The sequence below is a fragment of the Cyanobium gracile UHCC 0139 genome (assembly GCF_034931325.1).
In the GTDB taxonomy this organism is placed as follows: Bacteria; Cyanobacteriota; Cyanobacteriia; order PCC-6307; family Cyanobiaceae; genus Cyanobium; species Cyanobium gracile_B.
In genome coordinates, this window is record NZ_JAYGHX010000002.1 from 1 (window position 1) to 57,291 (window position 57,291).

Annotated in this window: 48 protein-coding genes and 1 tRNA gene (1 of these 49 only partly in view); 27 read left to right on the forward strand and 22 right to left on the reverse strand. The window is 69.7% G+C overall.

Features of this window, described 5'->3' with window-relative positions:
- Positions 1-265 (reverse strand): sigma-70 factor domain-containing protein (locus VB738_RS03355; RefSeq protein WP_323304406.1); only part of this gene is annotated, 265 nt, incomplete at its 3' end.
- Between the two features lie 89 nt (positions 266-354).
- Between VB738_RS03355 and VB738_RS03360 the strand changes: the two genes are divergently transcribed.
- Together VB738_RS03360 and VB738_RS03365 are read left to right on the forward strand one after the other, a co-directional pair.
- Positions 355-1,074 (forward strand): pseudouridine synthase, encoded by a 720-nt coding sequence (locus tag VB738_RS03360; RefSeq protein ID WP_323304407.1) that lies wholly within the window; start codon positions 355-357, stop codon positions 1,072-1,074.
- 11 nt (positions 1,075-1,085) lie between these two features.
- Complete coding sequence (locus VB738_RS03365; RefSeq protein WP_323304408.1) at positions 1,086-2,063, forward strand: helix-turn-helix transcriptional regulator; 978 nt, start codon at positions 1,086-1,088, stop codon at positions 2,061-2,063.
- On the opposite strand, the gene malQ is transcribed toward VB738_RS03365, so the two are convergent.
- Positions 2,006-3,571 carry a 4-alpha-glucanotransferase gene (malQ, locus tag VB738_RS03370; protein WP_323304409.1) on the reverse strand — a complete coding sequence of 522 codons (1,566 nt, stop codon included), beginning with the start codon at positions 3,569-3,571 and terminating at the stop codon, positions 2,006-2,008. The two genes, VB738_RS03365 and malQ, sit on opposite strands and share 58 nt — an antisense overlap.
- Entirely contained in the window at positions 3,568-4,788 is a 1,221-nt protein-coding gene (locus VB738_RS03375; protein ID WP_323304410.1) for a Coenzyme F420 hydrogenase/dehydrogenase, beta subunit C-terminal domain, read from the reverse strand. Before VB738_RS03375 ends, malQ begins: the two co-directional genes overlap by 4 nt.
- 116 nt (positions 4,789-4,904) lie before the next feature.
- Here VB738_RS03375 and VB738_RS03380 point away from each other — a divergent pair, with 116 nt between their 5' ends.
- Positions 4,905-5,906 carry an LCP family protein gene (locus tag VB738_RS03380; protein ID WP_323304411.1) on the forward strand — a complete coding sequence of 334 codons (1,002 nt, stop codon included), beginning with the start codon at positions 4,905-4,907 and terminating at the stop codon, positions 5,904-5,906.
- 14 nt (positions 5,907-5,920) lie between these two features.
- Positions 5,921-6,589 carry a MarC family protein gene (locus VB738_RS03385; RefSeq protein ID WP_323304412.1) on the forward strand — a complete coding sequence of 223 codons (669 nt, stop codon included), beginning with the start codon at positions 5,921-5,923 and terminating at the stop codon, positions 6,587-6,589.
- A 33-nt stretch (positions 6,590-6,622) separates the two neighbouring features.
- Here VB738_RS03385 and VB738_RS03390 read toward each other — a convergent pair whose 3' ends face one another.
- Positions 6,623-8,788, reverse strand: coding sequence for an AAA family ATPase (locus VB738_RS03390; RefSeq protein ID WP_323304413.1), 2,166 nt, complete (start codon positions 8,786-8,788; stop codon positions 6,623-6,625).
- 504 nt (positions 8,789-9,292) lie between these two features.
- On the opposite strand from VB738_RS03390, the gene VB738_RS03395 reads away from it, so the two are divergent.
- The 3 genes from VB738_RS03395 (at position 9,293) to VB738_RS03405 (ending at position 12,727) form a co-directional block, all read left to right on the forward strand.
- Positions 9,293-11,161, forward strand: coding sequence for a DUF2075 domain-containing protein (locus tag VB738_RS03395; protein ID WP_323304414.1), 1,869 nt, complete (start codon positions 9,293-9,295; stop codon positions 11,159-11,161).
- A gap of 395 nt (positions 11,162-11,556) precedes the next feature.
- Positions 11,557-12,384: a shikimate dehydrogenase gene (locus VB738_RS03400; RefSeq protein ID WP_323304415.1), complete on the forward strand. Its 828-nt coding sequence runs from the start codon at positions 11,557-11,559 to the stop codon at positions 12,382-12,384.
- Between the two features lie 43 nt (positions 12,385-12,427).
- Entirely contained in the window at positions 12,428-12,727 is a 300-nt protein-coding gene (locus VB738_RS03405; protein WP_323304416.1) for a hypothetical protein, read from the forward strand.
- Between the two features lie 4 nt (positions 12,728-12,731).
- Here VB738_RS03405 and VB738_RS03410 read toward each other — a convergent pair whose 3' ends face one another.
- Positions 12,732-13,289 (reverse strand): hypothetical protein, encoded by a 558-nt coding sequence (locus VB738_RS03410; RefSeq protein ID WP_323304417.1) that lies wholly within the window; start codon positions 13,287-13,289, stop codon positions 12,732-12,734.
- Between the two features lie 67 nt (positions 13,290-13,356).
- On the opposite strand from VB738_RS03410, the gene VB738_RS03415 reads away from it, so the two are divergent.
- Positions 13,357-14,364 carry a ribose-phosphate pyrophosphokinase gene (locus tag VB738_RS03415; RefSeq protein ID WP_416233147.1) on the forward strand — a complete coding sequence of 336 codons (1,008 nt, stop codon included), beginning with the start codon at positions 13,357-13,359 and terminating at the stop codon, positions 14,362-14,364.
- An 11-nt stretch (positions 14,365-14,375) separates the two neighbouring features.
- A complete protein-coding gene (locus tag VB738_RS03420) occupies positions 14,376-15,629 on the forward strand; it encodes a glycoside hydrolase family 10 protein (protein WP_323304418.1) in 1,254 nt (417 codons plus the stop codon).
- Here the strand turns inward: VB738_RS03420 and pepN are convergent.
- From pepN to VB738_RS03435, 3 genes are all read right to left on the reverse strand, one after another.
- A complete protein-coding gene (pepN, locus tag VB738_RS03425) occupies positions 15,626-18,355 on the reverse strand; it encodes an aminopeptidase N (RefSeq protein ID WP_323304419.1) in 2,730 nt (909 codons plus the stop codon). The two genes, VB738_RS03420 and pepN, sit on opposite strands and share 4 nt — an antisense overlap.
- Before the next feature lie 7 nt (positions 18,356-18,362).
- Positions 18,363-18,803: a cAMP phosphodiesterase gene (locus VB738_RS03430; protein WP_323304420.1), complete on the reverse strand. Its 441-nt coding sequence runs from the start codon at positions 18,801-18,803 to the stop codon at positions 18,363-18,365.
- 112 nt (positions 18,804-18,915) lie between these two features.
- Positions 18,916-19,473: a hypothetical protein gene (locus VB738_RS03435; RefSeq protein ID WP_323304421.1), complete on the reverse strand. Its 558-nt coding sequence runs from the start codon at positions 19,471-19,473 to the stop codon at positions 18,916-18,918.
- Between the two features lie 168 nt (positions 19,474-19,641).
- Between VB738_RS03435 and VB738_RS03440 the strand changes: the two genes are divergently transcribed.
- The gene (locus tag VB738_RS03440; protein ID WP_323304892.1) at positions 19,642-20,811 is read left to right on the forward strand and encodes a histidine kinase; all 1,170 of its coding nucleotides are present in this window, start codon (positions 19,642-19,644) and stop codon (positions 20,809-20,811) included.
- A 64-nt stretch (positions 20,812-20,875) separates the two neighbouring features.
- Positions 20,876-20,948 (forward strand) — tRNA-Glu (locus VB738_RS03445).
- Positions 20,949-21,101: 153 nt separating this feature from the next.
- Here the strand turns inward: VB738_RS03445 and VB738_RS03450 are convergent.
- Positions 21,102-21,620 (reverse strand): SRPBCC family protein, encoded by a 519-nt coding sequence (locus VB738_RS03450; protein ID WP_323304422.1) that lies wholly within the window; start codon positions 21,618-21,620, stop codon positions 21,102-21,104.
- Positions 21,621-21,850: 230 nt separating this feature from the next.
- Here VB738_RS03450 and petH point away from each other — a divergent pair, with 230 nt between their 5' ends.
- From petH to VB738_RS03480, 6 genes are all read left to right on the forward strand, one after another.
- Positions 21,851-23,023 carry a ferredoxin--NADP reductase gene (petH, locus tag VB738_RS03455; protein ID WP_323304423.1) on the forward strand — a complete coding sequence of 391 codons (1,173 nt, stop codon included), beginning with the start codon at positions 21,851-21,853 and terminating at the stop codon, positions 23,021-23,023.
- A gap of 165 nt (positions 23,024-23,188) precedes the next feature.
- Positions 23,189-24,712 carry a glucose-6-phosphate dehydrogenase gene (gene zwf / locus VB738_RS03460; protein ID WP_323304424.1) on the forward strand — a complete coding sequence of 508 codons (1,524 nt, stop codon included), beginning with the start codon at positions 23,189-23,191 and terminating at the stop codon, positions 24,710-24,712.
- Between the two features lie 70 nt (positions 24,713-24,782).
- Entirely contained in the window at positions 24,783-26,081 is a 1,299-nt protein-coding gene (locus tag VB738_RS03465) for a glucose-6-phosphate dehydrogenase assembly protein OpcA (RefSeq protein WP_323304425.1), read from the forward strand.
- 37 nt (positions 26,082-26,118) lie between these two features.
- Entirely contained in the window at positions 26,119-27,606 is a 1,488-nt protein-coding gene (locus VB738_RS03470) for a cobyrinate a,c-diamide synthase (protein WP_323304426.1), read from the forward strand.
- Positions 27,607-27,632: 26 nt separating this feature from the next.
- Entirely contained in the window at positions 27,633-27,887 is a 255-nt protein-coding gene (locus VB738_RS03475) for an acylphosphatase (RefSeq protein WP_323304427.1), read from the forward strand.
- A gap of 42 nt (positions 27,888-27,929) precedes the next feature.
- Positions 27,930-28,616 (forward strand): GAP family protein, encoded by a 687-nt coding sequence (locus tag VB738_RS03480; protein ID WP_323304428.1) that lies wholly within the window; start codon positions 27,930-27,932, stop codon positions 28,614-28,616.
- A gap of 3 nt (positions 28,617-28,619) precedes the next feature.
- Here the strand turns inward: VB738_RS03480 and VB738_RS03485 are convergent, their stop codons facing one another.
- The 4 genes from VB738_RS03485 to crtE all read right to left on the reverse strand — a co-directional run bounded on the left by VB738_RS03485 (position 28,620) and on the right by crtE (position 31,950).
- Positions 28,620-28,934, reverse strand: a complete 315-nt coding sequence (locus VB738_RS03485; RefSeq protein WP_323304429.1) for a hypothetical protein — start codon at positions 28,932-28,934, stop codon at positions 28,620-28,622.
- 117 nt (positions 28,935-29,051) lie between these two features.
- Positions 29,052-30,512 carry an AAA family ATPase gene (locus VB738_RS03490; RefSeq protein ID WP_323304430.1) on the reverse strand — a complete coding sequence of 487 codons (1,461 nt, stop codon included), beginning with the start codon at positions 30,510-30,512 and terminating at the stop codon, positions 29,052-29,054.
- Entirely contained in the window at positions 30,509-31,051 is a 543-nt protein-coding gene (locus VB738_RS03495) for a divergent PAP2 family protein (protein WP_323304431.1), read from the reverse strand. Before VB738_RS03495 ends, VB738_RS03490 begins: the two co-directional genes overlap by 4 nt.
- The gene (gene crtE / locus VB738_RS03500; protein WP_323304432.1) at positions 31,048-31,950 is read right to left on the reverse strand and encodes a geranylgeranyl diphosphate synthase CrtE; all 903 of its coding nucleotides are present in this window, start codon (positions 31,948-31,950) and stop codon (positions 31,048-31,050) included. The genes VB738_RS03495 and crtE overlap by 4 nt, the downstream gene beginning before the upstream one ends.
- A 349-nt stretch (positions 31,951-32,299) precedes the next feature.
- Between crtE and VB738_RS03505 the strand changes: the two genes are divergently transcribed.
- The gene (locus VB738_RS03505) at positions 32,300-34,975 is read left to right on the forward strand and encodes an EAL domain-containing protein (protein ID WP_323304433.1); all 2,676 of its coding nucleotides are present in this window, start codon (positions 32,300-32,302) and stop codon (positions 34,973-34,975) included.
- Here VB738_RS03505 and folD read toward each other — a convergent pair.
- Positions 34,955-35,833 carry a bifunctional methylenetetrahydrofolate dehydrogenase/methenyltetrahydrofolate cyclohydrolase FolD gene (gene folD / locus VB738_RS03510; protein ID WP_323304893.1) on the reverse strand — a complete coding sequence of 293 codons (879 nt, stop codon included), beginning with the start codon at positions 35,831-35,833 and terminating at the stop codon, positions 34,955-34,957. The genes VB738_RS03505 and folD overlap by 21 nt on opposite strands.
- Before the next feature lie 81 nt (positions 35,834-35,914).
- Here folD and VB738_RS03515 point away from each other — a divergent pair, with 81 nt between their 5' ends.
- The gene (locus VB738_RS03515; RefSeq protein WP_323304434.1) at positions 35,915-38,005 is read left to right on the forward strand and encodes an HDIG domain-containing metalloprotein; all 2,091 of its coding nucleotides are present in this window, start codon (positions 35,915-35,917) and stop codon (positions 38,003-38,005) included.
- On the opposite strand, the gene VB738_RS03520 is transcribed toward VB738_RS03515, so the two are convergent.
- Genes VB738_RS03520 through VB738_RS03530 form a run of 3 tightly spaced genes read right to left on the reverse strand, consistent with a single transcriptional unit; the run spans position 37,995 to position 39,099 of the window.
- Entirely contained in the window at positions 37,995-38,429 is a 435-nt protein-coding gene (locus tag VB738_RS03520; RefSeq protein WP_323304435.1) for a CrcB family protein, read from the reverse strand. The genes VB738_RS03515 and VB738_RS03520 overlap by 11 nt on opposite strands.
- Positions 38,430-38,438: 9 nt before the next feature.
- On the reverse strand, positions 38,439-38,810 hold the full coding sequence (locus tag VB738_RS03525; protein WP_323304436.1) for a CrcB family protein: 372 nt from the start codon (positions 38,808-38,810) through the stop codon (positions 38,439-38,441).
- A 13-nt stretch (positions 38,811-38,823) separates the two neighbouring features.
- A complete protein-coding gene (locus VB738_RS03530; protein WP_015107975.1) occupies positions 38,824-39,099 on the reverse strand; it encodes a SemiSWEET family sugar transporter in 276 nt (91 codons plus the stop codon).
- 51 nt (positions 39,100-39,150) lie between these two features.
- Between VB738_RS03530 and VB738_RS03535 the strand changes: the two genes are divergently transcribed.
- Together VB738_RS03535 and VB738_RS03540 are read left to right on the forward strand one after the other, a co-directional pair.
- The gene (locus tag VB738_RS03535; RefSeq protein WP_323304437.1) at positions 39,151-40,680 is read left to right on the forward strand and encodes a peptide ligase PGM1-related protein; all 1,530 of its coding nucleotides are present in this window, start codon (positions 39,151-39,153) and stop codon (positions 40,678-40,680) included.
- A 44-nt stretch (positions 40,681-40,724) separates the two neighbouring features.
- Complete coding sequence (locus VB738_RS03540) at positions 40,725-41,189, forward strand: hypothetical protein (protein ID WP_323304438.1); 465 nt, start codon at positions 40,725-40,727, stop codon at positions 41,187-41,189.
- Between the two features lie 10 nt (positions 41,190-41,199).
- Here VB738_RS03540 and VB738_RS03545 read toward each other — a convergent pair whose 3' ends face one another.
- Positions 41,200-44,043, reverse strand: a complete 2,844-nt coding sequence (locus tag VB738_RS03545) for a CHAT domain-containing tetratricopeptide repeat protein (RefSeq protein WP_323304439.1) — start codon at positions 44,041-44,043, stop codon at positions 41,200-41,202.
- Entirely contained in the window at positions 44,044-46,275 is a 2,232-nt protein-coding gene (locus VB738_RS03550; RefSeq protein WP_323304440.1) for a caspase family protein, read from the reverse strand.
- A 452-nt stretch (positions 46,276-46,727) separates the two neighbouring features.
- On the opposite strand from VB738_RS03550, the gene VB738_RS03555 reads away from it, so the two are divergent.
- From VB738_RS03555 to VB738_RS03575, 5 genes are all read left to right on the forward strand, one after another.
- On the forward strand, positions 46,728-47,759 hold the full coding sequence (locus VB738_RS03555) for a Spy/CpxP family protein refolding chaperone (RefSeq protein WP_323304441.1): 1,032 nt from the start codon (positions 46,728-46,730) through the stop codon (positions 47,757-47,759).
- Positions 47,756-48,790: a biotin synthase BioB gene (locus VB738_RS03560; RefSeq protein ID WP_323304442.1), complete on the forward strand. Its 1,035-nt coding sequence runs from the start codon at positions 47,756-47,758 to the stop codon at positions 48,788-48,790. The genes VB738_RS03555 and VB738_RS03560 overlap by 4 nt, the downstream gene beginning before the upstream one ends.
- 32 nt (positions 48,791-48,822) lie before the next feature.
- Positions 48,823-49,887 (forward strand): class I SAM-dependent methyltransferase, encoded by a 1,065-nt coding sequence (locus VB738_RS03565; RefSeq protein WP_323304443.1) that lies wholly within the window; start codon positions 48,823-48,825, stop codon positions 49,885-49,887.
- 7 nt (positions 49,888-49,894) lie between these two features.
- Positions 49,895-50,791 carry a DMT family transporter gene (locus VB738_RS03570; RefSeq protein ID WP_323304444.1) on the forward strand — a complete coding sequence of 299 codons (897 nt, stop codon included), beginning with the start codon at positions 49,895-49,897 and terminating at the stop codon, positions 50,789-50,791.
- A gap of 98 nt (positions 50,792-50,889) precedes the next feature.
- Positions 50,890-52,374, forward strand: coding sequence for a coproporphyrinogen-III oxidase family protein (locus tag VB738_RS03575; RefSeq protein WP_323304445.1), 1,485 nt, complete (start codon positions 50,890-50,892; stop codon positions 52,372-52,374).
- A gap of 11 nt (positions 52,375-52,385) precedes the next feature.
- Here the strand turns inward: VB738_RS03575 and VB738_RS03580 are convergent, their stop codons facing one another.
- Positions 52,386-53,222: a carbohydrate ABC transporter permease gene (locus VB738_RS03580; protein ID WP_106219807.1), complete on the reverse strand. Its 837-nt coding sequence runs from the start codon at positions 53,220-53,222 to the stop codon at positions 52,386-52,388.
- On the reverse strand, positions 53,219-54,844 hold the full coding sequence (locus tag VB738_RS03585) for a 2-isopropylmalate synthase (protein ID WP_323304446.1): 1,626 nt from the start codon (positions 54,842-54,844) through the stop codon (positions 53,219-53,221). Before VB738_RS03585 ends, VB738_RS03580 begins: the two co-directional genes overlap by 4 nt.
- A 127-nt stretch (positions 54,845-54,971) precedes the next feature.
- Here VB738_RS03585 and VB738_RS03590 point away from each other — a divergent pair, with 127 nt between their 5' ends.
- Entirely contained in the window at positions 54,972-56,537 is a 1,566-nt protein-coding gene (locus VB738_RS03590) for a glycoside hydrolase family 57 protein (RefSeq protein ID WP_323304447.1), read from the forward strand.
- Between the two features lie 18 nt (positions 56,538-56,555).
- On the opposite strand, the gene VB738_RS03595 is transcribed toward VB738_RS03590, so the two are convergent.
- Positions 56,556-57,291 carry the 3' portion of an amino acid ABC transporter ATP-binding protein gene (locus VB738_RS03595; RefSeq protein WP_323304448.1) on the reverse strand. Its footprint extends 14 nt past the window's final position, so the window shows 736 of its 750 coding nt (coding positions 15-750); its start codon lies off the right edge, out of view; its stop codon occupies positions 56,556-56,558.

The window sequence follows — 57,291 nt, forward strand, 5'->3', positions numbered from 1 at the left end:
TCGCCGGGGTGAGGTCCGCCTCGGCCGCCAGCAGCTCGGGGCTGGGCTCCTCACCACCGGAGCGCAGGGTGAGTTCCTCGCGCATCTCCTCAAGGGCCATCAGCTCCTGCACCTGGCGGCCCAGGGTGATCTCCTGCTCATGGCTGAGCAGCGGCACGCGGCCGATGTCCCGCAGGTAGGAACGCAGCGAATCGCCGGTGGGGACCAGCAGGGACCCGGAGGCAGCCGTAACCGTGGAAGCAGCCGTGACGGTGATCGAAGGCATCGTCCCTTGTTACGAAACCATTTGGTTTCGTAAATCTACCATCACTTCACGGACTCGCTCCGACCTGGAGCGGTGCCCACAATGGAGCCATGGGTGCCGACCGGCTTCAGAAACTCGTGGCGGCCGCTGGGCTCTGCTCCCGCCGTCAGGCCGAGGCCTGGCTGCGCGACGGTCGGGTGCGGGTCAACGGCGCGCTGGCCCAGCTCGGCGACCGGGCCGACCCCGCCTGCGACCGGATCAGCGTCGATGGCCGGCCCCTGGAGCTGCCCACCAGCACCCTGACGCTGCTGCTGCACAAACCGGCCGGAGTGCTCAGCACCTGCCATGACCCCCACGGTCGCCCCACCGTGCTGGAGCTGCTGCCGCCGGAGTTGCGCCCCGGCCTGCATCCGGTGGGCCGCCTCGACGCCGACAGCCGCGGCGCCCTGCTGCTCAGCAACGACGGCGCCCTCACCCTCCGCCTCACCCATCCTCGCTACGGCCACCGCAAGACCTATCGGGTCTGGGTGGAGGGGCTGCCCCGCACGGCCACCCTGGAGCGCTGGCGGGCCGGCGTGCCCCTCGATGGCCAGCCCAGCCTGCCGGTGGAGCTGCGGCGGCTGCGCCACCACCGCGGTGCCACCCTGCTGGAGCTGGTGCTGCGGGAGGGCCGCAACCGCCAGATCCGGCGCACCGCCGAGATCCTTGGCCACCCGGTGCTCGACCTCAGCCGCATCGCCATCGGCCCTGTGCCGCTGGGGGATCTGGGGGAAGGGGCGTGGCGCAGGGTCGAACCGGGAGAATGGGGCCCCCTGGCCGTCGCTCCCTGAGCCCCCCTTCCTTGCCCACCCCGGCCAAGCCCCTGCTCCAGCGCCTGCGCGAGCGCCTGCCGGGCCAGCGCCCGTCGCGTCCGGTCGTCGAGGAGCGGCCCCAGGATCCCATGCTGCTCGCCGGCCAGCAGCTGCGGGAGGCGCGCGAGAGCCGCGGCCTCGGCCTGCGCCAGCTCGCCCTCGACACCCGCATCAGCACCGCCGTGCTGGAGGCCCTGGAGCGGGGCTGGCGGGACCGGCTGCCGGAGGCGGCCTACCTGCGCACGATGCTGCCCCTGCTGGAGCAGCACCTGGAGCTGCCCGGCGGCAGCCTCGATGGTGTGCTGCCGCCGGAGCAGGACCGCCAGCACGGCCGGCGGCGGGACACGGTGCTGCTGCGCTTCACCCCGGGCTCGATCGATGTCTTCACCACCTGGCAGGGCACCGTGCTCTATGCGGTGCTGTGCGGCGGTCTGATCTACGGGCTCAACCTGCAGCAGCGCCGGCTGGCCGCCCAGGGGCTGCATGTGCTGCGGCCGATCCCGCCCCTGAGCGCCGAGCAGAGCGAGCGGGCGGATCTGGAGGATGCGGATCGGGCGATTCTGGGCGCCTACCCCGACCTGCGCCCCCTGGGCAAGGCCGCCGCTGGCCAGGGGCTGCAGCGGTTGCGCCGCGAGACCGGCCAGAACCGGCCCGATCTCTCCCTTGGCCTGCTGCGCCTGGAGCTGGTCAGGCCCACCCGGGTGACGCTGCGCAGCGACCGGGGCGTCGATACCCTGCTGCCGGCGGTGCAGGGCAGCCTCAGCCTGCCGGTGCTGCCCCCCTTCAGCCTGCGGCTCGAGCCGGCCCCGCCGGCCGGCTCCGTACGCTGGAACGGCCAGCCGCTGGCGCCCGCGGCGGCCGCCGATCCCCGGGGTGTGGCGGCCCCGCCCCAGGGCCAGGCCCAGTTCGTCTACCCGCCCCCGGCTCCGGCTCCGGCTCCGGCCGCGGCCCCGCGGCCCCGGCCGTAGCGGGCCGCCATGGCCCCGAAGCCCTGCAGGGGGCCGGCCAGCGCCGACACCGGCCGCGACAGCCGCCAGCTCCAGTTGCCATTGATGGTGCCAGGGGTGTTGAAGCGTGCCTCGTCGCCCAGCTCCAGCAGGTCCTGCAGGGGCACCACGGCGAGATCGGCCGATGAGGCCAGCGCCACCTCCAGCAGCTGCCAGCTCGGCGCCCGCACCTCACCGCCCACCACCGCCGCCACCCGTCCCCGGGCCCCGTCGTCGAGGTCCCGCCACCAGCCGAGGCTGGTGGCGTTGTCATGGGTGCCGGTGTACACCACCCAGCGGCTGCCGCTGTAGTTCGCCGGCAGGTAGGGGTTGTCGTCGTTGCCGTCGAAGGCGAACTGCAGGATCTTCATGCCCGGCAGGGCGAAGCGGTCCCGCAGGGCCTCCACCGCCGGGGTGATGACGCCGAGATCCTCGGCGATCAGCGGCAGCCGGTCGCCGGGGAGCAGCCGTCCCTGGCGGCGGCAGCGGGAGCGCAGGCGGCCCAGCAGGGCGCCGCCGGGTGATGGACGCCAGGAGCCGTGCTCGGCGGTGGCATCGGCGCCGGGGACGCTCCAGTAGGCCTCCAGGGCCCGGAAGTGGTCGAGCCGCAGCAGATCCATCAGCTCCAGCTGCCGCTGCAGCCGCTGCAGCCACCAGCGGAAGCCCGTGAGGCGATGCACCCACCAGCGGTAGACCGGGGTGCCCCAGAGCTGGCCGGTGGCCGAGAAGTAGTCCGGCGGCACCCCGCTCTGCTCCACCAGCCCACCGCCTGCCTTGAGGGAGAACAGGCGCCGGTGGCTCCAGACGTCGGCGCTGTCGTGGGCCACATAGAAGGGCAGGTCCCCCACCAGGCGTACACCCTGGCGATGGGCCCGCTCCTGCAGCCGGCCCCACTGGACCTGGAGCTGCCACTGCAGCAGGGCCTCCTCCTGCAGGGCCTGGCTCTGGGCGTCGACCAGGGCCCGCAGGGCGGGGGCCTGACGCCGGGCCAGGGGCTCCGGCCACTCCCACCAGGGCCGCCCCCCCTGGAGACGGCGGATCACCATGAAGCGGCAGTGGTCGACCAGCCAGAAGCGCTGGCGCTGCTCCCAGCGATCGAAGGCCGCTCGGCGCTCCGGTGGCTGCCCGGCCCAGCCCCGGGCCAGGGCGGCCGCGATGGCCGCCGAGCGCTCACCGGCGACGGCCGGATCGAGGTGATCCTCAGGTCCGCTGGGCAGGGCGTCCCGGTCGGCGGGGGTGAGCAGGCCGTCGGCCACCAGGTCGTCGGCATCGATCAGCCAGGGGTTGAGGGCCGAGCCGCTGGGGGAGCTGTAGGGGGAGCCGGTGCCGTCGGTGGGGGCCAGGGGCAGCAGCTGCCACACCCCCACCCCCTCGGCGGCCAGCAGGTCGATCCAGTCGCGGGCGGCGGCCCCGAAGCTGCCGCAGGCCCGGGTGCCCGGCAGGGCCGTGGGGTGGAGCAGAACGCCGCAGGCCCGGGGGTCGCCGCTCACGGTTTCGGAAGCCGGTAGCGGTCCACGATCCGGCGGGCGAAGGCCGGGATGTGGGCGTCGACCTTCTCCGGGTGGTGGCGCTGCAGCCAGAGGGCATTGCGCGTGAAGTGGGAATCGATCGAGAAGCGGCCGTATTCGAGCCCCTTCGGCCCGAAGCGCTGCACGAACACCCCCACCAGCTCCGCCAGCCACATCGGCAGTTTCAGGGCCTTTTCGTAGGCGTCGATGCCCTGCTGCACCGCCTGGCGGCGTTCGCCGGAGCTGGTCACCGGCGCCAGATCCAGTTCCGGTTCCACCAGATCCAGCAGCTCCTGGCCAAGGGGGTTGCGCACGGTGACCCACTGGCGGCCGAACGTGGCGCCCATGTAGCCCACCACCAGATCGGCGCCAGCGTTGGTGTAGTCGAAGCAGCTGAGGCAGCTGGGGGCGAACACGTCCTTGAGGGCGGGCGTGTCGAGGCCGAAGAAGGGCACCGTCTCCTGGTGGCCGTCGCTGTGGCGGAAGTGGATGCGGAAGTCCTGCATGAACTCGTAGTGCACCACCGTGTCGGGGGAGCGGCTGGCGCTCTCCAGGAAGGTCTGCAACCCCTGGCGGCTGACGTTGTCGACGCAGGGGAGCCCGAGCACGTAGAGCTTCTGCAGGGGCAGGGTGGCCTGCACCGCCCGCAGGGCCTGGATCTGGCAGCCCACGCCGATGGCCAGCAGCCGTTCGATGCCGCTGCCCGGCAGCTGCTCGAGCACCTCCAGGTTGGGGGAGAGGGTGGGCTTGTTGACGCGGGCCGCCAGCACCTCCTCCGGGGTGCGGGCCAGCACCGGCACCGGCGTGAAGCGGTCGTCCTCGCTCTGCTGCACGCACAGCACCGCATCCACCAGGCCGCTCTCCAGGGCCCGCACGCCGATGCGGCTGACGATCCCCGTCCACTGGGCCCCTTCGATCGGCTGGCGCAGCCGGGCGGTGACCATGCGCTGGTGGACACCGAAGTAGAGCTCATCCTCGTCGTCGAGGCGGCGGCTGCGGCCGTGGGCCTGCTCCTCCATCGCCTCGAAGCGCTGCTCCAGGAAAGCGCAGGCCCGGCGCACGTAGGCCACCCAGCGGCTGTCGCAGAGGCCGCAGTCGCTGCAGAGATCCTTGGCCGGTTTGGGGCTGCCCTTGGCCAGGGGTCGGGCTCGATCGTGCGGCGCCAGGGACGACGGCGCCGGTGAAGGAACGGAGGACAAGCGGTGGTGGGCGCAGGAGCTCGACGCTCAACCTATCGGCCATGGCGGCCCCATGCCGCAGGAGGCCGGCGACGCCTGCGCGAGAGTGCCCGCAGCTCCCCACCGTTTCGGCCCCGATGCCCGCCCGCCGGAAGCCCCGCCCAACCGAAGCCCCCGGCACCGGGACCCCGAAGGCCCCGGCCCCGAAGCGGCGCCTGGCCACCGGACGGCTGCTCAAGAGTCTCGGCGTCACCGCCGCCGGCGCCGTGGTGGGGATGGGCGTCCTGGGCCTGCTCTGGCCGATGCCCGACCGGGCCCTGGCCCCCACGCCCGAGGTGGGTCCGGCCAGCCTGGCCGCCCCGCCGGCCCGGGCCATCACCCTGCTGGTGATCGGCAGTGATGCCGAGGCGATCGGCGCGCCGATCAACAAGGCCGCCCCCGCCGGGCCGGCCAACGCCGATGCCCTGCTGCTGGTGCGCGTCAATCCGCAGGGGCCCCTGCAGGTGCTTAACCTGCCCACCGAGCTGGCGGTGAACCTGCCCGGGCAGAAGGGCCCCAAGCGCCTGGGTGAGGCCTTCCGCCTCGGGGGCGTGGCCCTCACCGCCGATGCGGTGCGGGAGCTGGTGGGGCTGCAGCCCCCCGCCCCCGACCGCTACCTGGTGCTCCCGCGGGGGGCGCTGAGGGATCTGGTCAACGGGCTGGGGGGGCTGGAACTGAGCCCGCCGCGGCGGATGAGCTACACCGACAGGACCCAGAAGCTGACCATTGACCTGGAGGCCGGGCTCCAGCAGCTGGGGGGCGCCAAGGTGGAGCAGCTGGTGCGCTTCCGCGACACCTGGCTGGGCGACACCGGCCGCCGCAGCAACCAGCAGCTGGTGGCCACCAGCCTGCGCGAGCGGATGCTGCAGCCGGAGCGGCTGGCGAAGCTGCCGTTCCTGGTGAGCCAGCTGCAGCCGAAGGTGCAGACCAACCTGACGCCGGGCGAAACCCTCAGCCTGCTGGCGGCCGGACTGGACGGCAGCCAGCCGGTGCAGTTCGCCAGCCTGCCGCTCAAGCCCGCCGAGGAGAAGCACAAGGGCCTGCGCCAGCTGGAGGCCGGCGCGACGCCGCCGCTGTGGAAGGAGCCGGCGGCCCCGTAGCGATACTGGGCCGCATGGCCATGCCTCCGGAACTGCTGGTGCCGAGCACCTTCCAGCACTACCTGCTGGGGTTGTTCGCCGTGGCCAACAACTTCCCCGCCATCGGGCCGTTCCTCACCCTGAGCCAGGGGGTGCCCGCCAGCCAGGTGCGCCGGGTGATCCGGATCACCACCCTCTCCAGCCTGCTGATCATGCTGGGGGCCTACTTCCTGGGCACGGCGGTGCTCCAGTTCTTCGGCATCAGCGTGAGTGCCTTCCAGATCGCCGGTGGCCTGCTGCTGGGCTTCAGCGGCCTGAGCATGCTCAATGCCACCGATCCGGGCGATTCCCACGAGAAGAACTTCGATGTGTCGCGCATGGATGTGGGGCAGATGACCTCCTCGGCGATCGTGCCGATCTCCCTGCCCCTCACCACCGGTGCCGGCACGATGTCGACGATCACGGTGTATGCCGAAGGCGCCCGTACCCTCAACCACCGGATCGAGCTGTTCGCGGCGATCTGGGCGATGGCCATCCTGATCGGCCTGATGTTCACCTTCGCCACCCGCCTCACCCGGCTGCTGGGCCATGTGGGCATGACGGTGCTGATCAAGGTGATGGGCCTGTTCACCCTGGCGATCGGGGTGCAGTTCATCGCCACCGGCGCCACCACCCTGCTCAGCCGGGTGACGCTGAAGATCTGAGGCCGGCCGGGGGCCTCCATCGGTCCCTGACGGTCAATCGGGTCGCGCCCTCCGGCGGAAGCTGAAACCAGCCGGCTGGGATTCCTCGCTGCCGTTGGCCTCGATCGTCTCGCGGCAGCGCTGCAGCAGCTCCAGGCGCAGGGCCTCGGGGCTCTCGATGCGGAGGCCGCCGCCGAAGGCGAACAGCCAGTTGCGCAGGTCGATGTCGGCGGCCACGGTCCAGGGGGGCAGGTCAAGTTCCACCGGGTAGGGGTGGCGGCTGCCGGCCGGGCCGGGATCGAGCACATGGGGGGCCCTGGGGTGGTGCCACCAGGTGTCGTCAGGGAGCGGCCGGGAGAAGCGGGTGTGCTCGATCGGGTAGCGCTGCAGGCCCTCGCGGATGAAGGCGAAGACCCAGGGGGCGCAGCGGAAGCGCAGGGTCACCAGTGCCTGACCGCGGCGCTGGGGGGAGGCGCCGGTGATCTGCCGCTGCTGCTCCAGGTCGGTGCCGAAGTAGATGCCGCCGCTGTGGTGCAGCAGCCGCTCCAGCCGCTTCAGGGCCGCCGCGTGGCTGTCGGCGCTGCGGCGCAGGTCGCCGTGGGCCTGGGCCATGGCGAGGCGATCGAGCCGTTCGCTGCGGATCAGCCCCTGGTCGTGGCCGAGGTGGTCCTCCTCGAACAGGAGATACCAGCCGACGTGGTGGAAGATCAGCTGCAGCGGCCAGACCCGCCGCTCACCGCTGGGGCCGTCGGCGAAGCTGCCCATGCCCGGGAAGCGCTTCAGGAGCACGCGGCGGTGCTCCACGATCGCCGTCTCGATCGCCTCGGCGCGGCGCGGCGCGGCCAGCGAATCGCGCCGCACCAGGGCCATGTCCACCACGGTGTGGCGGGCGTAGCTGCGCACTGGCGCCTGTTCGGTGGCGCTGATGCCCGACCAGCCCAGCCGCTCGTCGAGTTCGCTGAGCAGGTCCTGGGCGGAGGGGTCGGCCAGGCGCCCGGCGGTCTGGCGCACCACGTTGTGGAGCTCCCGCAGCCGCGGCGGCGACAGCACGGCGGTGCCGAGGCAGTAGCCGTGGCGCACGTTGTCGTTGCGGTGGCGGAAGCCGTAGGGGGTGAGGATCTTCTCGAGATCCTTGCGCAGGGTGGCCGTTTCCCCCGGCAGATAGGCCCCCGGGATCGCTTCGGTGGCGGCGATCAGGTGCTGGTGCAGGTTGCCGCCGCGCTCGGCCGGCCGGTCGAAGGGCACCTGGAGCAGGTGGCGCAGCAGGGTCATCACCCGCAGGAACACCGGCCCGTCGCCCATCGGCGGCAGCCCGCCATGGACGGCGCCGGGCCGGCTGCGGGCCAGGGGCGCCAGCTGGATCGGTGTGGCGGCCGGCAGGGCGCTGCAGAAGCCGTTGGCCTCCAGCCAGGCCAGGTTCTGCCGGATCGAAGCCGCATCGGAATAGCAGCTGCCGTGCAGACGGCCCAGGAAGGCGGCGGCCCGATCGGCCAGATCGCCCTCCGGCAGGGGGGAGAGGATCGCCGCCAGCTCCTCGGCGCCGACGGGATCGCTGGCCGCCAGGTCGGGCCAGGTGCTCAGCAGGCGGATCAGGTGCAGCAGCCGCTCCAGATCGAGCAGGCGCGAGTAGCCATGGCGCTGCACCTGGCGCTCCCGGTTGGTGGCCGAGCGGATGCGGCGGTCGAGCCCGGCCAGTTCGGCCGCCAGCACCGGCGCCAGATCGTCGTGGTGGCTGGGCACCACGGTGCAGAGGGCGGCGAAGCCCTCGGCACGGGAGGGCCCGAAGTGGGGATCGGCCAGGGCGGCGGCCATCTCCTGGATCACCGACACCGGCACCGGCCGGCTGCGCCGGGCGTTCCAGGCCAGCGAGGTGGGCAGATCGGTGTACAGCCACCAGCCGATCCACTCCACCGGTGCCGGCAGGGGCAGGCCCTGGGTGATCGCCAGCCGCCAGGCCCGGCGGGCGTGGGTGGCATCCACGATCACCGGGATGCCGGCCGCGACGGCCTCCACCAGGCGCTGGTGCAGCCGCTGCTGGATGTCCACCCAGGGGCCCTGCACCGCCGCATCGCCGAAGACCTCCTCCCGGATCGCATCGGTGGAGAGCACCAGGGCGGGGGGCTCGCCGGGGCCGGCCAGCAGGGGCGCCAGGGCCCGGGCCAGGGTGGTCTTGCCGCTGGCGGGCTGGCCGATCAGCAGGTGGCAGCGCAGGGGCGCCATGGCGACAGCAACCGGGGAGACCCCACCACTCTTTCGCACGAGGGGTGCGCTGGTCAGCCGGCGTGAGCGACAGGCCAGACAGATCGCCACTGCCGATGTCGTGATCGCCGCCACCACCCTTGCCCAAGGCGCCCAACTTGCCACCCCCAACCCCGCCAACTTCGAGGCGATCGGCTTGGAGCTGATAAACCCCTGGACTTATGGCCTTTCCCACCGCCCCTGACCATGGCCCTCCCCGTCACCAGCAACGCCAACGAGTTCGATTCGCCCATATCCTGGCGAGCGTGCTCACGGGTGAGAGGAAAAGGTGCTCGTGCTCAGGATCGACAAGCCCATGTCGGAGGTGCAGTTCAAGGGTCTGCGCCGATCGATCGAAGTGGACAATGAGGTGGTGGCATACTCGTATCCTCCTTGGCTCAAGCTTGCCTTGAGACCGAACTGCAACACCATCAGCAACCTAGAGCCTGCATCCCCTCAGGCACCTTCTTTGCGCGTATTACTGACGTGATTATCTACCTCGAAACGCGGGAAGAGTTCCTCAAGCACGTTCGCGAGCAGCGTATCGAAGAGGAGGTGCGTGAGCGCTATATCGCCATGACCGGTCACAAGGTGGCTACCAATGAATTTCGCGCCTGGCAGAATTCGCTACAGTGCGTGGGCAACGTGCTGCAGTTTGAGGCGATCCCAAAAGAGTTGGGGGTGGCGATCGAATACCGCATCCACAACACCGCCAAGCGTATTGACCTGCTGCTTTCAGGGCGCAACGAGGCCGGAGATCCGGCGGCGGTGATCGTGGAACTGAAGCAGTGGGAAACGGTGGAACCCACCGATCTGGATGGGGTAGTGCGCACCTTTCTGGGTAAGGGTCCGCGCGAGACCACACATCCCTCCTATCAGGCGATGAGCTACGGGGCGCTGCTCCGTGGATTCAACACGGCGGTGGTGGAGCACAAGATTGCCCTAAGCCCCTGTGCTTACCTGCACAACTGCAAAGACGGTAGCGGCATCACCGATGCCCGTTACCAATCCTATCTGGAGCAGGCGCCATTGTTCCTACGCCATGACAATGCTGCCATGGCTGCCTTCCTGCGCCGCTGCCTGGAGGAGGGTGACCGAGGTCGCACGATCGAGCAGATCCGCGATGGGAAGGCCAAGCCCAGCAGGCAGCTCGCCGACGCAGTGGAGCGGATGCTGAAGGGCAACGCTGAGTTCGTGCTGATCGACGAGCAGAAGGTGGTGTTCGAAAAGGTGCTGGCCTTGGCCCGTCAGCTCCGGGAAGGGCGGCATTGCGTGCTGCTGGTGCAGGGCGGGCCCGGTACCGGCAAATCGGTCGTGGCTGTCAACCTCCTGGCCCGGCTGCTTGGGATGGGGCTGAATGCTCGCTACGTCAGTAAGAACATGGCACCCCGACATGTTTACCGGGCCAAACTCACCGGCTCCCTTACGAAAGGGGAGTACGACAATCTTTTCTGTGGCTCAGCTTGCTTCGTGGGGTGCCCGGAGGGGTTCTATGACGCCCTAATCGTGGATGAAAGCCACCGGCTGATGACCAAGACCATCTACGACAAGGAGGGGGAGAACCAGATCAAAGAGATCATCCACGCCAGCAAGCTGACAGTGTTCTTCCTCGATGAGGATCAGCGCGTCACCTTCGATGATATCGGCAGTACGGGTGAGATCGAGAAATGGTGTCAGTTCCATGAAGCAGAATTGCATCGTGATGTGCTGCCATCGCAGTTCCGATGCAGTGGCTCCGATGGCTATCTGGCTTGGCTGGATCAGACCCTCGGCATCTGCGACACAGCGAACGGGCGGCTGGAACAAGGCAGTTACGACTTCCGTGTGTTCGACGATCCGATGGCCCTGCACGAGTCGATCCGACAGGCCAACAGTGGGAACCAGGCGCGGATGGTGGCGGGTTATTGCTGGAACTGGACATCGAAGTATCACCCCAAGGCCTGGGACATCACGATTGAGCCCTACGGCTATAGGGCACGCTGGAACTTGAGTAAGGATGGCAGCGTGTGGATCATGAAACAGGGAACGGTCGAGGAGGTGGGTTGCATCCACACCTGCCAGGGGCTGGAGCTGGAGACGATCGGGGTGATCATCGGGCCGGATCTGGCATTCCGTGATGGCCAGGTTGTGTCGGTGCCGACGGCACGGGCACGATCGGATCAGTCACTGAAGGGCTACAAGGTGGGTCTGAAACGCGAACCCCAGGCGATCCGACTGAAGGCTGACGCGATCATTCGCAACACCTACCGCACCCTGATGAGCCGGGGCACGAAGGCTTGCTGGGTCTTCGCCTGTGATCCGGAGCTCCAGGCCTACCTGCAGGGACGGCTGGAGGGTCAGTGCGATGTCGGTTGAGCCCCAGTGACGGACAGCCGCGACGAGCTGTTCATCCCCGACCAGCCGTTGGGTCCCTCGGCGCCAAGGTGGCCTTGGCACGCCGGCTCGGGTTGATCGATCCAGCCTTCGTGCAGGCCCTGCACCCTCTGCCCAGGCTGAGCGATCCCCTGCCCATTCGGCGGATTCCGCCTCCCTGAGCGATCCCGCCCACAGCTCGCTTCTGGCCGCCGTTTATGCCGAAGCTCGTGCCAATCCCCTCTGGGCTCCCCTGGCCACCGTGCTGGCGGACCAGCCGGCCTCGACCCAGAACCCACCCTCTGGATCAGGGCCTCCTTCTGATCCCCCTCGCCTCTCCCCATCCCTGCCACCCTGAAGCCTCCCGCCGGCTCGCTTTGATCCCTCCCCAGAAGCAGATGACCGGCATGCTCGGCCATCCGGTGGCCGAGAACCCGATCGATCGGATGTTCGATGCGGTGTATGCCCACCACGGGCTGTGCTGGCAGTTCTTGAAGAACGACATCGCCAACGCCCAGGGCCTGGCCCTGGCGGTGCGGGCCCTGGTGCCCCTGGGCTACAGCGGCATGGCCATCACCGTGCCGTACAAGGTGGCGGTGCTGCCCCTGCTCGATGCCGTCGATGACGACGTGCGGGCCATCGGTGCCGCCAACTACCTCACCATCGAGGCGGGCCGCCTGATCGGCCACAACAACGACGGCAAGGGGGTGGTGAAGGCGATCGAGAAGCTGGCGCCCCTGGCGGGCCGGCGGGTGGTGATGCTCGGGGCCGGCGGTGCCGGCCGGGCGATGGCGGTGGAGATGGCCTGGGCCGGCGCGGCCCACCTCACCCTGATCACCCGGCGGCAGGAGCAGGGCCAGGAGGTGGCCGACACGGTCACCCGCGCCTCCGGGGTGCCGGCGGTGTGGCAGGCCTGGGAGGGGGAGGTGGTGGTGCCGGCGGGCACCACCCTGCTCATGAACGCCACCCACCTGGGCTGCGCGCCGGAGCTGGAGCCGTTGCCCGTCCGCTGGGACACGGTGGATCCGGCCTGCGTGGTGGTGGACGTGATCACCAACCCCCGCATCACCCCTTTCCTGGCCACGGCTCGCCGCCACGGCTGCACGGTGGTGGATGGCGTCGAGATGCTGGTGCAGCTGGCCATGCAGATCTTCGAGCAGTGGACCGGCCTCACCCCCGAGGAGGCGGTGTTCCAGCGCGCCGTGGCCGAGGCCCTTGGGGAGTGAGCCTGGCGCCCTTACGTTGGCGGGCGTTCTCTCCGGCATCCCCATGACTCGGGTTGTCCCTCTCGCCACCCTTGCGGCCCTCGGCCTCCTGGCCGGCTGCGGACGCCCCGATGGCCGGGCCCTGCAGACGATCGCCTGCCAGCAGGTGGCCAGCACCATCGACCTCCAGTCGGTGGGCCAGATCGATGCCTTGCGCAAGGCCCTCGGCCTGGCACCGGGCGTCGATCCGATCGGCACCTGCCGCGAGCTCGGCGTGAAGATGGAGCCCAGCGTCCCCGGAGCGGCCGGGGCCGGCGGTGAAGCCGAAGAGGGCGAGAACGGCGAGGAGGAACGCAGCGAGTGAGGCCTTAAGCCGCCTGCAGCACCCGCCAGCGGCCCCGCAGCACCTGCTGCAGCGCCGCCATCGCGGCCCCGGCCTCCTCGCTTTCCGCGCCGCACTCGCCACCGCTCTCCGGCAGCCAGCCCAGCCAGGGCAGGCCGTCGCAGCGACGCATCATCGGCTCCCAGTCGCCGCCCACCTGCACCAGCCCGGCCAGGGGCACCCGCCAGTGCTCCAGCAGGGCGGCGCCGGCCGCCGGCAGCCCCGTGTCCATCTGCTCGCCCCGCAGCACCAGCAGGCAGGGCTGGCGCCAGGCCCCGAGGGCCTCGGCCCAGCTGCCGCCCCGCTCCAGCGGCAGGCCCACATCGACGGGCAGGGCGGCCAGCCAGGGGCCCGTCGCTGCCGCCCTCAGGGCCGCCAGGCCGGCATCGGGGCCGCCGGCGCCGGCCAGCTGCCGCAGGGCCACGCCTTCGGCGGCGGCCAGCCGCGCCGCCACGGCCGCCAGGCCCTCCAGCTCCCGCTGCCGCCCCAGGCCCACCAGCAGCAGGCCGCCCTTCGGCCCCGCATCGAACCCTGAAACCGACATGGTTGTTTGCACTGTCTGGGCCGGCTCGCTTCTACCATCGTGATGCGAAGCCACGCCGCCTGCGCCCTTGGCCACTTTCTCGACCGCTGAACGGGTGGAGCAGAGCGGGCACCCGCCCCTCACCAGCCACGATCCCCGGCGGCTGCGGCTGTTCTGTGGCAACGCCAACCCCGACCTGGCCCGCGAGATCGGCGCTTATCTCGGCGTACCCGACGGCCCGCGGGTGATCAAGCGCTTCGCCGATGGCGAGGTCTACATTCAGATCCAGGAGTCGATCCGCGGCTGCGACGTCTTCCTGATCCAGCCCACCTGCGCTCCGGTGAACGATCACCTGATGGAGCTGATGATCATGGTGGATGCCTGCCGGCGGGCCTCGGCGCGCCAGATCACGGCGGTCATTCCCTACTACGGCTACGCCCGCGCCGACCGCAAGACCGCCGGCCGCGAATCGATCACCGCCAAGCTGGTGGCCAACCTGCTGGTCAAGTCCGGCGTCGAGCGGGTGCTGGCCATGGACCTGCACTCCTCCCAGATCCAGGGTTACTTCGACATCCCCTGCGACCACATCTACGGCTCCCCCGTGCTGGTCGATTACCTCGCCACCCGCGACCTGGGCGAGGTGGTGGTGGTCTCCCCCGACGTGGGCGGTGTGGCCCGGGCCCGGGCCTTCGCCAAGCAGATGAAGGATGCGCCCCTGGCCATCATCGACAAGCGCCGCTCCGGCCACAACGTGGCCGAGAGCCTCACCGTGATCGGTGACGTCGCTGGCAAGACGGCGATCCTGATCGACGACATGATCGACACCGGCGGCACCATCTGTCAGGGGGCGCGGCTGCTGCGCTCCCGCGGCGCGGCCCGGGTGCTCGCCTGCGCCACCCATGCCGTCTTCTCCCCCCCGGCCATCGAGCGCCTCTCCGAGCCGGGCCTGTTCGAGGAGGTTGTCGTCACCAACAGCATCCCCCTGAGCCCCGATCTCCATTTCCCCCAGCTGCGGGTGCTGTCGGTGGCCAACATGCTCGGCGAGGCGATCTGGCGCATCCACCAGGAGAGCTCGGTCAGCTCGATGTTCCGCTGAGCGGCTCCGCCATGGCCGCTCCCGAACCACCCGTGCGCCGGGTGCCCCTGCGGCGCTTCGCCCGCCTCAAGCGCCACCTGCCGGTGCCGCTCACTGTGCTGGTCACGGCCCTGCTGGCCCTCACCGTGGGCGCCCCTCGGCCGGCCGACGCCCAAAGCCGCCTGCCGAAGGGGTTCGAACGCCGCGTGGGGGTCTGGCTCACCAACAGCCCCAGCCCCCTCTACTACGACGCCGCCCGCATCGAGTCCGCCGTGGCCCAGCTCGACGCCGCCGGCTTCAACACCCTCTACCCCAACGTCTGGAGCCGGGGCGCCACCTTCCACCGCAGCCGCTGGGCGCCGCTGGAGCCGGCCCTGGCCCGCGCCAACCCCGGCCTCGACCCCATCTGCCGCTTCACCAAGGCCGCCCATCGCCGCGGCATGCAGGTGATCCCCTGGTTCGAGTACGGCCTGATGGAGCCCGCCGATGCCGAGGTGGTCCAACGGAACCCGGAGTGGGTGCTGCGCCGCGTCGACGGCAGTGCCCTCTACGCCATGCACGGCGCCAACCTGAAAACCTCCCCGCTCAAGGATCTGCGGGTGTGGCTGAATCCGGCCCACCCCGGGGTGCGGGCCCGCTTCATCGGCCTCATCAAGGAGATCGTCCAGCGCTGCGGCGTCGACGGCATCCAGCTCGACGACCACTTCGCCTGGCCGGTGGAGCTGGGCTACGACCCCTACACCCGCGCCCTTTACCTGGCGGACACCGGCCGGGAGCCGCCCGCCAACTTCAACGACCGCTACTGGATGAAGTGGCGCCGCCAGCAGCTCACCGCCCTGCTGCGGGAACTGCGGGGCACCCTGCAGGAGGTGGGCGGTCCGCGGCGCACGGTGATCAGCCTATCGCCGGGTCCCTTCCGCTTCGCCTACAACCACTGGCTGCAGGACTGGGAGCTCTGGGCCTTGGGCGAGCTGGTCGACGACCTGATCGTCCAGAACTACGCCTATTCGGTGAAGGGCTTCGCCCGCGACCTCGACCAGCCGGCGCTGGTGAAGGCCCGCCGCTGGGGCATGCCGGTGGAGATCGGCATCCTCTCCGGCTTCGGCGGCCGCACCCCCGACATGGCCACCCTTGAGCAGAAGGTGCGCCTCTCCGCCGCCCGCGGCCACGGCGTCATCTTCTTCTACTGGGAGGGGCTCTGGGGCCAGCACGCCGGCCCGGAGGGGGCCGCCTTCCGCCAGGCCGCCTTCCGCCGCCTCAACCGCGAGGTGTTCGGCGGCCGCTAGGCGTCCGGGCCGGCCGCCCCGAGGCACTGGCCCACCACCTCGCGGGTGTTGGTGGAGAGTTCGGACGCCGCCAGCCCCTCGAGGGCCTCCCGCATCCGCTCGCGCCGTTCGGGGCCGTAGCTCTGCCAGCGGCTGAACACCTTGGCCATGCGCGAGGCGGTGATCGGATTGCGCTGGTCGAGGGCGGCGATCTGGCCGGCCATGAAGTGGTAGCCGCTGCCGTCGGGGGCATGGAACACCGGCGGATTGCCCGCCAGCCCCCCCAGCACCGCCCGCACCGCATTGGGCGCCGCCGGATCGAAGCGGGGATGGTCGAGCAGCCGCTGCACTCGCTCCAGGCCGTCGGCGAAGGGGGCGGAGGCCTCCAGGGCGAACCAGGAATCGAGGATCACCGGTTTGTCCTCCCAGCGGGCGTAGAAGGCGTCCACCGCCTCCTGGCGTGCGGCGATCGGGTGGTCCTGCAGCGCCCGCAGGCCCGCCCGGGCCAGGGTCATCGAGGGGCCGTCCACCGCCGCGCGGGCCGCTGCGATCGCCGCCCCGTCGCCCGCGGCCACCCGCCAGCTCCAGATCGAGCCCGTCAGCATCCTGTCGCCCACCCCCTCCGGCCAGGCCAGCGACCACTGGGCGCTGACCCGCTCCAGGGCCCGCGACAGGGGCTCGGCCAGGGCCTCCCCGAAGCGGCGGCGCAGGGCCTGCAGGGCGGCGAACAGGGCCGGTGGATCGGGCTCCGGCGCCCCATCCTCCAGTTCGGCCAGCCCCGGCAGGGCCAGCAGCACGCTGCGGCTGGCCTCCGAGAGGGAGGGATCCGCCAGGATCCGCTCGAAGGCGGCGATCAGGGCGTCCTCCAGACCCCCATCCACCCGGCCGGCGGCGCGGCGCAGCAGGGCACGGCGCAGCAGCACCTGGCCCGCGTCCCAGCGGGCGAAGGGGTCGCTGTCGGCGGCCAGCAGGTGCACCAGCTCGCTGGAGGGGCGCCCCAGCACCACCTTCACCGGTGCCGAGAACTGGCGCAGCAGGGAGAGGGCCGGCGGCGGCGACTGGGCCGGCAGCCCCTCAAAGCGGAACACCTGCTCCTCCTGATCGATCAGCAGCAGCCGGGTGCCCGCCCCCCACCGGCGGCCCAGCAGGGGCGCCGCGCCATGGTCGGGGTCCTCGGCCACCAGCCGCATCGGCAGGGGCTGGCCCGCCTGGCCCACCAGGCCCACGGCCAGGGGGATGACCAGGGGCTGCTTGCGGGGCTGGCCGGGGGTGGCGGGGGTGGACTGGCGCACGAACAGCTCCAGGGTCCCCGCCGCCTTGTTCCAGCGGCGCCGCAGGTGCAGCACCGGCGTGCCCGCCTGGTGGTACCAGCGGCGGAACTGCACGAAATCGAAGGGCGGCAGACGGCAGTTGTCATCCACCTCACCGGCCGCGTCCTGCATCGCCTGGACGAAGTCCTCGCAGGTGGCGGCGGTGCCGTCATGGCGCTCCACGTACAGCGCCATGCCCCGCTGGAAGGTTTCCTCCCCCAGCAGGGTGTGCAGCACCCGGATCACCTCCGATCCCTTTTCGTAGATCGTGGTGGTGTAGAAGTTGTCGATCGCCTGATACTGATCCGGCTGCACCGGATGGGCCGTCGGACCCGCATCCTCCCGGAACTGGGTGTTGCGCAGCATCGCCACGTTCTCGATCCGGTTGAGCGCGTGGCCATGCAGATCGGCCGAGAAGCTCTGATCCCGGAACACGGTGAGCCCTTCCTTCAGCGACAGCTGGAACCAGTCGCGGCAGGTGATGCGGTTGCCTGTCCAGTTGTGGAAGTATTCGTGGGCGATCACACTCTCGATCCGCTCCAGCTCACCATCGGTGGCCGTGGCGGCATCGGCGAGCACCAGCTTGGAGTTGAAGATGTTGAGGCTCTTGTTCTCCATGGCGCCCATGTTGAAGTGGCGCACCGCGACGATGTTGTACTCGTCGAGGTCGTAGGCCAGCCCATAGACGCGCTCGTCCCACTCCATCGCCCGCTTCAGGGAGGCCATGGCGTGGCCGGTGAAGGGGGCATCGCCCGGTTCCACGTGCAGGCGCAGCTGCACGGTGCGCCCATCGGCGGTCACGAACGTGTCGCGCACCTCCTCCAGCCGGCCCGCCACCAGGGCGAACAGATAGGAGGGCTTGGGGAACGGGTCGTCCCAGACGGCGTAATGGCGCGGGGCCCCGTCGGGCCCGCTCGGCAGGTCGCCGGCCTCGAGGCCGTTGCCGTTGGAGAGCAGCACCGGGCAGCTGTCCCGGTCGGCCTCGATCCGCACCCGGAAGCGGCTGAGCAGGTCGGGGCGATCCGGGTGATACGTGATGCGGCGGAAGCCTTCCGCCTCGCACTGGGTGGTGACCATCCCGCCGCTGACGTAGAGCCCCTCGAGGCTGGTGTTGGCCCGCGGATCGAGCCACACCGTGCTGGTGAGCACGAATGGCCGCCGGGGCGGCTGCAGCAGCATCAGGCGGTCGTCCTCCAGCCGATAGGCCTCGGGGGGCAGGGGCACGTCATCGAGCGCCAGGGACCGCAGCTCCAGATCCACCCCCCGCAGCTCCAGGGGCTGCACCGCCGCCTCCGGCCCCTCCGGCGCGCCGGGCCTGGGGTGGAACGCCAGCCGCGCCTCCACCAGGGCCTGGTCGGCGAACAGGCGCACCGTCAGGTCGGTGCGCTCCAGCAGGTAGGGCGCCGGACGGTAGTCGGCGAGGCGGACGACGGCCATCAGGGGCTTACCTGGGGGCCGCCGGAGTCGCAGGGGCCGGGGCCCCTGGCCGGGCGGCGCCCTGCTGCTTGATGGCGTCCTGAACCTTCTTCATCACGTCGGCTGGCACCTCCTTGGGGCAGATCTCGGCGGCGCCGAGCACGGCTGAGTTGATGGCGCCGCGGCGCAGCTCCTCAATGGTGAGGGCTTTGGTACCCACCTGCTGGATCTCGCCCTTGTGCTGGCCGAGGATCAACTGGGCGATGGTTTCGCCGGCGATGCCCACCGATTTCTCGAAGTCGATGCCGGCGGCGCGGGAGATGCAGACGTTCACGGCACCGATGCGGGTGTAGAGCCCCATCTCGGCGGGGGTGGCCGGTGCCGCCTGGGCGGCCAGAGGTGCCAGCAGCAGCGGCATGGCGACCAGGGGCGCCAGCAGCGGCCGGGAGCGGCGGAGCAGGAGAGACAAGGGGTAGGGATCCGTGAACCACCATCGTGCTGCATCGGAGCAGCCGCCACACCCGCCGCAGAGACCGCTCCGCGAGGCGGCCCAGCCGCCGGGGCCCCGGCCCTGACAGCGATTAACCGATCGGCTCGCCCGCCGCCTCCAGCCGGATCTCGTGGTGGTGCTCCACCAGCTCGAGGCTGCCGTGGCGCCAGGTGTGGATCGAGCGGGAGCGGTAGCGGTCCTGGTCGACCAGGCGGATCTGCTCGAGCACTTCCCAGTCGTCGTAGTGGGACTGGAACGCCATGGTGTGCTCATCGATCTGGCGGATCTGGCTGACCGTGGGGGCCCCCGCCAGGTAACCGCAGCTGCGCCGCAGCTGGTGGCCGCACAGCCAGGCCTCCATCGTGCCCTCGGGCCGGTAGTCGGGTTTGGTGTCGAAGAACGGCTGATGGCCCTCCGCCCACCAGGTGAACCGGTAGCCCTCATCGCCGTCCACCAGTTCGCTGTGGACCTCGATGCGCAGGTTCATGTCCACCCGCAGCACCGCGTCGTCCTCGGTGAAGAAGTAGGTGCGGCGGGAGCGCCACAGCCCCAGGTTGCGGGCGAACCAGCGCCGCAGGCTGCTGTCGAGGCGGATGCGGCTCTGCACGGGAGGCACCCGGGAGAGGCCAGGCTGGGTCGGTGTGGTCATGGCGGGCCCACCCAGGCACACGGACGCGATCCCTGAAGTCCTAGCGACGATTCCGGGTTCTGCCCAAAACCCCATAAGGTTGGGGGCATTGCCGCATGCCCGCCTTTGCCGGTCCTGGGGGAGCCCGATATCCCGCCCGCCTCACCGCCCACCTCGCCGGCCTCGGCGGTGGCCGAGGCGGGCACCGCCACCGGTGAGGCCCAGAAACCGCTCAAGCTGCTGCTGGTGGCGGCCCGCCACCACATGGCCTCCGCCGACCTGCGTGCCCTGCTGGCCTTCCTGAACTCGGAGGAGTGCACCTGCAAGGTGTCCCTCCAGGTGGCCGATCCGGCCGACCATCCCGAGCTGCTCGAACTGCACCGGCTGGTGGCCACCCCGGCCCTGATCAAGCTCGATCCCCTGCCCAAGCAGGTCTTCGCCGGCAACACCCTGGCCCAGCAGCTGCGCATCTGGCTGCCCCGCTGGCAGCAGATGGAGGTGGTCACCACCCTCGGGCTCAGCCTGCGGCCGGCGGAGATCGACGGCAGCCGCAGCCAGCGGGAGGTGCAGCTCGAGGACCAGCTGCTGGTGCTGCGCCAGGAGAACGAAACCCTGATCGAGCGGCTGGGCGTCCAGGAACGGCTGCTGCGCATGGTGGCCCACGAGCTGCGCACCCCCCTCACCGCCGCCAAGCTGGCCCTGCAGAGCCATGCCCTGGGCCAGATCGACGAGAGCCGCTTCCGCGACGTGCTCAACCGCCGGCTCGACGACATCGAGGCCCTCTCCAGGGACCTGCTGGAGGTGGGCACCACCCGCTGGGAGGCCCTGTTCAACCCCCAGCGCCTCGACCTCAGCCAGGTGGCGGCCGAGGCCATCCTGGAGCTGGAGAAGCTCTGGGTGGGTCGGGGCCTGCAGCTGGTCACCGACATCCCCGCCGACCTGCCCGACGTCCACGCCGACCAGCGGCGCATGCGCCAGGTGTTCCTCAACCTGCTGGAGAATGCCCTCAAGTTCACCCCCGACGGCGGCAAGGTGAGCCTCAGCCTCATGCACCGCACCAGCCAGTGGGTGCAGGTGAGCATCTGCGACAGCGGGCCGGGGATTCCCCGCGAAGAGCAGCACCGCATCTTCCAGGACCGGGTGCGGCTGCCCCAGACCTCCGGCACCACCTCCGGCTTCGGCGTAGGGCTGTCGGTCTGCCGCCGCATCGCCGAGGTGCACGGGGGGCGCATCTGGGTGGTGTCCGAGTCGGGCGAGGGCGCCTGCTTCAACTTCACCGTGCCGGTCTGGACCGGCCAGAGCTCCCCGGAGCCTGACCGCACGGCCGCCGCGGGCCCCGCCGCCGGCGACCTTCCTTGACGAAGGGTCCCTCCGGCCCGTAGCGTCCAGCACATCAGATCGGCGCCAAGCCGACTGTGGCCTCGCCCCCATCGTCTAGAGGCCTAGGACACCTCCCTTTCACGGAGGCGACAGGGGTTCGAATCCCCTTGGGGGTATGTATCGGTTCCGGGCTCGGGACGGCTTCGTCCTGACCCGTTGTTTACTCAACGGGGTGATCAAGAGCTCCGACGCTTCCGCGCTGGCCTGAGCGGCCATTGTTCAGCGGGCTACTGCACTGCTGCCGCGGAACGGGCGGATCGCGAAGGGCCTCAGGGCTGCTGGGAGCGGCGCTGGGCTTCCCGCTGCACGCCCCGCAGGTTGCTGGCCAGATCCTCCTTCAGGCGCTGCTCGATCAGCCCGATCGGCATGCCCGGCTTGCCCTGCACGGTGAGGTCGTAGAGGAGCCAGGTGCTGGTGTCGTCGGCCCCCACCTGCCAGACGCCCTGGAAGCAGCGGAAATCCCCCTCGAGCATGCGGAAGGCCAGGCGGCCCTGCTCCGGCTCCTCGTTCAGCTCCAGCTGAACGCGGGCACTGAAGCGCAGCCCGCAGAACTGCTGGGTGCCCACCTGCTCCAGGGCCACCAGGTTGCCGCGGCGCCAGAGCTGGCGGGAGCTGGCGAGATTGGGAATGAAGCGGTCGAGATGGTCGTAGTCGGTGAGGACCGACCAGATCCACTCGGGGGCGAGGTCGAGGCGCAGCTGCACCGCCAGGCGCCGTGTGCCCTGCGGGAGACGCTCCATCTCCTGCTGGATCGTGTCGAGGGCGCAACTGGCCTCGCTGGCGACCATGGCCTCGGTTGACGGGAGGTGCACGGGGCGGGGAAACGACGCCAGAAGCTGTGCCAAGACGGATCGGAGCTCGCTCGGGGCTTGGGTGAGGGTGGCAGCGGTCGGCACCGGAATTGGTGCGACGGAACACAAACTAACCGGTGTCTCCGGAATCCGGTCAACGAATCCGCACCGAGGGGCCGAGAGCCGAGTTCTCTATGATCGGGCCGATTTTCGGCTCCGACGCCCGCATGCGTGTTTCCACCGGCAAGGCCACCCAGTCCGACGGCCGCATGTTCACGGTTGTGGTCGAAGGCTTCGGCGTCGGTCTGCAGCGGCGTGCCGAGCGTCGGATCACCGTGCCCTTCCCCCAGCTGCAGCGGCTGATGCAGACCATCGCCCAGCAGGGCGGACGCATCAAGGCCGTGACCGCCGAGGAGGTCCCCGCGGGCTCCGCCACCCCGGCCCCCAGTGACGCTGCGGTCTCCGACGCCCCGGCCGCCACCCCCACCCCCGCCAAGAAAGCCCCCGTGAGCCACGCCGACGTCCCGGTCAACCTCTACAAGCCCAAGGATCCCTTCATCGGCACGGTCCTCGATAACTACAGCCTCCTGGCGGAGGGGGCCATCGGCCGGGTGAACCACATCACCTTCGACCTCTCGGAAGGCAACCTCCACTACATCGAGGGCCAGAGCATCGGCATCATTCCCGATGGCGAGGACGCCAACGGCAAGCCCCACAAGCTGCGTCTTTACTCGATCGCCAGCACCCGCCACGGCGACAACTGCGAGGGCGGCACCGTCTCCCTCTGCGTCCGCCAGCTCCAGTACGAGAAGGACGGCTCCACCATCAACGGCGTCTGCTCCACCTTCCTGTGCGACATCGAGCCGGGCGCCAAGGTGAAGATCACCGGCCCGGTCGGCAAGGAGATGCTCCTGCCCCCCGATGAGGACGCCAATGTGATCATGCTGGCCACCGGCACCGGCATCGCGCCGATGCGCGCCTACCTGCGCCGCATGTTCGAGCCCTCCGAGCGGGCCAGGAACCCCGAGTACCAGTTCCGCGGCAAGGCCTGGCTGATCATGGGGGTCCCCAAGACGCCCAACCTCCTCTACGAGGACGACTTCCAGCGTTACCTGGCCGAGTACCCGGAGAACTTCCGCTACACCAAGGCGATCAGCCGCGAGCAGCAGAACCCCAGCGGCGGCCGCATGTACATCCAGGACCGGGTCACCGAGCACGCCGATGAGATCTTCTCCCTGATCGAAGATCCCAAGACCCACGTCTACATGTGTGGTCTGCGTGGCATGGAACCCGGCATCGACGAGGCCATGACCGCCGCCGCCGCCGCCAAGAACCTCAACTGGAGCGAGCTGCGGCCCCAGCTCAAGAAGGCCGACCGCTGGCACGTCGAGACCTACTGAGCCGAACGCCCCACGGGGCAACCGCCCCTTTCCAGGGCCCGCCTCCGGCGGGCCTTTTTGCTGGCTGACGATCCGAGAATGCTCACACCGGCAGGCTCCCTGTGGCGGCGATGCAGCGGGATGCCTGCGCCGCCGTTAAACCAGGGATGACCGGACGCCCTCCCCATGACCGCCATCCTCACCAACCCCCTGCGGGTTGGTCTGCGCCAGGAGCGGGTGATCTCGCCCCAGTGCATCGTCATCTTCGGGGCCAGCGGTGATCTCACCCACCGCAAGCTGATCCCGGCGCTGTTCGAACTGTTCCGCCAACGAAGGCTGCCCAGCGAATTCGCTGTCCTCGGCTGCGCCCGGCGTCCCTGGAGCGACGAGGAGTTCCGCGAGAAGATGGGGGCCGCCCTGGCCGATGAGATCGCCTCCCATCGCACCGCCTGGGAGCAGTTCGCCCAGGGCCTCTTCTACGAGCCGGTCGACCTGCAGCAGAGCGAGCACCTGGTGCGCCTCGGCCAGCGGCTGGAGAGCATCGACCGGCTGCGGGCCACCCGGGGCAACCGCACCTTCTACCTCTCGGTCTCGCCGGAGTTCTACGGCAGTGGCTGCCGCGCCCTGGCCGGTGCCGGCCTGCTGGCCGATGCCGAGCGCAGCCGGGTGGTGATCGAGAAGCCCTTCGGCCGTGACTACGCCAGCGCCCAGGCCCTCAACAAGGTGGTGCAGGCCTGCGCCAAGGAAAGCCAGGTGTTCCGCATCGACCATTACCTGGGCAAGGAAACGGTCCAGAACATCCTGGTGCTGCGCTTCGCCAACACGATCTTCGAGCCGATCTGGAACCGGAACTACATCTCCAGCGTCCAGATCACCGCGGCCGAGACCGTGGGGGTGGAGGAGCGGGCTGGGTACTACGAGTCGTCCGGCGCCCTGCGGGACATGGTGCAGAACCACCTCACCCAGATCCTGGCCCTGACGGCCATGGAGGCCCCCGGCCGCTTTGATCCGGAGGCCATCCGCAACGAGAAGGCCAAGGTGCTGCAGTCCGCCAGCCTGGCCAACGAGGAGGAGCCCTGGAAGTGCTGCGTGCGGGGCCAGTACGCCTCCGGCGGCAGCATGGCCAGGCCCCTGCCCGGCTACCGCCAGGAGCCGGGGGTGAACGCCAACAGCACCACCGAAACCTATGTGGCCATGAAGGTGGCCATCAACAACTGGCGCTGGCAGGGCGTGCCCTTCTACCTGCGCACCGGCAAGCGGCTGCCGAAGCGCCTCAGCGAGGTGGTGCTCACCTTCCGGGAGGCTCCGGTGCATCTGTTCGATGCCGCCGGTGGCGCCCCCACCCCCAACCAGCTGATCCTGCGCATCCAGCCCGACGAGGGCGCCGAGTTCAAGTTCGAGGTCAAGGCCCCCGGCTCCGGGATGCGCAGCCGCCCGGTCGACATGGCCTTCAGCTACGACGAATCCTTCGGCGAACCCTCCGACGAGGGCTACGTGCGGCTGCTCGCCGACGCCATGCTGGGCGATCCCACCCTGTTCACCCGCAGTGACGAGGTGGAGGCGGCCTGGCGGCTGTACACCCCGCTGCTGGCCCTGATCGAGGAATCCCCCTGGCAGCTGCCGGTCCAGCCCTACGAGGCCAGCACCTGGGGGCCGGCCGCCGCCGATGGCCTCTTGGCCAAGGACGGTCTGATCTGGCGGCGTCCCTGAGACACGGCTCCAGGGCCCCCGCGCCCCTTCCCTTCCGCAGCCCCGCGACCCCTGCCCCCCTTCCGCGCCCATGGCTCCCCAGCTCACCCTCCAGGCCCCCCTCGATCTGCCGCCGGAGGAGGTCAATCCCTACCTGCACCGCCTCTGGACCCACGATCTGGAAGGGTCCACCGGGGCCGCCACCTTCACCCTGGTGGTCTGGGAGCCGTCCTGGCTGGAGCAGCAGATGGTCCGCATCGGCCGGGTTGACGGGCCGATCACCGGCCTGCTGCGCACGGAGCTGCTGGAGGCGGCCCGCCAGGCCGTGCCGGAAACCGGCCTGCCCTACAGCACCGCACCCATGGATCCCCGCCTGGCCTGGGCCATCGGCCAGAAGGAGGGGAACCACCGCACCGAGGACCTGCGCGGTCAGTTCGTCGAGAGCGCCATCAGCGCCCACATGCCCCGGCGGCTGATCACCCTGGCCCCCACCCTCGACCCGGGCCATCCCCTGGAGACCCTGGTGGCGGCCTACTGCCCGCTGCCTGAGGAGGGGGGCGCTGGCGCCGCCTGCGGCGACGTGGTGGTGCTGCGCGGCGGCATGGGCGCCCTGAAGCAGAGCCTCGATCTGATCGTCTCCCTGGTGGACGACTCCCTGCCCTGCTGGGTGTGGTGGAACAGCAGCCTGGATGAGCCCTCCGAGATGCTCGAGGCCCTGGCGCCGCTGCCCCGGCGGTTGGTGATCGACAGCTCCCTGGGCGAGCCGCGCCGCTGCCTCGACCTGATGCTGGCCCGGATCAGCGCTGGCCAGGCCGTCAACGATCTCAACTGGCTGCGGCTGCGCACCTGGCGCGAATCCCTGGCCATGGTGTTCGATCCCCCGTCCCGCCGCGATGCCCTCGGCCACGTGGTGCAGCTCGACATTGACGTCGAGGGGGACCACCCGGTGAAGGGGCTGCTGCTGGCCGCCTGGATCGCCGACCGGCTCGGCTGGCACCTGATCACCAGCTACGCGGTGGAGGTGGACGGGCCCGGCCCGGGGATCACGGCGGAGTTCGAGCGCACCGACGGGGTGGCGGTCCAGTTCACCCTGATGCCCGTGCCCATGGGGGCGCCCAAGACCCACCCCGGCGCCATCGTCGGCATGCGGCTGATCTGCGAACCCCAGCAGCGCCCGCCCCTGTGCGTGATTCTCTGCTCGGAGTCCGGCGGCTGCATGCGGCTGGAGTCCGGTGGCATGGCCAGCATGGAGCTGGCGGAGGGGGTGGTGCCCCTGCCGGAGGAGAGCGAGGAGATGGAGATGGCCCGCCTGCTCTCGGGGGGCCACGACTCCACTTCACCGCTGCTGGCGGCGGCCGCCCCGCTGGCGGCGAGCCTGCTGCCAGGCTGAGGCACCTTCCGCCGGAGCGGCCGATGCCGCCGACCGCATGAGCTGCCTGATCGCGGCCCCCTGCAGCGGCAGCGGCAAGACCCTGCTGAGCCTCAGCCTGGCGGCCGTGGCCAGGGCGCGGAGGGAGACCATTCAGCCCTTCAAGGTGGGGCCCGACTACCTCGACCCCCAGCTGCTGGGGGCGGTGGCGGGCCGCCCCTGCCGCAACCTCGACCCGCTGCTCTGCGGCGAGGACTGGGTGCGGCGCAGCTACCGCTGGCACGGCGGCCGGGCCGACCGGGTGCTGGTGGAGGGGGTGATGGGCCTGTTCGACGGCCGCGGCTCCGGCAGCGAGGGCAGCTCCGCCGCCGTGGCCGCCCTGTTGGCGCTGCCGGTGGTTCTGGTGGTGGAGGCGTCGCGCCAGGCCGGCAGCCTGGCGGCCCTGGTGCGCGGATTCCGTGACCACGGCCCACCCCGGGTGACCCTGGCCGGGGTGGTGCTGAACCGGGTCGGCAGCGAACGGCACCGGCGGCTCCTGGCCGAGGCCTTGGCCGCCATCGAGGTGCCCCTGCTGGGGGTGCTGCCCAGCCATCCCAGCCTGGAGCTGCCCTCCCGCCACCTGGGCCTGCTGACCCCGGGGGAACTGGGCGACCTGGGCGAACGCCAGAAGATCTGGGCCGCCCTGGCCGAGCAGCACCTCGACCTGGCGCAGCTGTGGCCGCTGCTGGCGCCCCCGCCGCCGGCGCCGGAACGGCGCGATCCGATTCGCTGGTGCCTCGACCAGGTCCCGCCGGAGCCGGTTCCCGCCGGGGCCGCAGCGGGGGCCGCCCTGGGTCAAGGAGCCACCGGGGCCGGAACCCCCCTGCCGGTGGCGATCGCCAGCGACGCGGCCTTCCACTTCCGCTACCCGGAAGCTCAGGAGCTGCTCCAGGCCTGCGGCCTCAGCCCGGTGCCCTGGAGCCCCCTGGCCGACGATCCCCTGCCCCCGGACTGCCGGGCCGTGCTGCTGCCCGGCGGCTACCCCGAGCTCCATGCCGCCCGGCTGGCGGCCAGCCACCGCAGCCTCGGATCCCTCCGGTCCGCCGCCCGGGGCGGTCTGCCGATCGTGGCCGAGTGCGGCGGCCTGCTGCTGCTGGGCCGGGAGCTGGAGGATCCGGACGGCCTGCCCCACCCCATGGCCGGCCTGCTCCCCTTCCGCGCCCGCCGGGGGCCCCTCAGCCTGGGCTACCGGCAGGCCGTGCCGGTGGCCGACGGGCTGCTGGTGCGCCGCGGTGAATCCCTTTGCGGCCATGAGTTCCACCGCTGGCAACTGCTGCCCCAGCCTTCCGGCGGCGAGCTGTTGGCAGAGGCCCAGAGCCTGTGGCAACTTGAAGGATGGGGATCACCCGGGAGGATCGAAGGATGGAGCGCGCCGACCGTTCACGCCACCTGGCTGCACCTCCACTGGGCTGGATGCCCGGCGATTCCCTCGAGACTGGCCAGATCCGCCGCCAGCGCCGTGCCGCTGCCGAGGAACGCCGCTTCCTGCAACCCAGTCTCCGGGTGACGGCCACGCCCCAGGAGCGCTGGCGCATGAGCGTCCGCGGTCTGGTGCAGGGGGTGGGCTACCGGATGGGCTGCCGCCAGAAGGCCATCGACCTCGGCCTCAGCGGCTGGGTGCGCAACCGTCCCGATGGTTCGGTGGAGGTGGAGGCCGAGGGCCTGCCGGACCGCCTGGTGGAACTGCGTCTCTGGTGCGAGAAGGGTCCCCAGGGCGCCCACGTGAGCGGCGTCACCAGCGGTCAGGTGGCCGTGGCGGGCACCGACTGGTTCGAGATCCGCACCTGAGCACCCGCAGCCCGGACAATGGGCTGTCACGACTCCCAATGAATGCCGACCCCCAGCCTCTGGAGCGAACTGTTTGGGTTCGGCCTGGCGATCAGTTTCAGTCCGCTGCACATCGGTCTGCTGCTGCTGATTTTGCTGGGCCCCAGCCCGCTCCGCCGGGGCAGCTGGTTCGTGCTCGGCTGGCTGCTCACCTCCGCGGCGGCCATCGCCCTGCTGCTGAGCGTGGGCCACGGCCTGCTGCTCACCATGGAACGGGGCACCGACCAGCGCACCGGCCTCGACCTGCTGGGGGCGGGCGGACTGCTGGCCCTGGGTCTCAACGGTCTGCTGAGCAGCCGCCAGGGGGGCGGTCCCCCCGGCTGGACCCGCCGGCTGGACGGCTTCTGCGCCCTGCCCCTGCCGCTCCTGCTCGGCCTCAGCGCTGCCGTCCAGGTGTCGAGCCCGGACGACCTGTTACTCTACGCCAGGACCGCCGCCAGCCTGCTGGAGGCCGGGCTGAGCCGGCCGCGGGAGGTGCTGATCACGGCGGTCTTCAGCCTGTTTTCCGGCACCCTGCTGCTCCTGCCCCTCGGGGGGCTGGTGCTGGTGGGGCAGGAGCGACTGCTGCCGGTGCTCCAGGCAGGCAAGCTCTGGCTGTTCGACAACGCTGAGCTGATTGTCGCGGCCATCTGCTTCGCTCTGGCCGTCTACCTGGGCTGGCAGGGGTTCGAAGGTCTGCGGGCGGGATGAGGCTCAGGGGCCGGCCGGGGGCTCCTCGGCCTCCAGGATCCGGCCCAGATACTTGGGATCGTGCAGGGTGCCGTGGCGAGAGAGGGGAAGCACCCGTTCCCTGGGCAGGCCAGGAAGGCGCTGGCGGGAGCGCAGCATCATCCAGCGCCTCACCAGGACCACCACGCCCACCAGGGCTGCGGTGATCCCCAGGGCCCCCACATCCGTCAGCAGCTCACCGCCGGCAGAGCCGCTGGTGGTCCCGGCGTCGGCAGGCTGCCCTTCCGTGGCCGGGGCGGTGCCGATCAAGGACAGCAGGCCAGTCTGCGGAGGCGCCATGCCTAGCGGGGCCCACAGGGGACGGGATTCCACCACGAATCGGTCGTCCACCACGAAGCGATCGTGATGAGGGTAACGGTTCGTTGGCGTTTCCGCACGCCCCGGGGGCCAGCCGCTTCAGGTCCGGCCACCGGCGTCGCCGCTCTGCCGCAGCCAGCGGTCCCAGCGCTCCCGCTCGCCGGCCGCCGCGGTTCCCGCCATCAGGGTGACCGCCTGGCTGGCCCGGCTCACCGCCACGTAGACCAGCCGCTGGCGCAGTGGCTCGTCCCGCGGCCAGAAGACGTCCTCATCGATGAACACCTCGCCGAAGGTGCTGCCCTGGCTGCGATGGACGGTGAGCACCGCCGCCGGTCCGAGGGAGGCGAAGGCGTCGCGCACGAGGAAGAAGCGGCGCCAGAGGGCCTTGCCGTCCTTCTGGCCCGCCTCCCTGGCCTGAAGCCGCAGCCGCTCCAGCACCCCGTCCAGGCAGGCCCGCCCTGCGCTGCCGATCGGTGGCAGCAGGCGCAGGTTGAGCTGGGATTCCCCCGCCTCCACGGTGGCGTTGAGGGTGTCGATCACCGCCGCTCCGAGGGAGGCGTCCACGCCGAACTCGGCCAGATCGCAGCGGTCGGGCCGCACGTCCCGCACCACCAGCTCCCGGTTGCTGCCCAGCAGCAGGTCCGGCTCCTCGGCGGCGGCGTCCCCCTCCCGGCAGGCCGGCGCCATCACGGCCGTGCGGGTGATCAGCACCTCGCCGGGGAGCACCGGCAGCTGGTCGGCCATGGCGCCATGCAGGGCGCGGCGGGCGATCGGCACCAGCCGCTCCAGGGAGCGGTTCGTGTAGCAGAGGATCCGGGCCAGGTCGGGATCGTCGGCTTCGGCGCTGCGGCGCAGGCCTTCCTGGGCGGCCGCCAGCCAGTCGGTCCGCCCCAGCAGCGACACCCGGCCCTCGGCGCTGCGCACCGGATCCAGCAGCGGCGGCCGGCGGCAGGGCAGGGCCCCTTCCCGCAGGCCGCCGGCCAGGCGCAGCACCGGGCCCCCGTGGCGGACCACGTGGGTCAGGGCCACCCGCCGGGCCCGCCCCAGGGCGAACACCGGACTGCACTCCTCCCCCACCGGCGGCAGCTGGGCCGGATCCCCCACGAACACCAGCCGGGTGCGGTAGGCCTGGGCGCAGCGCAGGGTGATCTCCAGCAGGCTGCCATCCACCATGGAGGCCTCGTCGATCAGCACCAGCCCGAGGTTCTCCAGCGCCAGGGCGGTTTGGAGGGTCTCCTCGCAGCGCTCCCGATCCCCCTGCCGCTTCAGCTTCAGCCGCAGCAGCCGGTGGATGGTGGAGGGGTACCAGGTGGGCTGCAGACCCGCCAGGGCGAGGTGGTGGCGCAGCACGCCCACCGCCTTGTGGGTGGGGGCGACCACCGTCCAGCAGAGGCCGGCCCGCTCCGCCAGGGCCAGGAAGCGCATCGACAGGAAGGTCTTGCCGGTGCCCGCGTAGCCCTCCAGCACGAACGGCACCCCATCGGCCGGTGCACCGAGCCAGGCGGCGAAGGCGGCGGCCGCCTGCTGCTGGTCATCGCTCAGGCCGGTCTGATCGCTCACCCCAGCGGTAACCAGCCGGCGCCCTGGGCGATCTGCAGGGGCGAGCCCAGCAGGGCCAGGCCCGGCAACGCCACCAGGGGCCCGATCAGGCTGCCCACCAGCACCTCGGCGCGCGTGTGGCCGAGGTTCTCCTTCAGGGGGCGCAGCACCGGGGCCCCCTCAGGACCGTCCTGGGGATGGGTGTCCCAGAGCCCGTCCGGGAGGCCGTTCACCCGCTGGGCCGTCAGCCCGGCGGCGCGGCGGACGCCGCTGGCGTCATAGAGGACGACGAAGCAGAGCACGGCCGCCAGGGCGAACAGGGGATCGGCGAAGCCCAACTCCCAGCCCAGGCCCGCGGCGGTGCCCGTCATCAGGGAGGAGTGGCTCGACGGCATGCCGCCCGTCTCGATCAGCACCGCCGGGCGCCAGCGGCGATGCACCACCAACTCGATCAGCAGCTTGGAGAGCTGGGCCACACCGCAGGCGACCAGGCCCCAGGCGAGCACGCCGTTGGCCAGCACCTCGCCCAGGGCCTCGAGGGCGCCGATGGCTGCGCTCATCGGTCGCGACTGGTGATGTAGTCAGCCAGGGCCAGCAGGGGGGCGGCGTTGGCGCTCCAGGGCTCCAGCACCGCCTTGGCTTCGCTCACCAGGGCATCGGCGCGTCGGCGGGATTCCTCCAGGCCCAGCAACTTGGGATAGGTGGTCTTGTCGGCGGCCAGGTCCTTGCCCGCCGTCTTGCCCAGCACGTCGCTGCTGGCGGTGACATCGAGGATGTCGTCGATGATCTGGAAGGCCAGGCCGATGCCGCGGGCGTAGGTGCGCAGGGCCGCCAGCAGCTCCTCGGAGGCCCCGGCGATCAGGGCACCGGAGATCACGCAGGCCCGCAGCAGGGCGCCGGTCTTGTGGAGGTGGATGTACTCGAGGGTGTCGAGATCCACCTGGCGGGCTTCGCATTCCAGATCCACCACCTGGCCGCCCACCAGGCCAGGGGCGCCGGAGGCCAGGGCCAGCTCACCCACCACCTGCAGCAGCCGTTCGGGGGGAACCCCCGGGCTGCGCAGGGCCACCATCTCGAAGGCGCGGGTCAGCAGGGCATCGCCGGCCAGGATGGCCTTGGCTTCGCCATACACCTTGTGGTTGGTGGGCCGGCCGCGGCGCAGGTCGTCGTTGTCCATGGCGGGCAGGTCGTCATGGATGAGCGACATGGTGTGGATCATCTCCATCGCCACCGCCGTGGGCATGGCCAGATCGGCGTCGCCGCCCGCCAGCTCGCAGGCCGCCAGGGTGAGGATCGGCCGCAGACGCTTGCCGCCCGCCAGCAGGGAATAGCGCATCGCCTCCCGCAGCGATTCGGGCCGTTCCGGACCGAGGGAAGTGTCCAGGGCGGTCTCCACACGCCAGCGGGCCGCCTCCAGATAGGCGGTGAAGTCGAAAGCCGTGCTCACCGCCGGGGCCATGGAGTCCTGAGTCTTCGCGCGGATTCTCTCAGGCCGATGGTGGCAGATGCCGGCTCTGCGCAACAGTTTGGGATCGGCGGCGATGCATTGGGATGCATTGGCGAAGCGTTCGGGAGCCAACCCCTGAAAGCTCCCTAGGTTGATCTATCCACCCTCAGCAGGTTCTCGAAGTGAGACATTTCAGGGTGTGGTCACCGATTCCCCAGGCGTGCCTGCGCCGCCTGGCTGCTTCGCGGGCATGAGCGGTTTCGGCTGGGCCTGGCCACAGGTCGCTTCTGTTCTGACCCTAGCCAGCGGGGCTGTGGTGGTGCTCTGGTCAGCCAGTCTGCACAGGCAGGCAAGGCGCCGAATGGAGGCGTTGAACCGGGACCGCGAGGATCTCAGCGCCATCATCCACTCCATCCCCGATCCCCTGATCGAAATCTCGGCGGCCGGGGAGATCCTGGCGATTCACAGTGCCCAGCGGGGACTGTTCCATCTGCCGGAGAACCCGGACGGACGACCCCATCTGCAGGATGTTCTCTCCCCTGCGGCCGCCACCACGATGCAGGAAGCGCTGGCGCTGGCAGACGCCTCCGTGGACGGCCGCTCCCCCAGGCGGCAGATCGAGATGGCCAAGCCCGGGGGCGTCGACTGGTTTGAGCTCTCGATCGCCCGCAAGGACCAGGAGAACCCGGATGGCCCCCACTACCTGATGCTCTGCCGGGACATCACCGAGCGCAAAGGCTACGAAGCAGGGTTTCTGCGACTCAACCGGCTCTACGCCACCTTGAGTGCCTCCAACAAGGTGGTGGCCAGGGTCAGGGACAGCGAGGAGATGCTCGCCCAGATCTGCCGCCTGGCGGTCACCTCCGGGGAGATGCGACTGGCCTGGGTTGGGATGATCGAACCGGTCAGCCGCCGGATCAGACCGGTGGCCTGGTTCGGCGACGACAGCGCCTATCTCGATGAACTGGTGATCAGTCTCGATCCGGACGACCCCATGGGGCAGGGTCCCTTCGCGACCGCCCTGCGGGAGAACCACCCCCTCTGGGTCGAGGATTTCATGACGGACCCCTCGCTCGTGCCCTGGCATGAACGGGCACGCACCTACGGATGGGGGGCTGCCGCCTTCCTGCCCCTGCACCGTGACGGCGTCGTGATCGGCGGTCTGGGGATCTATGCCAATGAAACCGACCGATTCGATGTCAAGAGCCAGCAGTTGCTGATCGATCTGGTCGGCGGCATCGATAGCGCCCTCGACCGGCTCAGCCTCGAGGCCACCCGCGAGGCGCTCCAGGACGCGGTCAAGGCCAGTGAGGAGCAATTCCGGGAGATCACCGAGTCCACCCACGAGGTGATCTGGTCCTTGGATCCCGAGACCCTTCGCTACCTGTATGTGAGCCCCTCCGTGCTGCGGCTGCGGGGGTTCACGGCCGAGGACGTGATGGCCGCGCCTTTCGAGAAGGCTTTGCGGGGGGACGTGGCCGACCATCTGAAGCGCCAGATCAGCCAGCAGCTGGCGGAGTTCAACGCCGGGTTGCGAAACGGCGACATGGTCACGGTCGAAGAGAACGAACTCCTGGCCAAGGACGGATCGATGATCTGGACCGAATCGGTCACCAAGCTGGTGCGCAACCAACGCACCGGCCGGGTGGAACTCCACGGGGTGACGAGGGACATCACCGAGCGCCGGTTCGCCAAGGAACAGATCGAGCGGCTGGCCTATTTCGATCCCCTCACCGGCCTGGCCAACCGGACGTTGCTGCAGGATCGGGTCCAGAACGGTCTGGACCTGGCCAAGCGCTCCCAACGGCCCCTGGCCCTGCTGTTCCTCAACATCGACAACTTCAAGCTCGTCAACGACAACCTCGGCCATGACACGGGCAACCGGGTGCTTCTGGAGGTGGCCAAGCGTCTGAAGCCGATCCTGGGGGACGCCGACACGCTCTCCCGCACCGGTGGCGACGAATTCGTGGTGGTGCTGCCCGATTCGGACATCACCGCCACCCGCTGCGTGGCGGAACGGTTGCGGCAGGCGATCGCCCAGCCCTACGGGCTCGCCGCCGACCCCCTCTTTCTCACCGCGTCGGTGGGCATCGCCCACTTCCCTGACGATGGCACCACCCCGCAGCAGTTGATGCGCAACGCCACCACGGCGCTGCACCAGGTCAAGGTGGCCGGCCGCAATGACCTCCAGTTCTTCACGCCCAGCATTCAGGAACGCAGCGCCCGCTCCCTGCGGCTCACCAACGCCCTGCACCAGGCCATCCAGCGCGGGGAACTGAGCCTGGAGTACCAACCCCAGCTCGAACTCAGCAGCAACCTCATCTTCGGGGCCGAGGCCCTGATCCGCTGGACCCATTCCGCTCTGGGGCCGATAGCGCCGACCGAATTCATTCCCCTGGCCGAAATGGGCGGGCTGATCGGGACGATCAGCCAGTGGGTGCTGTGCCGTGCCCTCCACGATGCCCATTCCTGGACAGAGCTGGGAGCGACACCGTTGACCGTCTCGGTCAACATCTCCGCCCTGCAGTTCGACCATGGCAACCTTGCCGGCATGGTTTTCGAACAGCTTCACGCTGAAGCTTTCCCGCCCAGCCGATTGGAGTTGGAGCTCACCGAGTCGGTGACGCTCGCGGATCCGGAGAAGGCCCTGGCCCAGATGGAGCAGCTCTACGCCCACGGGATCAGCGTGGCCATCGATGACTTCGGCACCGGCTATTCCTCCCTGAGCTATCTGAAGCGGATCCGGGCCCACCGCCTGAAGATCGACCGATCCTTCATCGCTGATCTTGCGGTCAACGACGACGATCGCACCATCGTGTCAGCCATCATCAGCCTGGCCCGCTCGATGGGCATGCGCACGATCGCCGAAGGGGTGGAATCCCCCGAGCAACTGTCCCTGCTCCGCACCCTCGGCTGTGATGAGATCCAGGGCTACCTGCTCAGCGGCCCCCTGCCCCAGGACGCCTTCATGGCGTTCATCCAGGAGCCGGTCCCTTTCCGTCTGCCAGTGGCGCCGTCAGGGGAGCAGGTCGCCTAGGGGGTGCTCGAGCCCGTGGCGCTCACACCAGGCCAGCACGGTGTTGACCAGCAGCATGGCCACCGTCATCGGCCCCACCCCACCGGGCACCGGCGTGATCGACGCCGCCAGCGGCTCGACCGTCTCGTAGTCCACATCCCCGCAGAGCCTGCCCTCCAGTCGGTGGATGCCCACATCCACCACCACGGCCCCCGGCTTGACATGCTGGGCTCCGATGAGCCGGGGTCGACCGGCCGCCACCACCAGGATTTCAGCCTCCCGCGTCACCTCCGCCAGGTGATGGGTGCGGGAATGGGCCACGGTGACGGTGGCATCGGCCGCCTGGAGCATCAGGGCCATCGGCTTGCCCACCAGGATGCTGCGGCCCACCACCACGGCCCGGGCGCCGGCGATCGGCACAGCGGCACTGCGCAGCAGGGCCATCACCCCTGCCGGCGTGCAGCTGCGTGGGCCCCGCTCCCCCTTGAGCAGGCGCCCCAGGTTGAGGGTGTGCAGGCCATCGGCGTCCTTGTCCGGGTCGATCGCCGCGAGCAGAGGCCCCTCATCGAGGCCCTGGGGCAGGGGCAGCTGCAGCAGGATGCCGTCGACCGTCGGGTCGGCGTTGAGGCGGGCGATCAGGGCCAGCACGTCCTCGGCCGCAGTGTCCGCCGCCAGATGGCCGCCATGGCTGCGGATGCCGACGCGCCGGCAGGCCTTCTCCTTGTTGGCCACATAGACGCCGCTGGCAGGATCATCCCCCACCCGCAGCACCGCCAGGCCCGGGGGGCGTCCCGCCACCGCCAGCCCATCGGCGACCACGGCGTTCAGCCGCCCTTCAATCACCGCCGCCAGTCGCCTGCCATCGAGAAGGGTGGCCATCAGGGGGGGAGCGTTGCCGGTCCCCAGCATGCACCGACGCGTCGTAAAGGGGGAGCCTCACCCGTTGGCTAGCCTGGATCAATGAGATTCGGGCTGCGGCGGATCAGGGGACTGTGGCGCCACTTGCTGCGGCTCGAGCGTCCCCGTCAGGCCCTGGTGGCCTGGCGCCCCGGGGGCGGTCTGCTCGTGCTCCTGCTCTGTCTGCTGGTGGCTCTCCTCTCCAGCTGGCCCTGGTTGGTGGAGCCGAACCTGCGTCCCGGCATGCCGGCCCCGTTCACCGCCCGCGCCCCGGCCGATGCGACGGTGATTGACAGCACCGACCTGGAGCAGCGTCGCAGTCAGATGCTGCCCCGCAGCCAGATCCAGGTGGTCGACCCCCAGGCCAGTGCAGCCCTGGTGCAGCAGTTGGAGCTGCGGCTGCAACGGGTGCGCCAGAAGGTCGCCGACGATCAGCCCCGGCCCGATTCCCTCAATCTCACCGAGGAGGAGCGCCGCTGGCTGGCGAGGCTCACCCCCCCCGACCTGATGCGCTGGAAGGTGTCCCTGCGCCGGGCCCAGCAGCGCATGCTCAGCCAGGGCGTCGTGGCCAGTCTGTCCGAGGGCCAGTTGCTCACCGCCGCCGAGCTCCAGCTGCACGACCTCTCCCCCCCCGCCCGCAGCCTGGGCAGCCGCCTTCTGGCCACGAGCCTCCAGGGCCGCACCAACCTTCGCGGCGACAGCTTTCTCAGCCAGCGCCGCATCGAGGACCTGCTCACCCGCCAGGGGCTGCCCACGATCCAGGTCCGCAAGAACGATCTGATCACCCGGCAGGGGGAGCCGATTAGCCCCCAGGCCTTCGACGTGCTGGAGCACTTCGATCTGGTCAACCATCGCCCCCGGCCCGTGGCCTGGCTGGGCCGCTTCAGTGAGGCCCTCGCCGCCTGCGGGGTGATGCTGCTGGTGATGCGCCGCTGGCGCGCCAGCCTCGAGCCTCGCCAGGCCCTGCTGGCCCTGGCGATGCTGGTGCTGGTGCAGGGGTGCAAACTCTGGCTCGGCAGCCAGGTCAGCCCCCTGGCGCTTCTGGTTCCCCCCACCCTGCTGCTCTCCCAGGGGCTGGGCACGGCCGCCGGACTGGCCTGGCTGGCCGTAGCCGCCATGCTCTGGCCGGCGCCCGTCGAGGGCCTGCTGGTGCCACAGCTGGGGGTAGCGGCGTTGGTCGCCGCCGTGGCGGCGGTGCTGGCGGGGCGGCAGCGCAACCGGGCCCAGCTGCTGCAGCTGGCCCTGCTGTTGCCCGTCGGCGCCGTGCTGCTGCAGTGGCTGCTGATCCATCTCTTCCATCTGCACAGCCTCGAGGCCTCCCCGGGGCCGTTCAGCGGCACCGAGCTGCTGCAGGAGGCCCTGCTGGTGGCGGGCCTGCTGATGGCCGGTCTGCTGCTGGCGCCGCTGGTGGAAAGCTTCTTCGGCCTGCTCACCCGGGCCCGGCTGATGGAACTGGCCGATCTGGAGCGCCCTCTCCTGCGTCGCCTGTCGATGGAGGCGCCCGGCACCTTCGAGCACACCCTGATGATCTGCGGTCTGGCCGAGGAGGGGGCCCGCGCGATCCAGGCCGATGTGGACCTGATCCGCACCGGCGCCCTGTACCACGACGTCGGCAAGCTGCACGGTCCCCAGTGGTTCATCGAGAACCAGGATCAGGGCGCCAACCCCCACGATGAGCTGGACGATCCCTTCGCCAGTGCCGCCATCCTCCAGGCCCACGTCGACGAGGGGCTGAAGCTGGCCCGTCGCTACCGGTTGCCCCGCCCCCTGGCGGACTTCATCCCCGAGCACCAGGGTCGGCTGAAGATGGGCTACTTCCTCCACCAGGCGAAGGAACGGGACCCTTCGGTGCGGGAGGAGCAGTTCCGCTACCGCGGCCCCGCTCCCCGCAGCCGGGAGACGGCGATCCTGATGCTGGCCGACGGCTGCGAGGCCGCCCTGCGCTCCCTGCCGCCGGGCACCACCGAAACCGAGGCCCGGGCGATGGTCAGGCGGCTGGTGGAGGCCCGCCAGAACGATGGCCAGCTCGACGGCAGCGGCATCTCCCGGGCGGAGCTGGAGCTGGTGATCCGCGCCTTCGTACGGGTCTGGAAGCGCATGCGCCACCGGCGCATTCCTTACCCCATCCCCCCCCGCAAGGCCTTCAGCGCCTGAACCGGAGCCGGCCCAGCCAACGGCCCACCGCCAGGCCCAGCGTCACCACCGCCAGACCTCCGATCAGGCTGATCATCACCACGGCGAGCGCCTCACCGGGGCGCCCGCGCCGCAGGGCCAGGCTGATCTCCAGCATCCAGCTGCTGAAGGTGGTGAGTGAGCCGCAGAAGCCGATGCCGCCCAGCAGGATCAGCCGAGGCCGGGGGGGGCGCTGCCCGGCGATCACCCCGATCAGGAAGGTGCCGATCAGGTTGGCGACCAGGTCGGCTTCGATCAGGCCGTTGGGCACCCCCTCCAGGCCTTTGCCCACATCCTCCAGGCGCCAGCGCAGCAGGGCACCGGGTACCGCGCCCGCTGCCACCAGCAGCAGGTCCCGCGCCTCACGGCGCAGGCTGGGGGAGATCGGTGCGGGGGATGGCGCCATCGGACTTCCCTAGGAGCTGCCCAGGGCCAGCCCGGCGCCCACGGCCAGCAGCCCACCCAGCACCGAACCGCCGCAGAGCAGGACGGCCTCGCGGCGCTGGTGGCGGTGCAGGGCCTCGTGCAGTTCGGCGATCCAGGTGGAGAAGGTGCTGAAGCTGCCCAGGAAGCCCGTGGCGAGCAGGAGCAGGGTGCGGCCCGCCGCCAGCCCGCAGCTGGCCTCCAGGCTCACCAGCAGGCCGATGGCGAAGCAGGCGATCAGATTGACGCCGAACGTGCCCCAGTGTTTCCGGGGCAGCATCGGTTCGAAGTGGTTGACCACCCGGAAGCGCAGCCAGGCTCCCGGCACCGCTCCGATCGCCACGAACAGGGCTCCGTTGTCCATGGGTGCCGCCACCTCAGCGCCTCCCCTCCAGCAGGGCCCGCAGCTTGCGCTCCAGCACCACCGACGCCGGCACCAGGGTGATCAGGTTGGCGGCGATCACCGGACCGTCGGCCCGCAGCAGGCCGTAGACGGCCCAGGCCAGCACCCCCAGCGTGAACAGGCCGTACATCCGCAGCGAGATGGCGCTGGTGTCGCCGCTGCGCACGGTCTTCAGCGCCTGGGGGAACAGGCTGAGGGTGGTGAGTGAGGCGGCGCCATAGCCGAGGGCACTCACCGTGAACGACTCCATTGGCGCTGGTCGCTGTGGTCGTCAGCATGACGACATTCCGCCCATCCGGCCATGGCCCTGAGCTTCCGCGAACTGCAGCAGGGGCTGCAGGCCCCGTGGGGCCGGGAGCATGGCGACGCCGGCGGCGGGGCGGGTGCGGATTTCGACCTGCTGATGGTGCCCTCGCTCACCATGGACCCCTCCCAGCTGGCCCTGGTGACGGGGGCCCACCACTACGAGGAACGCCAGCTGTTCTCCCTGATGCGGCTGCGCAATCCGGGCGTGCAGGTGGTCTACGTGACCAGCAAGCTGCTGCCCGAGCTGGTGGTGGACGCGGTGCTGGAGCTGATGCCGGGGGTGCCCACCTCCCATGCCCGCCGCCGGCTGCACCTGTTCGACACCGACGACGGCTCCGCCCGGCCCCTGACCCAGAAGCTGCTGGAGCGGCCGGCCCTGCTCGGAAGGATCCGGGAGCGGCTGCGCCCCGGCCGCAGCTTCATCATCTGTTACGTGGTGACCGAGCTGGAGAAAACCCTCTCCGAGCGCCTGCAGGTGCCGCTGCTGGGCACCGATCCGGCCCTGGGCTACTGGGGCACCAAGGCGGGCAGCCGCGAGCTGTTTGCCCGCTGCGGGGTTCCCCATCCCCCCGGCACCGGGCTGGCCCACGGCCTCGACGACCTGGCGGAGGCGGTGACCGACCTGTGGGAGAGCGACCCTGGGCTGGGCGGCTGTGTGGTCAAGCTGAACGAGGGCTTCAGCGGCGAGGGCAATGCCCGCCTCGACTTCACGCCCCTGGCGCTGGCCGGGCTGGCCAGACGCGAGCGGGTCGGGCTGATCCGGCGGGGCCTCGAGGACCTGCCGATGCCGGCGGCCGGCTGGTCGGAGCTGCTGGCCGGCCAGGGGGCCCTGGCCGAGGCCTGGCTGGAGGGCGGCGACGATCTGCGCTCCCCGAGCGTGCAGGGCACGATCCATCCGGGCGGGATGGTGGAGGTGCTCTCCACCCACGAGCAGATCCTCGGCGGCGCCGGCGGCCAGACCTACCTGGGCTGCTGCTTCCCCGCCGCCGAGCCCTACCGGGTGGCGCTGATGGAGCACGGCCTGGCCGTCGGCCGGGCCCTCGCCGCCGAAGGGGCCCTCGAGCGCTTCGGGGTCGATTTCATCGCCCGCCGCTTCGGCGATCGCTGGGATCTGCAGGCCATTGAGGTCAACCTGCGCCAGGGGGGCACCACCCATCCCTTCATGGCCCTGCGGGCGATCACCGCCGGCAGCCTCGACCCCGCCACCGGCTGCTTCCTTTCCCCCACCGGTCAGCCACTGCACTACCGCGCCACCGACAACCTCAGCGACCCCCGCCTGCGGGGCCTGATGCCGCTCGACCTGATCGACATCGTGGCCGAGGCCGGCCTCCACTACGACCCGGCCCGTCTCCAGGGCAGCGTCTTTCACCTGCTGGGCTGCCTCTCGGAGTTCGGCAAGCTGGGCATGACCTGCATCGGCCGGGATCCGGCGCAGGCCAGCGCCGTCTACCGCTCCACCGTGGCGGAGCTGCTGGCGGGGGCCTGCGCCCGCCGCGGCGCCGGCCTGCCGGCGGCCTCCGGCTGACGCCCCGGGCCGCTCAGGGCAGGATGGGTCAGCACGGGGGGCGCATGGTCTCGATCACCGACCGCGAAGACGACGGCTCCCGGCGTTCCCCCCCGGCCCCCGGACCGCGGCCCTGGATCGGCTGGCTGCAGATCGGTCTGAGCTCCATGCTCGCCGTGCTGTTCCTGGTGATCCTGGCCAAGACGCGGGAGCAGAGCCAACTGCTGATGCGGCTGGAGCAGCGCCTCCAGGGACTGGAGAACAGCCGCGCCCTCGATCGCACCTCCGTGCTGGAGGAGCAGCAGCGGGCCATGGTGGGGCGCCTCCAGACCCTGGAAGCCGGGGCCCAGCGGCTGCAGGCCCTCGAGCAGCAGCAGGACGCGTGGCGCTCCGCCCTGGCCGACCTCCAGGGTCGGGCGGTGCGGCGGCCCCTGCTCTCCCCGGACCCCTTTCCTGCCCCGGAGTCTCCCGCCGCCTCCCCACGCAGTGACGGGGGCGTGTTGCGTCCCCCTGCCCCGCCAAGCCCCTGAGCGGGCCGGTTCAGTCGGTGGCGCCGATCAAGGTGAAGGCGGCCCAGTCCACCGGGTCGGGATGCTGGCGCCGCACGCTCCGCATCGCTTCGCGCAGGGCCAGGGCCTTGGGGCGACCGGCGGCGAGTTCCCGGTAGAAGGCCGTCATCAGCGCTGTGGTGGGGGCATCGGGAACGGCCCACAGGGACACGAGCACGCTGCGGGCTCCGGCCGTGAGCAGGGAGCGGGACAGGCCGATGACGCCGTCTCCGGTGATCGTGCCACGGCCCGTGTCGCAGGCGCTAAGCACGAACAGATCGGCCTGCAGCGAAAGGTTCATGATCTCGTCGGCCCGCAGCAGGCCGTCATCGCGGGCGGAGGCCGCGAGCACGATCGCCCCGGGAACCTCACGGCGGCTGCCATCGTCGAGCAGGCCGTGGGTGGCCAGATGCACCAGCCGTGCCCGGCCCATCCTGGCCACCACGGCGGTCTCGGTGGCTTCGCCGCCGATCAGGGGAGCGGTGCCGAACATCGCACCGATGGCCCGGGCCTCCTGCTCGGCCCCCGGCAGCGGTGCGAGGGGCATGGGGGGATCGCCGGGGCTGAGGGAGATCGGCGGCATGGTGGGGTTGCCGACCACGAGCACCTCTCCACTGGCGGCCCCCCTTGGGCGGGAGGCCGGGAGCCGGCCGAGCGTGGCCAGCGCCGCGATCGAGGGGGCGGTGAGCAGGGTGTGGCGCTCGATCAGCGGCTCACCCCTGGCATCGCGCAGGGCGGGGAACGGCACGAAGAACAGGGGCCCCTGGGGAAAGAGGATCACCGGCGCCGCCGGGTCGCTGGGCAGCAGATCGGCGATGGGCTGGATCAGAAGTCGGTGCAGATCCGCCAGGGCCCCTTCGGAGGCAGCGCTGCGCCGGGCCGTCACGCCCGTGGCGGCGGCGATCACCCCGATACCCCGGCGGGCGCTGCGCACGCCCATGGCCTCCCGGCTGGAAGCCACCAGCCGGTCGAGGGAGGGAAGGGTGCCCGGAAGTTCAGTCCTGCGGAAGCTGATCCGCCCATCCGGGGCCACGATCCAGGCGTAGATCCTGTTGTTGATCAGGGCGTACTGCACCAGTGTGGCGCCCTGGCGGCGAGCCACCTCCCGGATCGCCGCCAGATCCATCGGAGGATCGATCCCGGCGCCCGCCTCCCCGGGCAGGGTGGCCGGGCCGGAACGGGTCCCGCCGGATCGGGTCGCCGAGGACCGGGTCTGAAGCTGCTCCACAAAGGCCCGGGCCCGGGCCCGCTCCGCCACCACCAGAGCGTCCTCGCTGCGGCCCTCGGCGATCAGCACCACCTGCAGGGCTTGGTAGGGCGAGGACTGGGTATCGAACAGGGACACCTTGAGATCGTCGCGGGGGCCCAACCGGGCGCGAATCTCCTCGTTTCGGACCACCGCTTCCCGCAGGGGCATCTCCGCCGCTCGGTTGTCGCCGGCCCGGTGCAGGGCCAGACCCAGTCCGGTGAGCGCCTGGGCCTGGCCGTAGCGATCACCGATGGCGTCGTAGAGGCCGAGGGCCTCGCGATACCTGCGGCGGGCCTGGTCGGTGAGGTTGGCTTGCAGATCGCCGTGGGCGAGGGCCAGCAGCATCATCCCCTCGTTGTACCGGTTGCCGATGGCTTTGTAGATCTCCAGGCTCTGGCTGTAGGCCAACCGGGAGGCGGAGACATCCCCCCGTTCGGCGTGGGCATGGCCCAGCCCGGAGAGCGCGTTGGCCTCCAGGTTTCGGTTGCCGGTGGACCGGGCCAGCACCAGGCCCTGTTCAAGGTGACGGACCATCGCCGCCAGGTCGCCGTCCTGGTAGGCGAAGGTGCCGAGCCCGATCAGGGCAACCGCCTGGGAAAGCAGATCCCCCGTTGCCCGCGCCAGGTGCAGGGTCTCGACACTGAAAGCGCGGGCGGTGGCGTTGTTGCCGACATAGAAGTACGTATCGGCCAGACCGCGCAGCAGGGTGAGCTGGGAGCTGGTGTCGCCGGCCTCCCGGGCCAGTTCCAGGCCCCTGCGGTAGGCGTCGATGGCACGGCCGTAGTCATTGAGCCAGTAGTGGGAGAAACCGATCTGCTGCAGCACCCGGGAGCGATCCGCCGCTGGCGCCTTGCTGGCCTCCATGGCCGCCAGTACAGGCTCCATTGTGGTGATCACCGCGTCGTAGCGGCCCAGCCGCAACAGGATCACGCCCATAGCGGTGCCCGCGGTGAGCTCAAGCGACCGATCGCCCTGGCGTCGGGCCAGCCGGTGCGCCTCCTGAAAATGCTCCAGGGCGTCCCCATCCCGACCCTGGCCGGCCTGCAGCAGGCCGATCCGCAGGTTCAGACGCAGCAGGGTGGTGGGATCGGACGCCGGTAACTGGCCGAGCAGCTTCAGGCTGGCCAGGTTGGACTCAAGGGCTTCAGCGGGCCGGTTTAGAGAAGAGAAGACATCGCCGATCCTGGAAAGGACGATGGCTTCTCGGTCCTGGGCTCCCAGGCGTCGATACAGGGCCAGGGCTTGTTGGTTGAACTCCAGGGCGGGCCCATGGCGCTCCAACCAGTAGTGGGCGTAACCGAGCTCCTCCAGGGTGCGAGCTTCCAGGGCCTCATTCCCCCGCTGCCGGAACAGGAGCAGGGCCTGTTCCCAGGCCGCGATGGCGGCGGGTACCTGGTCGGAGTTGAAGCGCTTCAGACCCTCCAGGTAGAGCCCCTCCGGGTCGGTCCCTTGCGCCGGCGCAGGCTGTCCCGGCCATGCGGCCGGTGGTGAGGGGTCGGCCCACACGGGCAACGTCGCGAACGGCAGCAGGGCGAGGGACACCAGCCGCAGCAGAGCCGAACGGACCCGAGGGCCGCGGAATGCCACCTAGATCACCTCGAAACTGAGCGAGAGGGTGGCGATCTGGCTGTTGTCCACCACCCGCCCCACCGCCGCGAGCCCCCGCGTCCCGCTGGTGCCCCCCCTTGTGGGACCGGGTGCGGCCGTCAGGTCGTCGAGGAGGTCCTCCACGGCGGTCACGGGCTCGGCCAGGGTCACCGGGCCCCGGGTCTGGCCCGACTGGCCGGCGATCGCCTGGAAGGCCTTGAGGGCCTGACGGATCGGTCGGCGGCTGGCGACGACCAGCACCTCCACCATGCCCCTGGGCTCCTGGGTCACCAGGCGGAAGCCATCGCTGCGGGGGTCCGGGATCAGCAGGCTGCTCCCCGGCTCCATACGGGTGGCCTCGGCGTCGGCGGTCCAGTTGTTGGGGAAGATCACCGCCATCTCCCCGCTGGGATCAATCACGAGCAGGCTGAGGTGAATCGCCGTCGCCTCCCGATTGGTGACTTCGAATTGCACCGCCGTACCGAGGCGCAGGCGGCCAGGGTCGTCGGAGTCGGCCGGGGTTGGCGCCGCCCCCGCCGCCGAGGGGCCCACCCCGCGGGTGGGGTAGGTGCGGGCCACTGCGCCACTCGCCTGGCCTTCCGGTCGCATCGTGACCGTCACGTTCAGCCGGGAGGCATCGCCATTCAGGGCGAGCCGGAAGATCCTGGCCGCCAGCAGGGCCTTGAACTTGGGTCTCAGCCTCTGCACCGCCGCCGCCACTGTCTCCCGGGCGCCCGAGAAGGCACCAGGCATCGGCTCCCCCCCGGGGGTGAAGAGTCCAAAGCTGCCCTCCTCCGGCCAGGCCTCGCCCGTCGCTGCCGAGGCCTGGCGCCGCTGGGATGCCGCCAGGAAGCGCCCCAGGATGTAGTGAACCTCGCCCTGCTGCAGCGGTGCCGCCCGCAGTCTCGGCAGGCTGCCGAGGGCCCGCTCCGCCTCGGGACGATCGGCCCCCAGGGAGGGATCAAGCCCGATCACCAGAGCCACGTCCCCGGGGAGGTCCCGCAACTTCTCCTGCAACAGCAAGCCCGGAAGCAGCCGGCCTCGGGACCGGAGCACCGTCCCCCGGCCAATCAGGCCCCGACGCGAATCCAGTCGCACCTCGCCGAGCACCGCACCCGAGCGGTCCACCAGGCTATAAACGCTGCCACTGCCGAGGGACGGAAGACCCAGTGGTGCGACCCCACCCAGCCAGAACTCAACCTCGGCCCCACCACCCACGCCGGTGAGCACGCCGTCCCCGGGGGGGACGGCCTGGTCAAGGGCGTAGAGCGGGTTTCGTTCCTGGTGGCTGCCGGGCCGGACTTCCAACAGCGGTTCCTGCCGGGTGGTGGACAGTCGCGTCGTGCTGCGGGCGATGTTGGGCAGGAGCGAGCGGACCGGGGAACTGCGGGTCTGTTGCCAGAGATACTGGGTCAGCAGATAGGTGAACACCCCGCAGTCGACGTCGTCGAAGGTGGCATCGGCGGCCAGTTGGTCCCGGGCCGTGCTCGCGATCACCACCCCATTGGCGACACCGGCCCGACGCTGGCGGATGTAATCCTCACGGCTGAGATTGAGGTGGCTCAGCCACCGCCGCTGCAACTCCCGCTCCCCGGGGCTGCCTTCGAGCCGGGCGTTGCCAGGCCGGGCCCGGATGCGCAGGTTGCCGCGGGTGCCACCACCGGAATGGCAGCTGTCGAGCACTGCCGTGAAGTTCTCGCTGGCGACGGCTCGGCTGAGCAGGAAGAAGCTGTGGCCGGTGATGTCATCCACCACGCCGCCATTGGCGGGGAACCCCGCCGGCAGCCGGCTGTCGACCGGCACGAAGGTGCTGTTGAGGCCATCGCTGTGGTCCCTGTCGGGATCGGCGATCCTGGAGCCGTGGCCGGAGAAGTGGAACACCACCACATCCCCTGGCCGAGCCTGGCCGATCAGATGTTGTTCAAAGGCCTCAAGAATGCGGGTGCGGGTGGCCTGGGCGTCGGTGAGGGTGAGGATGTCCGCCTGCTGGAAGCCGAAGCGATGGATCAGCAACTCGCGCTGGAGTCGCACATCGGTCACACAGCCATAAAGGGGAGCGTACAGGGTTGATTCGGGATAGGCATTGATCCCAACCAACAGCGCCAGCTTGCGCGGGGTGCCCTTGGCCAGGACCCTGCCGTAGCGATCCCCGGCCCGGGAAAGATCCAGGCCACCCAGGCCGAGGGCGGCCAGACAGGCGCCGGAGGACTCAAGGAAGCGCCGACGTTTCATGGCCTGGCCATTGGGCGATCCCTGACAGGGGAAAAATAGCAAGCAGGCCTGCAGCGACCGAATCCTGCGCGGCTGGAACGAAGAACCCTGAAGAAGTATTGCAATGAAGCGAACAAACCATCTTGATCCAGCTCCAGCGAACGAATGCTGCTAGCAACAGAGGAGCCCTTGTCGGAACGGTTCCGTCGCCGTATGTCGATTCCAATGCCGTATAACGACCCAGTCGCCACGACTGGAGCTGCATACAGCCGGGCAGATCACCTCTGTCTGTCCGCAAAAGGCGAACCCACGAGGGCAGGGCGCAAGGGACGCGAACATTGGATCAGATTGGTATGAATAAACACATTTTTTTGCCACCACGCCCCAGGGCTTCTGGGTCGGGGCCAGCTGCACATGACCCGCTTCAGTTCCAAAACGGCCGACTAGCTTTCCTCCGGAGGATTTCCTGTGCCATGACCAGCCAACACCTCCACCGCTTCGCCGTCCTGGTGGCCCTGATGGCCCCCCTCGCCGCCGGACCGCTCCTCGCCCAGACCAGCGGTGATGCCACCCTGCCGGATCCGGTGGTCATGCAGCTGCCGGGGGCCTCCAGGCCGGGTGCCGATCCCCTCCAGTTGCTGCGCCAGCCCCAGGTGCGGCAGGAGCTGTCGCTGAGCGACGCCCAGATGCAGCAACTTGAACAGCTCGACAAGGACATCCGGGCCAGGGTGCGTTCCCTCTCTGCCCCCAGAACCCGTGGTGGGGCGGCCGCCCCACCAGTGGGAGCGGTGCGCGGCTTTGAGGCCGACCAGCAGCAGGCCGCTCGCGAGGCCAGGCAGAGGGTGGCGGAGATCCTCACCCCTGAGCAACTGGGAGCCTTCCGGGCCATCGTGGAAGCCAATCCGGGCACGGATCCGCTGCAACTTCTGCTTAGTGACGGGGCTCGCGTGCGCCTGGGGCTCAGCGCAGGCCAGACCCAGCAACTGCGGCAGCTGGCCTCCCGGATGCGTCCGCCGGAAGGGGGCCGCACCCGCGGCAGCGAGGGGAATCCCGTGGCGGCCCAGAGCCGCCAACTGGAGAGCCTCACCCGCAGCACACGCGCCACGGTGGCCTCCATCCTTACCCCCCAGCAGCTCAGCCGTTTCCGCCAGATCCTGGTGCAGGTTGATGGAGCCCAACTAGCTGATCCCGCCATGGCCGGCGCCCTCAACCTCACCTCCGAGCAGCAGCAGGCGCTGGCGCTGGACCAGCAGAAGACCTTCGACGCCATTGGCGACGGGTACAAGGCCCCCCGCACTCGCGGCCCCGGGGGAACCATTCCCTGTCCGGTGGTGGAAGCCAACCGCGCCAGGCTGGAGCCGGTGATTCAGCAGGGCCAGGCCCGCAGCCGCGGTCTGCTCACCAGCAGCCAGCTGGCGGTGCTTCAACAGATGGAAGGCGAACCCATCGCTCTCACCCCGCCTGAACCCTGCGGCCCTAAGGCCGTACCGCCGATGCAACCATGACGATTCTTGATGACCTGGCCCAGCTGGAGGAAGGTCACCCAAGCCGGGAGGTCATCGAGCGCCTCCTGAAGCTCGAGGGCGACGAACAGCAGCAACTGTTCCATCAAGCCAGAGAAGTGCGATACCGGGCGGGAGTCAACCGCGTCACCCTGCGGGGGGTGATCGAAATTTCGAATCACTGCCAGAAGAGCTGCGACTACTGCGCCATGCGCAGCCCCAACGGCGAGTTGGAGCGCTACCGGCTCACGCCAGGGGAGATACTTGCCATCGTGGCTCAGATCGCGGAGAACAAGATACCGATCGCCTTCCTGCAGGCGGGCCAGGATCCCGCCTGCGACGAGGTGGTCGCCGAGGTGATACCCGAAATCAAGAAGCGCTTCGGTCTGCACGTATTGCTCTGCCTGGGAGAGCGGCCCCGCTCCACCTACGCCGCCTTCGCCGGCCTCGGTGCCGATTCGTACATCCTCAAGTTCGAGACCTCCGGCTCTGCCCATTACAGGGCTATCACCCGCACGTCGCTGGCGGCCCGGCTTGACTGCCTCCGCCACCTGCGGGAACTGGGTTATGCCATCGGCACCGGCAACATCGTGGGCCTGCCCGGGCAGGACATCGATCAGCTTGTCGACGACGTGCTACTGGCCCTGAAGCTGGAACCGGACTTCGTCAGCGCCTCCCCGTTCATCGCCAACCAGTCCACCCCCTTCGAGACCAGCCCGCAGGGCTCCCTCGCCACCACGCTCAACATCCTGGCCATCTACCGAATCGCACTTCGGACGCCCTTGATTCCTAACGTCAGCGCCCTAGAGAAAATTGAGGTGGGCGGGCAGCGCTTGGGCTTGGAGGCTGGTGCCAACGTGATGACGGTGAACTTTACCCCCAGGCCCTACCAGGAGAAGTTCAACATCTATTCCAAGCAACGGTTCGTGGTTGGCTTGCAGCACGCCCTGAGCACGATCGAATCCGCCGGCATGGAAAGGTTGCGGGCTTCACCCACGGTGCAGCAGGCCCCTTGCCCGGCAAGTATCGGATGAGGGGGCTCCTTCAAAAGGTCGGCAGGTCTCCCATGACCTTCGCAGCGCTGCTGCTGGGCTTTGTCGCCTTGCTGCCGCCTCCGGCAGGCGCCGAAGCAGGTGGGCGGGGAAACCAGGGCTACTGGATCAAGGTCACCTCCGGACGCTCCCTCACCAACCTGGAGAGTATCGATTCCTTCGGGGTCACCGAACAGGGAACCCTGGCCGCGAAGTTACTGCTTCGTTTTCTCACCAGCGGCGACCGGCAGGCCCTGATGACAGCAAGATCCATTTATAGCGGCATCATCCCGAAGGAAAACTTCGGCGGCGACTACACCGCCCTGCAGTGGTTCAGCGATCTCTTCTTGGCTGAGGAGAGCGAACGGGCCACCATGTTGAAGGATCCGCTGGTAGCCAGCTACTACAAGATGTTTGCGGCCAATCAGTTCACCCTGCTCAAGGAGTATCTGGGCCGCAAGTACATGCTGGGCGCCTATTCTGACCTTGATACGGAGAAGGGTCGCATTCGCTTGGCCTTCTTGGAGGATTCTATCCTCTTCAACAATCCCCGCCGGGAAGTGTGGGAGCAAACCAAGCTGATCATCGACTCCATGGAGCTTCGGCCGGGTGAAACAATCGCCGACATCGGCAGCGGCCCGGGTTACTACAGTTTTCGATTTGCCGAACGGGTCGGTCCAGGCGGCAAGATCTACGCCATCGACACTGTCAAGGAACATCTGACCTACATCGAGAAAGTCAAGAAGGCTGCAGGCGTCAGCAACATCATCACAATCAATAACCACAATGAAAGCATTGGCCTTGAAGCCCAGCCCAAAGTGGATACGGCGTTCATGTGTTCCCTTTACCACATCATCTATGTCGTCTTTAGAGAGTCGGCCCGGCAGGAATTGATCGAGAACATCAAGGGCTCACTGAAACCGGACGGCCGGCTCGTGATCGTGGACAACAGCCTGGTGCATGACAGCCAGCTTCCTTATCACGGCCCCTACATCGCCAAGGAACTGGTCATCGCCCAGCTGGAGCATTACGGCTTCCGGCTGGAGAGTACCCGCCAATTCATTCCCCAGCGCTATGTGCTCACCTTCCGGCTGAAGTAAGTGTTCCATGCCGATGCTTCCACTGATCGATTCGCGCTGGATTGGCATCCTGGCGGCCCTGGGATCCGCTGCGTCCTGGGCCCTTGGCTCAATCCTGTTCAAGGGTCTGGGCGCCGGGGTCTCGTCTCTGGCGATGACCCTGGGCAAAGGGGTTCTGAGCGTGCTGCTGCTCTCCATGGCCGTGCTGGTCACCGGCACCGAGCCCATCGCCGCCAAGCCCGCCCTACTGCTGATGCTCAGCGGCGTTGTGGGGATCGGGCTGGGCGATACGTTCTTCTTCGAGGCCCTCAAGGCACTCAGCGCCCACGCGATGGTGATCCTGCTGATGCTCGGCCAAGTGCTCACCGCCGGCCTGGCCATCCTCCTGCTCGGGGAAGTGCCCAGCACCGACCAGTGGATCGCCATGGGGCTGGTGGTGCTTGGGGTCGGGGTGGTGCTCTCCTCCCAGCAGGCCGGCGAAGCGGGGTCGTCCCGGACCAGGGGGGTGATCTTCGGCCTGCTGGCGGTCTTCTGCATGTCCCTGTCACTGATCATCGCCAAGCAGGGTCTCGACCAGGTCTCGGCGCTGCAGGCCACCTGGATCCGGATGCTCTCCGGCAGCCTCTGCCTGGTGCTTCTGGGCCTGATCAGCCAGCGTCTCGACACCTGGATCGGTCCGTTCCGGCACCGCCCTTACCTGGCCCGCTTCCTCGGCTCAGTGATGGTGGTCACCTTCGGCGGCTTCTGGCTCTCGTTGGTGGCACTGAAACACCTGGATGTGGCCGTCGCCAACACCCTCACCTCCACCGAGCCGATCTTCATCCTGCCGCTGGCCTTCTACTTCCTACGCGAGCGCGTCAGCCGGCTCTCGCTGCTGGGCACGGGCGTGAGCATGACGGGCATCGTGCTGCTCTGTGCTCTGTGAACCCCGGTGCGGGTCCTCCCCCCTGTCCGCAGCGCTGGCCGCCGTCCTGAACCGCGTCAGTTCCACCTTCCTCCATCCCTGAACCATCACTGATCGCCATGACCCTCCAGACCCCCTGCCAACCCCACCGCTTCTCCGAGCGGGATCTGATGGGACGGGCTGCCAGCCGCGTGAATGACTACAGAGCCCTCCAGGCGGCTGGGCTGATCTGCAGCAGTGGCGATTTCTTTCCATCGGTGCATTACCCACCGATCACCATGTATTCACCGGTGCAGGAAGAAGAGTTCTTCGCTAGCTACACGCTGCCCGCCGATGGATTGTTTGACATTTATGCCCACATCCCCTTCTGCCGATCCCGCTGCCTGTTCTGCCACTATCCAGTGCAGCTGGGAGAGCGTTCTCCAGAGAAGGATCGCTATCTCGCCGCCCTCGAGAAGGAGATGGATCTGTACATGCGCCGTCTCGGGGTGGATCGCCTCAAGGCCCGTTCGGTGCTTGTGGGGGGTGGCACGCCCACTTACCTGACGATCGAGCAGTTGGGCTGCTTTCTGGACTCTTTTTCGAAACGGGTGGACCTGTCAGGCTGCACGCAGTTCAACTATGACGTGGATCCGGTCACGCTGATCGGCCCCGAGGGCATCGAACGGCTCAAACTGATGCGCGCTTATGGAGTTGATCGCCTCACCATCGGCGTCCAATCCCTGAATCCCGTGGTGCTCAAGCAGATGAACCGCCATCACGGGGTGGCCGAAACACTTGAAGCAATTGATAACAGCAGAAAGCTCGGATTCCAGATCAATATTGAGTTCATCTTTGGCTACCCAGGAGAAACTCTAGAGAACTGGATGGAGGTGATCAATCTTGCCGTCTCGCTGGATGTACAGGAGATTCAGCTCTATCGGCTTAAGGTGGAAGCCTACGGCGACTACCAGGGACCGATTAAGAACATCCAGCATCAGCATCCCGAGCGGATGCCGACGTTGGAGGAGACGATCATGATGAAGCAGCTGGCGATCGATCTGCTCAACCAGAACGGCTTCCACGAGAATCTTAGGCGGGTCTTCTCCAGGGATCGTGACCACTACTCCCATTACGCCGACAACCAGTGCTGCGGCCTGCTCGATCAGCTGGGTTTCGGCCTGACCGCCTTCAGCAGCCTGCGCGATCGCTTCGCCCTCAACACCCAGGACTTCGACGCCTACTACGACCTGATCGAGAACGGCCGGCTGCCGCTGAACCGGGGGATCATCCGCAGTGAGGAAGAGCAGGCCCGCTGGGCCGTCGTGCTGCCCCTGAAGAACCGCTGCGTCTGGAAGAGCCACTTCGAGGCCGTGACGGGGGGACGACAGCTGAGTGAGACCTTCGGCGCAAAGCTGCAGCGGCTCGAGCACCACGGACTGCTCCGGGATGAGGGCGACAAGGTGGTGCTAACGCCGCTCGGCGCCTTCGTGGCCGATGAGGTGGTGCAGCAGTTCCACGGCCAGGCCTACATGCCCTATCCGGCGGAGGCCTATGCCCCGGGCCCCCTGCATCCCTACGACCACTGCCGCACCAGTCCCGAACCTGCCCTGATCGCCCGCTGATCGTCGCCGCCTCAACCCTTGACGGCGTCGCCGCTGGCGCTGGGCAGGATGTAGCGCTGCAGCAGCACGAACAGCAGCAGCACCGGCAGGATCGAGACCACCGAGCCGGCCGCCACCAGGCGCCAGTCGAGGGAGAAGCTGCTGGCCAGCTGCTGCAGTCCCAGGGGCAGGGTGTAGAGGGTGGGGTCGTCGAGAATGATCAGGGGCCAGAGGAAGTCACTCCAGGTGCCGATGAACACGAACATCGCCAGGGTGATCAGGTCGGCCCGGGCGGCCGGCAGCATCACGTTCCACCACTCGCCGATGGGGGTGCAGCCATCGATGCGGGCCGCCTCCTCCAGTTCCACCGGCACCGCCAGGAAGCTCTGGCGCAGCAGGAAGATGCCGAAGGCCGTGGCCGCCTGGGGCACGATCAGGGCCCAGAGGGTGTTGCGCAGCCCGATCTGCACCATCAGCAGGTAGAGCGGGATCATCACCACCTGGAAGGGGATCAGGATCGTGGCCACCACCAGGGCCAGCACCAGCCCGCGGCCCCGGAAGCGCATCCGCGCCAGGGGGTAGGCCGCCAGGGAGCAGAACAGCAGGTTGGCGAGCACCGCCAGGGCGCTGACGATCGTGCTGTTGAGCAGGTAGGTGCCCATCGGGTTGGCGGCGAACAGCCGCCCGTAGGCCTCCAGGCTGGGCTGGCTGGGCAGCAGGGCCGGAGGGCTGGTGAAGATGTCCTCCGCCGGCCCCTTCAGGGAGGTGCTCACCAGCCACAGCAGGGGCAGCAGCAGCAGCACGGCCACCAGCAGCAGCAGGGCGAGCTGCAGTCCGGTGGCCAGCGGGGAGCGGTTGGGGGCGTTCACAGACGCGGCAGTTCCGCCACCGGAAGGGGGGTCTTCTGGGGGTGGAGCGGGGCGCGCTGGCTGCCGGAGACCAGCCGGTTGAGGGCGTTGACGAAGGCATGGGCCGCCGCCACGACGATGTCGGTGTCGGCCGCATGGCCCGAATAGAGCACCCCCTGATGGCGGAGGCGGATGGTCACCTCACCCATGGCGTCGATGCCTTCGGTGACGGACTTGATGCTGAACTCCACCAGCTCGTTCGGCACCTGGGCCAGGTGGTTGAGGGCCTGGCAGACCGCATCCACCGGGCCGGTGCCGATCGCCGCCTCGGTCAGGTCGATGCCGTCGCCGTCCCGCAGGGTGACGGTGGCGGTGGGCTGCAGGTTGGTGCCGCAGCTCACCTGCACCGACTGCAGGGCGTAGCGGGGCTGGTCCTGCTGCTGCACCTGCTCGCTGACGATCGCCTCCAGATCCCGGTCGGTGATCTCCCGCTTGCGGTCGGCCAGCTCCTTGAAGCGGGCGAAGGCGTCATCGAGGTCGTGGCGCTCCAGGGTGTAACCGAGCTCCTCGAGCCGGGCCCGGAAGGCGCTGCGGCCCGAGAGCTTGCCGAGGGAGAGGCGGTTGTCGGCCAGGCCGACGGTGCGGGCGTCGATGATCTCGTAGGTGAGCCGGTTCTTGAGCACCCCGTCCTGGTGGATGCCGGACTCATGGGCGAAGGCGTTGGCGCCCACGATCGCCTTGTTGGGCTGCACCGCCATGCCGGTGAGGTTGGAGACCAGCCGGGACGTCTTGGTGATCTCCTCGGTGCGCACGTTGGTGAGGGGATCGCGCTGCTCGGGGGGCCGGCCCAGGAAGGGGTTGAAGTAGCTGCGGCGCACGTGCAGCGCCATCACCAGCTCCTCGAGGGAGGCGTTGCCGGCCCGTTCACCGATGCCGTTGATGGTGCACTCCAGCTGGCGGGCGCCGTTCTTGACCGCTTCGAGGAAGTTGGCGACGGCCAGACCGAGATCGTTGTGCCCATGGACCGAGATCACCGCCCGGTCGATGTTGGGCACCGCACGGTTGATGCCGGCGATGATCGCGCCGAATTCGGCCGGGGTGGTGTAACCCACCGTGTCGGGAATGTTGATGGTGGTGGCGCCGGCGTTGATCGCCGCCTCGATCACCTGATGCATGAATTCGGGGTCGCTGCGGCCGGCGTCCTCGCAGGAGAACTCCACGTCGTCGACCAGGGAGCGGGCGTAGGCCACCATCTCGGCGGTGATGGCGAGCACCTCGGCGCGGGTCTTGCGCAGCTTGTGCTCGAGGTGGATGTCGCTGGTGGCGATGAAGGTGTGGATGCGCCGGCGGGCGGCGGGGGCCACGGCCTCGGCGCAGGCCTTGATGTCGCCGGCCGCCGCCCGCGCCAGGCCGCAGATCACGGGCCCATCCGGGGTGCCCACGCTGGCGGCGATGCGCTGGACGGCGTGGAAATCGCCGCTGCTGGCGAAGGGGAAGCCGGCCTCGATGATGTCGACCCCCAGGCGGGCCAGCTGCTGGGCGATCGCGAGCTTCTCCTCCAGGTTGAGGCTGGCGCCGGGGGACTGCTCCCCGTCGCGGAGGGTGGTATCGAAGATCAATACCCGGCCGGGATCGCGGGCCATGGGGTTAGGCGGAACAACTATGAGTTAGAGCCACTCTAGGGGCCGGCAGTCCCGGCTCCGGGAGGGAACGTCTGGGAGCGGAACGTCTGGGAGCGGAACGTAGAGTGGCCGCACAGAGGGTTTCCCCATGGCCGCAGGCGATCTGGCCCTGGTGTTGCATGCCCACCTCCCTTACGTGCGCACCGGTGAGCCCGGTTCGCTGGAGGAGGACTGGTACTTCCAGGCCCTCCAGGAATGCTATCTGCCGCTGCTGGAGGTGCTGGAGCGGGCGGCCGCCGATCCCCAGCAGCGGCCCAGGCTCACCCTCGGCCTCTCCCCCACCCTGCTGTCGCTGCTGAGCGACAGGGCCCTCAACGGCCGCTTCCCGGCCTGGCTGGCCCTGCGCCGCACCCTGCTCGAGGGGGCCGCCCCCGAGCTGGAGGGTCCGGCCGGCGCGCTGCGGCTCACCCTGACGGCCATCGAGGCCCAGTGGCGGGAGCTGGAGGGGGATCTGCTGCCCCGCTTCCGGCGGCTGCAGGAGCAGGGGATCCTGGATCTGATCACCTGCGGCGCCACCCACGGTTACCTGCCCCTGCTGCGCGATTCCCCCGAGGCGGTGCGGGCCCAGCTGCTCACCGCCGTGCGGGAGCACCAGCGGCTGCTCGGTGTGCGGCCCCTGGGCATCTGGCTGCCGGAGTGCGCCTACTACGAGGACCTCGACCGGCTGCTGGCCGAATGCGGCCTGCGCTATTCCCTGCTCGACGGCCACGGCCTGCTCCACGGTCTGCCGCGGCCGCGCTACGGGGTCTATGCCCCGATCTGCTCCCCGGCGGGGGTGGCCTTCTTCGCCCGCGACAGCGAATCCACCCTTCCCGTGTGGAGCGCCAGCCAGGGCTACCCGGGCGACGGGGCCTACCGGGAGTTCCACCGCGACCTGGGCTGGGACCTGCCCGAAGCGGACCTGGAGGCCCAGGGCATCCACGACCGCCGCCCCCTCGGACTCAAGCTGCACCGCGTCACCGCCCAGGGCTGCCCCCTGGACGCCAAGGCGCCCTACGACCCGGCGCGGGCGGGAGAGCGGCTGAAGGAGCACGCCGAGGCCTTCCTGCGGGGCCGCGCCGCCCAGATGGAGCAGCTGGCCGCGACGATCGAGCCGCCGCCGCTGCTGGTGGCCCCCTTCGATGCTGAGCTGTTCGGCCACTGGTGGTTCGAGGGGCCCCGGTTCCTGGCCGAACTGTTCCGCCAGGGCCCGGCCCTGGACGTGCGCTTCACCCACCTGCGCGATGTGCTCAGCGAGGGGCGGTCCCTGCAGGTCTGCCGGCCGGCCCCCTCCAGCTGGGGCCAGGGGGGCTACCACGACTACTGGCTCAACGACACCAATGCCTGGGTGGTGGCGGAGTGGCAGCGCGCCTCCCGCGCCATGGTGCAGCGGGTGAACCGGGGCGTGGGCAGCACCGCCCAGCGCGCCCTGCTCACCCAGGCGGGGCGCGAACTGCTGCTGGCCCAGAGCTCCGACTGGAGCTTCATCCTGCGGGCCGGCACCACCACCGGCCTGGCGCGGGAGCGGATCCGCCGCCACCTCGACCGCTTCTGGCGGCTGATCGATGCCCTCGAGCACGGCACCGACCTGCCCCGGGAGTGGCTGCTGGGGGTGGAGCGGGAGGACGGGCTGTTCCCGCAGCTCAACGCCGCCGACTGGGCGAGCCGGGGCTAGGGCCTCACGCACTCCCCGTCAGAGAATCTGATCCAGGAAACGGCGGGTGCGCTCGTGGCTGGGGTTGGTGAAGAACACCTCCGGCTCGGCCTCCTCCACCACCTCGCCGTCGGCCATCAGCACCACCCGGTGGGCCACGTGGCGGGCGAACTTCACCTCATGGGTCACCACCACCATGGTGATGTCGTCGGCGGCGAGGTCCTGCATCACCTCCAGCACCTCCCGCACCATCTCCGGGTCGAGGGCGCTGGTGGGTTCATCGAACAGGAGGATGCGGGGCTCCATGCAGAGGGCCCGGGCGATCGCCACCCGTTGCTGCTGACCCCCCGAGAGCTGGCCCGGGTACTTGCCCGCCTGTTCGGCGATGCCCACCCGCTCCAGCAGGGCCCAGGCCTGCTGCTCCACCTCGGCCTTGGGGCGCTTGCGGACGAGCACCGGGGCCAGGGTGAGGTTGTCGAGCACCGAGAGGTGGGGGAAGAGGTTGAACTGCTGGAACACCATCCCCACCTCCCGGCGCACGGCGTCGATGTTGCGCAGGTCGTTGGAGAGGGCGATGCCGTCGACGGTGATGCTGCCCTTCTGGAAATCCTCCAGGGCATTGAAGGTGCGGATGAAGGTGCTCTTGCCCGAGCCCGAGGGGCCCATGATCACCACCACCTCGCCGCGCCGCACGGTCAGGCTGGCCCCGCGCAACGCCTGGAATCCGTTCGGATACCACTTCTCGACGGCCCGCGCCTCGATCATCAGTTCGCTG

Bases quoted from the DNA above. Each gene is read 5' to 3' on its own strand.
- VB738_RS03360 (WP_323304407.1), top strand. From the start codon at position 355: ATGGGTGCCGACCGGCTTCAGAAACTCGTGGCGGCCGCTGGGCTCTGC.
- VB738_RS03380 (WP_323304411.1), top strand. From the start codon at position 4,905: ATGCCCGCCCGCCGGAAGCCCCGCCCAACCGAAGCCCCCGGCACCGGG.
- VB738_RS03385 (WP_323304412.1), top strand. From the start codon at position 5,921: ATGGCCATGCCTCCGGAACTGCTGGTGCCGAGCACCTTCCAGCACTAC.
- VB738_RS03390 (WP_323304413.1), bottom strand. From the start codon at position 8,788: ATGGCGCCCCTGCGCTGCCACCTGCTGATCGGCCAGCCCGCCAGCGGC.
- VB738_RS03400 (WP_323304415.1), top strand. From the start codon at position 11,557: ATGACCGGCATGCTCGGCCATCCGGTGGCCGAGAACCCGATCGATCGG.
- VB738_RS03405 (WP_323304416.1), top strand. From the start codon at position 12,428: ATGACTCGGGTTGTCCCTCTCGCCACCCTTGCGGCCCTCGGCCTCCTG.
- VB738_RS03410 (WP_323304417.1), bottom strand. From the start codon at position 13,289: ATGTCGGTTTCAGGGTTCGATGCGGGGCCGAAGGGCGGCCTGCTGCTG.
- VB738_RS03420 (WP_323304418.1), top strand. From the start codon at position 14,376: ATGGCCGCTCCCGAACCACCCGTGCGCCGGGTGCCCCTGCGGCGCTTC.
- pepN (WP_323304419.1), bottom strand. From the start codon at position 18,355: ATGGCCGTCGTCCGCCTCGCCGACTACCGTCCGGCGCCCTACCTGCTG.
- VB738_RS03435 (WP_323304421.1), bottom strand. From the start codon at position 19,473: ATGACCACACCGACCCAGCCTGGCCTCTCCCGGGTGCCTCCCGTGCAG.
- VB738_RS03450 (WP_323304422.1), bottom strand. From the start codon at position 21,620: ATGGTCGCCAGCGAGGCCAGTTGCGCCCTCGACACGATCCAGCAGGAG.
- petH (WP_323304423.1), top strand. From the start codon at position 21,851: ATGCGTGTTTCCACCGGCAAGGCCACCCAGTCCGACGGCCGCATGTTC.
- zwf (WP_323304424.1), top strand. From the start codon at position 23,189: ATGACCGCCATCCTCACCAACCCCCTGCGGGTTGGTCTGCGCCAGGAG.
- VB738_RS03465 (WP_323304425.1), top strand. From the start codon at position 24,783: ATGGCTCCCCAGCTCACCCTCCAGGCCCCCCTCGATCTGCCGCCGGAG.
- VB738_RS03470 (WP_323304426.1), top strand. From the start codon at position 26,119: ATGAGCTGCCTGATCGCGGCCCCCTGCAGCGGCAGCGGCAAGACCCTG.
- VB738_RS03475 (WP_323304427.1), top strand. From the start codon at position 27,633: ATGAGCGTCCGCGGTCTGGTGCAGGGGGTGGGCTACCGGATGGGCTGC.
- VB738_RS03480 (WP_323304428.1), top strand. From the start codon at position 27,930: ATGCCGACCCCCAGCCTCTGGAGCGAACTGTTTGGGTTCGGCCTGGCG.
- VB738_RS03485 (WP_323304429.1), bottom strand. From the start codon at position 28,934: ATGGCGCCTCCGCAGACTGGCCTGCTGTCCTTGATCGGCACCGCCCCG.
- VB738_RS03495 (WP_323304431.1), bottom strand. From the start codon at position 31,051: ATGAGCGCAGCCATCGGCGCCCTCGAGGCCCTGGGCGAGGTGCTGGCC.
- crtE (WP_323304432.1), bottom strand. From the start codon at position 31,950: ATGGCCCCGGCGGTGAGCACGGCTTTCGACTTCACCGCCTATCTGGAG.
- VB738_RS03505 (WP_323304433.1), top strand. From the start codon at position 32,300: ATGGAGGCGTTGAACCGGGACCGCGAGGATCTCAGCGCCATCATCCAC.
- folD (WP_323304893.1), bottom strand. From the start codon at position 35,833: ATGGCCACCCTTCTCGATGGCAGGCGACTGGCGGCGGTGATTGAAGGG.
- VB738_RS03515 (WP_323304434.1), top strand. From the start codon at position 35,915: ATGAGATTCGGGCTGCGGCGGATCAGGGGACTGTGGCGCCACTTGCTG.
- VB738_RS03520 (WP_323304435.1), bottom strand. From the start codon at position 38,429: ATGGCGCCATCCCCCGCACCGATCTCCCCCAGCCTGCGCCGTGAGGCG.
- VB738_RS03525 (WP_323304436.1), bottom strand. From the start codon at position 38,810: ATGGACAACGGAGCCCTGTTCGTGGCGATCGGAGCGGTGCCGGGAGCC.
- VB738_RS03530 (WP_015107975.1), bottom strand. From the start codon at position 39,099: ATGGAGTCGTTCACGGTGAGTGCCCTCGGCTATGGCGCCGCCTCACTC.
- VB738_RS03535 (WP_323304437.1), top strand. From the start codon at position 39,151: ATGGCCCTGAGCTTCCGCGAACTGCAGCAGGGGCTGCAGGCCCCGTGG.
- VB738_RS03540 (WP_323304438.1), top strand. From the start codon at position 40,725: ATGGTCTCGATCACCGACCGCGAAGACGACGGCTCCCGGCGTTCCCCC.
- VB738_RS03550 (WP_323304440.1), bottom strand. From the start codon at position 46,275: ATGAAACGTCGGCGCTTCCTTGAGTCCTCCGGCGCCTGTCTGGCCGCC.
- VB738_RS03555 (WP_323304441.1), top strand. From the start codon at position 46,728: ATGACCAGCCAACACCTCCACCGCTTCGCCGTCCTGGTGGCCCTGATG.
- VB738_RS03560 (WP_323304442.1), top strand. From the start codon at position 47,756: ATGACGATTCTTGATGACCTGGCCCAGCTGGAGGAAGGTCACCCAAGC.
- VB738_RS03565 (WP_323304443.1), top strand. From the start codon at position 48,823: ATGACCTTCGCAGCGCTGCTGCTGGGCTTTGTCGCCTTGCTGCCGCCT.
- VB738_RS03570 (WP_323304444.1), top strand. From the start codon at position 49,895: ATGCCGATGCTTCCACTGATCGATTCGCGCTGGATTGGCATCCTGGCG.
- VB738_RS03575 (WP_323304445.1), top strand. From the start codon at position 50,890: ATGACCCTCCAGACCCCCTGCCAACCCCACCGCTTCTCCGAGCGGGAT.
- VB738_RS03585 (WP_323304446.1), bottom strand. From the start codon at position 54,844: ATGGCCCGCGATCCCGGCCGGGTATTGATCTTCGATACCACCCTCCGC.
- VB738_RS03590 (WP_323304447.1), top strand. From the start codon at position 54,972: ATGGCCGCAGGCGATCTGGCCCTGGTGTTGCATGCCCACCTCCCTTAC.